This window comes from Micromonospora sp. SH-82, assembly GCF_051132485.1.
GTDB lineage: Bacteria > Actinomycetota > Actinomycetes > Mycobacteriales > Micromonosporaceae > Micromonospora.
This window is the reverse complement of the sequence record NZ_CP148049.1, coordinates 1,994,573-2,052,243: the sequence shown is the minus strand read 5'-3', so window position 1 is coordinate 2,052,243 and position 57,671 is coordinate 1,994,573. Positions and strand designations below refer to the sequence as shown.

Annotated in this window: 47 protein-coding genes (2 of these 47 running past the window's edge); 17 read left to right on the top strand and 30 right to left on the bottom strand. The window is 72.3% G+C overall.

What is annotated here, in order from left to right:
• Positions 1-624, top strand: partial view of a hypothetical protein gene (locus tag WHN02_RS09495; RefSeq protein WP_434742992.1) — the 3' portion only. The gene continues 549 nt to the left of window position 1, outside the view; the window shows 624 of its 1,173 coding nt (coding positions 550-1,173); its start codon lies beyond the left edge, outside the window; the stop codon is at positions 622-624.
• 12 nt (positions 625-636) lie between these two features.
• On the opposite strand, the gene WHN02_RS09490 is transcribed toward WHN02_RS09495, so the two are convergent.
• On the bottom strand, positions 637-1,146 hold the full coding sequence (locus tag WHN02_RS09490; protein ID WP_434742991.1) for a DUF6912 family protein: 510 nt from the start codon (positions 1,144-1,146) through the stop codon (positions 637-639).
• A gap of 200 nt (positions 1,147-1,346) precedes the next feature.
• Here WHN02_RS09490 and WHN02_RS09485 point away from each other — a divergent pair, with 200 nt between their 5' ends.
• Positions 1,347-1,577: a helix-turn-helix domain-containing protein gene (locus WHN02_RS09485; protein ID WP_434743887.1), complete on the top strand. Its 231-nt coding sequence runs from the start codon at positions 1,347-1,349 to the stop codon at positions 1,575-1,577.
• Between the two features lie 90 nt (positions 1,578-1,667).
• Positions 1,668-2,300: an Rv3235 family protein gene (locus WHN02_RS09480; RefSeq protein ID WP_434742990.1), complete on the top strand. Its 633-nt coding sequence runs from the start codon at positions 1,668-1,670 to the stop codon at positions 2,298-2,300.
• Between the two features lie 100 nt (positions 2,301-2,400).
• Here WHN02_RS09480 and secA read toward each other — a convergent pair whose 3' ends face one another.
• On the bottom strand, positions 2,401-5,352 hold the full coding sequence (gene secA / locus WHN02_RS09475; protein ID WP_434742989.1) for a preprotein translocase subunit SecA: 2,952 nt from the start codon (positions 5,350-5,352) through the stop codon (positions 2,401-2,403).
• Between the two features lie 170 nt (positions 5,353-5,522).
• Here secA and WHN02_RS09470 point away from each other — a divergent pair, with 170 nt between their 5' ends.
• The gene (locus WHN02_RS09470; protein ID WP_434742988.1) at positions 5,523-6,674 is read left to right on the top strand and encodes a GNAT family N-acetyltransferase; all 1,152 of its coding nucleotides are present in this window, start codon (positions 5,523-5,525) and stop codon (positions 6,672-6,674) included.
• A 136-nt stretch (positions 6,675-6,810) separates the two neighbouring features.
• Here the strand turns inward: WHN02_RS09470 and hpf are convergent, their stop codons facing one another.
• From hpf to mtrA, 5 genes are all read right to left on the bottom strand, one after another.
• A complete protein-coding gene (hpf, locus tag WHN02_RS09465; protein WP_350899986.1) occupies positions 6,811-7,455 on the bottom strand; it encodes a ribosome hibernation-promoting factor, HPF/YfiA family in 645 nt (214 codons plus the stop codon).
• 249 nt (positions 7,456-7,704) lie between these two features.
• Positions 7,705-8,502 carry a ComF family protein gene (locus tag WHN02_RS09460; RefSeq protein ID WP_434742987.1) on the bottom strand — a complete coding sequence of 266 codons (798 nt, stop codon included), beginning with the start codon at positions 8,500-8,502 and terminating at the stop codon, positions 7,705-7,707.
• A gap of 14 nt (positions 8,503-8,516) precedes the next feature.
• Entirely contained in the window at positions 8,517-10,319 is a 1,803-nt protein-coding gene (locus WHN02_RS09455; protein WP_434742986.1) for an LpqB family beta-propeller domain-containing protein, read from the bottom strand.
• Positions 10,316-12,157, bottom strand: coding sequence for an MtrAB system histidine kinase MtrB (gene mtrB / locus WHN02_RS09450; protein WP_434743886.1), 1,842 nt, complete (start codon positions 12,155-12,157; stop codon positions 10,316-10,318). The genes WHN02_RS09455 and mtrB overlap by 4 nt, the downstream gene beginning before the upstream one ends.
• A 91-nt stretch (positions 12,158-12,248) precedes the next feature.
• Positions 12,249-12,938: an MtrAB system response regulator MtrA gene (gene mtrA, locus WHN02_RS09445; protein WP_350900246.1), complete on the bottom strand. Its 690-nt coding sequence runs from the start codon at positions 12,936-12,938 to the stop codon at positions 12,249-12,251.
• A gap of 190 nt (positions 12,939-13,128) precedes the next feature.
• On the opposite strand from mtrA, the gene WHN02_RS09440 reads away from it, so the two are divergent.
• Genes WHN02_RS09440 through WHN02_RS09430 form a run of 3 tightly spaced genes read left to right on the top strand, consistent with a single transcriptional unit; the run spans position 13,129 to position 14,680 of the window.
• Entirely contained in the window at positions 13,129-13,605 is a 477-nt protein-coding gene (locus WHN02_RS09440; protein ID WP_434742985.1) for a hypothetical protein, read from the top strand.
• Positions 13,602-14,498 carry a tetratricopeptide repeat protein gene (locus tag WHN02_RS09435; RefSeq protein ID WP_434742984.1) on the top strand — a complete coding sequence of 299 codons (897 nt, stop codon included), beginning with the start codon at positions 13,602-13,604 and terminating at the stop codon, positions 14,496-14,498. The genes WHN02_RS09440 and WHN02_RS09435 overlap by 4 nt, the downstream gene beginning before the upstream one ends.
• Before the next feature lie 32 nt (positions 14,499-14,530).
• The gene (locus WHN02_RS09430) at positions 14,531-14,680 is read left to right on the top strand and encodes a hypothetical protein (protein ID WP_434742983.1); all 150 of its coding nucleotides are present in this window, start codon (positions 14,531-14,533) and stop codon (positions 14,678-14,680) included.
• Positions 14,681-14,758: 78 nt separating this feature from the next.
• On the opposite strand, the gene ahcY is transcribed toward WHN02_RS09430, so the two are convergent.
• From ahcY to WHN02_RS09370, 12 genes are all read right to left on the bottom strand, one after another.
• The gene (gene ahcY, locus WHN02_RS09425) at positions 14,759-16,258 is read right to left on the bottom strand and encodes an adenosylhomocysteinase (protein WP_434742982.1); all 1,500 of its coding nucleotides are present in this window, start codon (positions 16,256-16,258) and stop codon (positions 14,759-14,761) included.
• 253 nt (positions 16,259-16,511) lie between these two features.
• Positions 16,512-17,675: a mannose-6-phosphate isomerase, class I gene (gene manA / locus WHN02_RS09420; RefSeq protein WP_434742981.1), complete on the bottom strand. Its 1,164-nt coding sequence runs from the start codon at positions 17,673-17,675 to the stop codon at positions 16,512-16,514.
• A gap of 2 nt (positions 17,676-17,677) precedes the next feature.
• Positions 17,678-18,664, bottom strand: coding sequence for a cation diffusion facilitator family transporter (locus WHN02_RS09415; RefSeq protein ID WP_434743885.1), 987 nt, complete (start codon positions 18,662-18,664; stop codon positions 17,678-17,680).
• A 46-nt stretch (positions 18,665-18,710) separates the two neighbouring features.
• Positions 18,711-19,904 carry an SIS domain-containing protein gene (locus WHN02_RS09410; RefSeq protein ID WP_434742980.1) on the bottom strand — a complete coding sequence of 398 codons (1,194 nt, stop codon included), beginning with the start codon at positions 19,902-19,904 and terminating at the stop codon, positions 18,711-18,713.
• Positions 19,901-20,080, bottom strand: a complete 180-nt coding sequence (locus WHN02_RS09405; protein ID WP_350898193.1) for a Trm112 family protein — start codon at positions 20,078-20,080, stop codon at positions 19,901-19,903. The genes WHN02_RS09410 and WHN02_RS09405 overlap by 4 nt, the downstream gene beginning before the upstream one ends.
• A 61-nt stretch (positions 20,081-20,141) precedes the next feature.
• Positions 20,142-21,527, bottom strand: a complete 1,386-nt coding sequence (locus WHN02_RS09400; protein ID WP_434742979.1) for a phosphomannomutase/phosphoglucomutase — start codon at positions 21,525-21,527, stop codon at positions 20,142-20,144.
• A gap of 92 nt (positions 21,528-21,619) precedes the next feature.
• Entirely contained in the window at positions 21,620-23,218 is a 1,599-nt protein-coding gene (locus WHN02_RS09395; RefSeq protein ID WP_434742978.1) for a hypothetical protein, read from the bottom strand.
• A 97-nt stretch (positions 23,219-23,315) separates the two neighbouring features.
• Entirely contained in the window at positions 23,316-23,516 is a 201-nt protein-coding gene (locus WHN02_RS09390) for a hypothetical protein (protein ID WP_434742977.1), read from the bottom strand.
• 81 nt (positions 23,517-23,597) lie between these two features.
• A complete protein-coding gene (locus WHN02_RS09385) occupies positions 23,598-24,035 on the bottom strand; it encodes a hypothetical protein (RefSeq protein WP_434742976.1) in 438 nt (145 codons plus the stop codon).
• Positions 24,028-28,536: a toxin glutamine deamidase domain-containing protein gene (locus WHN02_RS09380; protein ID WP_434742975.1), complete on the bottom strand. Its 4,509-nt coding sequence runs from the start codon at positions 28,534-28,536 to the stop codon at positions 24,028-24,030. The genes WHN02_RS09385 and WHN02_RS09380 overlap by 8 nt, the downstream gene beginning before the upstream one ends.
• Positions 28,537-28,553: 17 nt before the next feature.
• On the bottom strand, positions 28,554-28,889 hold the full coding sequence (locus WHN02_RS09375) for a hypothetical protein (protein WP_434742974.1): 336 nt from the start codon (positions 28,887-28,889) through the stop codon (positions 28,554-28,556).
• On the bottom strand, positions 28,882-29,304 hold the full coding sequence (locus WHN02_RS09370; protein WP_434742973.1) for a YbaB/EbfC family nucleoid-associated protein: 423 nt from the start codon (positions 29,302-29,304) through the stop codon (positions 28,882-28,884). Before WHN02_RS09370 ends, WHN02_RS09375 begins: the two co-directional genes overlap by 8 nt.
• Before the next feature lie 80 nt (positions 29,305-29,384).
• Here WHN02_RS09370 and WHN02_RS09365 point away from each other — a divergent pair, with 80 nt between their 5' ends.
• Entirely contained in the window at positions 29,385-30,617 is a 1,233-nt protein-coding gene (locus WHN02_RS09365) for an SUKH-3 domain-containing protein (protein WP_434742972.1), read from the top strand.
• Between the two features lie 109 nt (positions 30,618-30,726).
• Positions 30,727-33,630 carry a hypothetical protein gene (locus WHN02_RS09360; RefSeq protein WP_434742971.1) on the top strand — a complete coding sequence of 968 codons (2,904 nt, stop codon included), beginning with the start codon at positions 30,727-30,729 and terminating at the stop codon, positions 33,628-33,630.
• 27 nt (positions 33,631-33,657) lie between these two features.
• On the opposite strand, the gene WHN02_RS09355 is transcribed toward WHN02_RS09360, so the two are convergent.
• Together WHN02_RS09355 and WHN02_RS09350 are read right to left on the bottom strand one after the other, a co-directional pair.
• On the bottom strand, positions 33,658-34,407 hold the full coding sequence (locus WHN02_RS09355) for a GNAT family N-acetyltransferase (protein WP_434742970.1): 750 nt from the start codon (positions 34,405-34,407) through the stop codon (positions 33,658-33,660).
• Between the two features lie 106 nt (positions 34,408-34,513).
• Positions 34,514-34,882: a DUF3499 domain-containing protein gene (locus WHN02_RS09350; RefSeq protein WP_350898203.1), complete on the bottom strand. Its 369-nt coding sequence runs from the start codon at positions 34,880-34,882 to the stop codon at positions 34,514-34,516.
• Positions 34,883-35,042: 160 nt separating this feature from the next.
• Between WHN02_RS09350 and WHN02_RS09345 the strand changes: the two genes are divergently transcribed.
• The gene (locus WHN02_RS09345) at positions 35,043-35,492 is read left to right on the top strand and encodes a metallopeptidase family protein (protein ID WP_350898204.1); all 450 of its coding nucleotides are present in this window, start codon (positions 35,043-35,045) and stop codon (positions 35,490-35,492) included.
• Positions 35,493-35,640: 148 nt separating this feature from the next.
• Here WHN02_RS09345 and WHN02_RS09340 read toward each other — a convergent pair whose 3' ends face one another.
• The 3 genes from WHN02_RS09340 to WHN02_RS09330 all read right to left on the bottom strand — a co-directional run bounded on the left by WHN02_RS09340 (position 35,641) and on the right by WHN02_RS09330 (position 40,397).
• Positions 35,641-35,898: a WhiB family transcriptional regulator gene (locus WHN02_RS09340; RefSeq protein WP_007455784.1), complete on the bottom strand. Its 258-nt coding sequence runs from the start codon at positions 35,896-35,898 to the stop codon at positions 35,641-35,643.
• Between the two features lie 509 nt (positions 35,899-36,407).
• On the bottom strand, positions 36,408-38,969 hold the full coding sequence (locus WHN02_RS09335; protein ID WP_434742969.1) for a bifunctional FO biosynthesis protein CofGH: 2,562 nt from the start codon (positions 38,967-38,969) through the stop codon (positions 36,408-36,410).
• Between the two features lie 123 nt (positions 38,970-39,092).
• Positions 39,093-40,397, bottom strand: a complete 1,305-nt coding sequence (locus WHN02_RS09330; RefSeq protein WP_434742968.1) for a hypothetical protein — start codon at positions 40,395-40,397, stop codon at positions 39,093-39,095.
• A gap of 101 nt (positions 40,398-40,498) precedes the next feature.
• Between WHN02_RS09330 and cofD the strand changes: the two genes are divergently transcribed.
• Positions 40,499-41,479, top strand: coding sequence for a 2-phospho-L-lactate transferase (gene cofD, locus WHN02_RS09325; RefSeq protein ID WP_434742967.1), 981 nt, complete (start codon positions 40,499-40,501; stop codon positions 41,477-41,479).
• Positions 41,476-42,576: a coenzyme F420-0:L-glutamate ligase gene (locus WHN02_RS09320; protein ID WP_434742966.1), complete on the top strand. Its 1,101-nt coding sequence runs from the start codon at positions 41,476-41,478 to the stop codon at positions 42,574-42,576. Before cofD ends, WHN02_RS09320 begins: the two co-directional genes overlap by 4 nt.
• A 49-nt stretch (positions 42,577-42,625) precedes the next feature.
• Here WHN02_RS09320 and WHN02_RS09315 read toward each other — a convergent pair whose 3' ends face one another.
• Positions 42,626-43,717, bottom strand: a complete 1,092-nt coding sequence (locus tag WHN02_RS09315) for a mannose-1-phosphate guanylyltransferase (RefSeq protein WP_434742965.1) — start codon at positions 43,715-43,717, stop codon at positions 42,626-42,628.
• A 63-nt stretch (positions 43,718-43,780) separates the two neighbouring features.
• The gene (locus tag WHN02_RS09310; RefSeq protein WP_434742964.1) at positions 43,781-44,926 is read right to left on the bottom strand and encodes a glycosyltransferase family 4 protein; all 1,146 of its coding nucleotides are present in this window, start codon (positions 44,924-44,926) and stop codon (positions 43,781-43,783) included.
• A 196-nt stretch (positions 44,927-45,122) separates the two neighbouring features.
• Between WHN02_RS09310 and WHN02_RS09305 the strand changes: the two genes are divergently transcribed.
• Positions 45,123-45,809: a TIGR03089 family protein gene (locus tag WHN02_RS09305; RefSeq protein WP_434742963.1), complete on the top strand. Its 687-nt coding sequence runs from the start codon at positions 45,123-45,125 to the stop codon at positions 45,807-45,809.
• 41 nt (positions 45,810-45,850) lie between these two features.
• Here the strand turns inward: WHN02_RS09305 and WHN02_RS09300 are convergent, their stop codons facing one another.
• Positions 45,851-47,821 (bottom strand): acetoacetate--CoA ligase, encoded by a 1,971-nt coding sequence (locus tag WHN02_RS09300; protein WP_434742962.1) that lies wholly within the window; start codon positions 47,819-47,821, stop codon positions 45,851-45,853.
• Positions 47,822-47,889: 68 nt separating this feature from the next.
• Complete coding sequence (locus tag WHN02_RS09295) at positions 47,890-48,036, bottom strand: hypothetical protein (RefSeq protein ID WP_434744132.1); 147 nt, start codon at positions 48,034-48,036, stop codon at positions 47,890-47,892.
• Between the two features lie 91 nt (positions 48,037-48,127).
• Here WHN02_RS09295 and WHN02_RS09290 point away from each other — a divergent pair, with 91 nt between their 5' ends.
• The 4 genes from WHN02_RS09290 (at position 48,128) to WHN02_RS09275 (ending at position 52,977) form a co-directional block, all read left to right on the top strand.
• Positions 48,128-48,802 (top strand): hypothetical protein, encoded by a 675-nt coding sequence (locus tag WHN02_RS09290; protein WP_434742961.1) that lies wholly within the window; start codon positions 48,128-48,130, stop codon positions 48,800-48,802.
• A 169-nt stretch (positions 48,803-48,971) separates the two neighbouring features.
• Positions 48,972-49,811: a hypothetical protein gene (locus tag WHN02_RS09285; protein ID WP_434742960.1), complete on the top strand. Its 840-nt coding sequence runs from the start codon at positions 48,972-48,974 to the stop codon at positions 49,809-49,811.
• Positions 49,812-49,864: 53 nt separating this feature from the next.
• Positions 49,865-50,725 (top strand): ATP-binding cassette domain-containing protein, encoded by an 861-nt coding sequence (locus tag WHN02_RS09280; protein ID WP_434742959.1) that lies wholly within the window; start codon positions 49,865-49,867, stop codon positions 50,723-50,725.
• Positions 50,725-52,977, top strand: coding sequence for an AAA family ATPase (locus WHN02_RS09275; protein ID WP_434742958.1), 2,253 nt, complete (start codon positions 50,725-50,727; stop codon positions 52,975-52,977). Before WHN02_RS09280 ends, WHN02_RS09275 begins: the two co-directional genes overlap by 1 nt.
• Positions 52,978-53,024: 47 nt before the next feature.
• On the opposite strand, the gene WHN02_RS09270 is transcribed toward WHN02_RS09275, so the two are convergent.
• Entirely contained in the window at positions 53,025-54,050 is a 1,026-nt protein-coding gene (locus WHN02_RS09270; RefSeq protein ID WP_434742957.1) for a hypothetical protein, read from the bottom strand.
• Positions 54,047-57,671 carry the 3' portion of an FxSxx-COOH system tetratricopeptide repeat protein gene (gene fxsT / locus WHN02_RS09265; protein ID WP_434742956.1) on the bottom strand. It continues 131 nt past the right edge of the window, so 3,625 of the gene's 3,756 nt are visible here — the last part of the coding sequence; its start codon lies off the right edge, out of view; it ends in the stop codon at positions 54,047-54,049. The genes WHN02_RS09270 and fxsT overlap by 4 nt, the downstream gene beginning before the upstream one ends.

Below are 57,671 nucleotides of genomic sequence, written 5' to 3'. Positions count from 1 at the left end.
ACCGCCACGACGAACGTCATCGCCGGTACGGCCGCGGCCGCAGCCACCATCGGTGGTGCCGTCGCGGGGGCGCGGAGCGCGGCGGTGGCCGGTGCGGTGGTGGCGTCCGCCCTCGGGGTGCTGGTCTTCGTCGTCGCCTTCAGCCTGGCCCGGGACCCACTGTTCGACCTGTTCGGCGGGGACCGTGGTCAGGAGGCGCTGGTGAGCGCGGCGAGGTGGGTCTCGCGCACCGAGTCCCTGCTCGCCGGTCTCCTGGCCGGGGTGATCGCCTTCGCCTACCTGGGCTGGGCCCGCCGCCGGGCGGTCCGCCGCGACCCGACGGCGACCGCACCCCGGTGGCCGGCGTACCTGATCGCCGGGGCGGGGGCCGGCCTGCTCCTGCTGGTCGCCGAGGTGGTCATCCGGGTCGGCGGCCGGACCCTGCTCGACCTGGCCGCCGCGCTGAGCGAGGCGGACGCGGTGGCACAGACCTCCCTCGGCACCTCCCGGGTGGACAACGGGATCTGGGTGCTCTTCGTGGGGGCGCTCACCTGCCTGATCCTCTTCGGCCGGACCCTCAAGCCCGCCGAGGAGGTCGACGAGGAGCCCCTCGACGGGGACGAGACGGCCCCCGGGAGGGGATGAACCCGGCCCGGGTCAGGACGCCGAGTGCAGCAGCAGGTCCAGCTCGCTCGGGGCGTACCACTCCAGTTCGTGGTCCTCGGCGCCGTCAACGGTGAACTGGGCGTCCGGGTCGCCGTCGAGCGCCTTGACGACCACCTCGACGGCGGCTGTCACGTCGGGGACCGCCTCGTCGCCGTCGACGTGCAGGGCGGCGACCGCCTGCACCGACACCGGCTGCGTCAACGGCACCAGGCTGGAGCCGAGCACGGCGTCGGGACGCCCGATCGCGGCTGCCGGGAGGTCGACCGCCACCACGACCCGACGACGGGGGGCGGTGGGGTCGTCGTGCAGCAGCGCCAACGCGTCCTGGGCGGCTCGGGTGAAGGCGACGTACTCCAGCTCCTCCTCGTCGCCCTCGGCGTACCACTCGCGCAGGGCGGGGGTCACGGTGTGCCCGTCGTCCACCGGTAGTCCGTCGGCGCGCAGCCGCGCGAGCAGCGGCACGGTCGCCGGTACGTACACCCGGATCCGGTCCTCGCCCATGGGTCGCCTCCCCGCTGTCCACCGAGGCGCAGGCGGCCTCGGGTGCCGATCATGCCGTACGTCGAAACCGTCCTACACCCGGCGTCGCGTGGAGGCCAAGAGGATCCGGCGTGTCCTCGACGAAGTCGCCGGGACGGCCACACCGGTGATGTCGGTCACCGGTGGCAAACTGAACCAAACGAACGTCAACCCCGGAGGTTCTGGTGGAGCCGAGGTTCCTCCTGCTCTCCGACGTGGCCACCGAGCTGAACGTGTCGGATTCGCAGGTGTACCACATGGTACGCAGCGGGGAACTCCCCGCGATCAAGATCGGTGGTCGTGGTCAGTGGCGGGTCGAACGGGCCCGCCTGGAGGAGTACATCCAGCTCAAGTACACCGAGACCGCCGAGTGGGTCCGGAAGAACCCGCTGGCCGAGCGCGACGAGGAGTGACCGACAGCTCCGCGATCCCATTGACGGGTGACTCTGCGTACTTCAGACTGAGGCTATCGGAGGCAAACTGAAGCAAACGAAGGGTTTGACATGGTCGACATCCGACGCCCCGGCCCGACCCGCCCGCCGGTCCGGTTGCGTCCGGTCCCACCCCTCGACCCGCCCTTCACCGAGGAACCGGCCGACCTCTGGCCCCGCCCGTCCAACGCCCAACTCGCACTGGACCTGTTCGACAGGCGACCGGGCCGCCCGGCGAACCGCCACCAGGACCCCCGGTCCGCCCCCACCCGACCCGGCGGGCCGACCGGGCCGGCCGGTCGGCCCGCCGCGTCCCCCGGCCCGGCCGACCCCCTGTCCGGCGGTCTCGACCACGACGACGTCGACCCCCAGGCGTTCCGGGTCGCCCACCGGTTCGTCGCGATGTGCCTGGAGATCCTCAACGGGTACCGGCCACCGGGGCAGATCCGCCCACTGGCCGCCCCGGGCCAGGCCACCATCGTCGCCCAGCAGCTGGCCCGGGGCGCGGCCCGGTCCGGGCCGGTGAAACGCCGCTCCACCCGACCCGGGGTGCGGCTGCGACGACTCCGGGTCTGCCAACCCCGACCGACGGCGGTGGAGGCCGCCGCCGTGCTCGGCACCACCACCGGCACCTCCTGGGCGATGGCGCTGCGCCTGGAACAGCAGCGGGGCACCTGGCTCTGCACCACGATCCAGGTGCTCTGACCGTCGGGACGCCACGACGCACGGAACCCCGGGCACCCACCGTCGTGGGGGGTGCCCGGGGTTCCGTGCGTCAGGTAGGCCGCCGAGACAGCCGTACGGCTCAGGCGCCGCCGTTGGGAGCGCCGTGGCAGCGCTTGTACTTGCGGCCCGAGCCGCACGGGCAGGGGGCGTTACGCGACGGGCTGTTGCCGGAGTCGGCCTGCCCCGGAGCGTTCCGCCGGGCCACGTTCGACGCGACGGCCGGCCCGCCCAGCGCGGGGCTCGGACGCTGCCCGCCCCCGTTCTGGCCCGCACTCGCGGCCGGACGCTGCGACGCCGACCCGGAGGGAGCGCCCTGAGCGGGGGCGGCCGACCGGCCGATACCCAGCGCGGGGGCCTGCTCTTCGGGGCGCTCCACGACCACCCCGCCGGCACCGGCCTCACCGTCGATGGTGGGGGCGGAGTACTGCAACCCCTGCTGCTGGGGGGCGCGCTGGAGACCCTTCGCCTTGATCTCCACCGGCTTCTCCAGGAGCTGGACCTCCTCGGCCTCCGGCTCCGGCTCGGTGACCTGGACCTCGAGGTTGTAGAGGAAGCCGACGGTCTCCTCCTTGATGCCCTCCATCATGGTGGCGAACATGTCGAAGCCCTCGCGCTGGTACTCCACCACCGGGTCACGCTGGGCGTACGCCCGCAGGCTGATGCCCTCCTGGAGGTAGTCCATCTCGTACAGGTGCTCACGCCACTTGCGGTCGATGACCTGGAGCAGGACCATCCGCTCCAGCTGGCGGGTGCCCTCCTCGCCGAGCTGCTCCTCGCGCCGGTCGTAGGCGGCGTTGGCGTCCTCCTTCAACCGGGCGACGAGGAAGTCCTGGTCCAGGCTGGCCCGCTCACCGCCGGCCTCCTCCTCCAGTTCCTCGACGGTGACCCCGACCGGGTAGAGCTGCCGGAGGTTGGTCCAGAGCTGGTCGAGGTCCCAGTCCTCGGCGTACCCGTCGGAGGTGGCCCCCCGGACGTACGCCTCGACGGTGTCGTCGATCATGTTGCGGACCTGGTCGGAGAGGTCCTCCCCGTTGAGCACCCGCAGCCGCTCGGCGTAGACCACCTGGCGCTGCTTGTTCATGACCTCGTCGTACTTGAGGACGTTCTTACGGATCTCGGCGTTCTGGCCCTCGATCTGCGCCTGGGCACCCTTGATCTGGCGGGTGACCATCTTCGACTCGATCGGCACGTCCTCGGGGATGTTGAACCGCTCCATCACCGCCTCGACGGCGCCCGCCCGGAACCGCTTCATCAGGTCGTCCTGGAGGGAGAGGTAGAAGCGGGACTCGCCCGGGTCCCCCTGCCGACCGGCACGACCGCGCAGCTGGTTGTCGATCCGGCGGGACTCGTGCCGCTCGGTGCCCAGGACGTACAGGCCACCGGCGGCGGCGACCTCCTCCGCCTCGACCGCACAGGCCTGCTTCGCCTCCGGCAGGACCTCCTCCATCGCCTTGGCGTACTCGTCAGGCTGCTCGGCCGGGTCGAGGCCGCGCTGGCGCAGCTCGCTCGCGGCGAGGAACTCGGGGTTACCGCCGAGGAGGATGTCGGTACCACGGCCGGCCATGTTCGTGGCGACGGTGACCGCGCCCTTGCGCCCCGCCTGGGCGACGATCTCCGCCTCCCGGGCGTGGAACTTGGCGTTCAGCACCGAGTGCGGAATGCCCCGGCGACGCAGCAGCTGGGACAGGACCTCGGAGTTCTCCACCGAGACCGTGCCGACCAGGACCGGCTGACCGATCGCGTGCCGCTCGGCGATGTCCTCGATGACCGCGTTGAACTTGGCCTTCTCGGTCTTGTAGATGACGTCGGCGCGGTCCTCGCGGACCATCGGCCGGTGCGTGGGGATGCTCACCACGCCGACCTTGTAGACCTTGTTGAACTCACCGGCCTCGGTCTGGGCGGTACCGGTCATCCCGGAGAGCTTGTCGTAGAGGCGGAAGAAGTTCTGCAGGGTGATGGTGGCCAGGGTCTGGTTCTCCTGCTTGATCTCCACCCCCTCCTTGGCCTCGATCGCCTGGTGCATGCCCTCGTTGTACCGGCGGCCGTGCAGGATCCGGCCGGTGAACTCGTCGACGATCAGCACCTCGCCGTCGTTGACGATGTAGTCCTTGTCCCGCTTGTAGAGCTCCTTGGCCTTGATGGCGTTGTTCAGGTAGCCGACAAGCGGGGTGTTCACCGACTCGTACAGGTTGTCGATGCCGAGGCGGTCCTCGACCTTGGCGACACCCCGCTCGGTGACGGCGATGGTGCGCTTGGAGAAGTCGACCTCGTAGTCGCCCTCACCGTCCTTGCCGGCCTGGAGCCGGGCCACCACCCCGGCGAACTCGCCGTACCAGCGGGCGGAGTGCTCGGCCGGACCGGAGATGATCAGCGGGGTACGGGCCTCGTCGATCAGGATCGAGTCGACCTCGTCGACCACGGCGAAGTTGTGACCGCGCTGCACCAGCTCGTCCTTCGACCACGCCATGTTGTCGCGCAGGTAGTCGAAGCCGAACTCGTTGTTGGTCCCGTACGTGATGTCGCACTCGTACGCGGCCCGGTGCTCGCTGGACGGCCGGTTCGGCAGCACCACCCCGACGGTCAGGCCGAGGAACTCGTGCACCCGGCCCATCCACGCCGCGTCCCGCTGGGCGAGGTAGTCGTTGACGGTCACCACGTGCACGCCCAGCCCGGACAGTGCGTTGAGGTACACCGGCATGACCGAGGTCAGGGTCTTGCCCTCACCGGTCTTCATCTCGGCGATGTTGCCGAAGTGCAGCGCCGCGCCGCCCATCACCTGGACGTCGTACGGCCGCTGGCCGAGCACCCGGGCAGCCGCCTCGCGGCACACCGCGAAGGCTTCGGGTAGCAGGTCGTCGAGGGTCTCCCCGTCGGCCAGACGTTCCCGGAACTGGTCGGTCATGCCGCTCAGCTCCTCGTCGGTGAGGTCGACGTAGTCGTCCTCGATCGAGCTGACGGCGGCGGCGATCGCCTTGAGCCGGCGGACCATACGGCCCTCGCCGGCGCGGAGGACCTTTTCCAGAATCGACACGGATCAACGCTCCCCTGAGACAGTCTCGACCCATCGTAGGCGTTCGGTCGGGGTGCGCGTCACTGGTGGCGGCCCTCGGAGTCACCGAATACGACATAAACCGCGCCGCACGGCCCGCCGAGCGGGCAATCCGGTTACGCCCAGGGCGAACGGTCCGGCACGATTGCCCGATGAACGGTGTGGAGATCGTCGAGGACGGCCTGCGACTGCGTCCCTGGCAGGCGTCGGACGCCGACGCGGTCCACCGCGCCTGCCAGGACCCCGACATCCGGCGCTGGACCCGGGTGCCGAGCCCGTACCGCCGCCGGGACGCGGTCGGGTTCCTCACCGACCTGGCCCCGGCGGCCTGGGCCGACGGCACCGGCGCGCCCTTCGCCGTCTGCGACGAGGTCGGCGAGGAACTTCTCGGGTCCTGCTCCCTGGTCTCCATCGACCGGGTGCTGCGCTCGGGTGAGGTGGGCTACTGGACCGCCCCCTGGGCCCGGGGCAGGGGTGTCGCGGAGCGGGCGGTGCGTGCCCTGGCCCGGTGGGCGTTCGCCACCCTCGACCTGCGCCGCCTGCTCTGGCAGGCCGAACTCGGCAACCACGCCTCCCGGCTGGTGGCGCTGCGCGCCGGGTTCCGGATCGAGGGGCAGCTCCGGCTGGCCGACCCGGTGACCGAGGGCGGCGACGGGTGGATCGGCTCCCTGCTGCCCGGTGAGGTGCCGGCGCCGGGTGCACCCGGACCGGCCGCCACGGGCACCCTCGCGGCCCGCCGGGCCGCCGTCTTCGGTCGGGACCAACCCACCCTCTTCGCCACCGTCGGCGACCACGAACTGCGGCTACGCCCGTTGGAGGTACGGGACCTGGGGGCGGTGACCACCACCTGCCAGGACCCGGAGACGATCCGGTGGACCACGGTCCCGGTCCCGTACCGGCACGACGACGCCGAGGCGTACCTGGGCGTCACCCGGCGCGCCTGGGCGGCGGGGACCGCCGCGAACTTCGTGCTCGCCGACCAGGACGACTGCTACGTCGGCGTGATCGACCTGCGGCTGAGCCCCACCGACCCGCTCCTGGCCGACGTGGGATTCATGGTCGCCCCGCACGCCAGGGGCCGAGGGTACGTCGCCGCCGGGCTGGCCGCCCTCAGCACCTGGGGGTTCACCACCCTCGGGCTGGCCCGGATCGAGTGGCGGGCGATGGTCGGCAACACCGCCTCCCGAAGGGCTGCGGAGAAGGCCGGTTTCACCGTGGAGGGCACCCTGCGGGCCGGGCTGAACCATCGGGGGCAGCGGGTGGACTGCTGGATCGCCGCCCTGCTCCCGCAGGACGTGACGTGAGCAGTCGACAGCCGGACGTGACGTGAGCCGTCGACAGCCGCCCTGCTTCCGACTGGCGTGACGTGAGCCGGTAGGTACGGGTCCGTCGCGGTGGGTCTCCTACCGACCCACCGCGACGTCCCGACGGCGGATCGGCTCAGGTGTCGAGCGAGAGGATGCCGTAGTCGTAGGCGTGCCGCCGGTAGACGACGCTGGGTCGGCCGGACTCCTTGTCCTGGAACAGGTAGAAGTCGTGCCCGACCAGTTCCATCTGGAACAGGGCCTCGTCGACGGTCATCGGGTCGGCCGGGTGCACCTTCTCCCGGGCGATGTGCCACGGCTGGTCGTCGAACTCGTCCTCGGGCTCGTCCTCGCGTTCGGCGACGGCGGTGGCCGTACCGTTGCGGGCGGCGAGCGACGCGGCCAGCGGGGTGTCGAGTTCCACCACCGGCAGACCTGCGGTGGCGGCGGCGACGGAGATCGGCGCGTGCCGCCCCCGGTGGACCCGCCGACGGTCGGCAGCCCGGCGCAGCCGGGTCTCCAACTTGGCGATGGCGGCGTCGAGCGCGCTGTAGAAGTCGTCGGTGCAGGCCTCGGCGCGGACCACCGGCCCACGGGACACGACGGTTATCTCGACCCGCTGGCAGTGGTCGGCCTGGCGGGGGTTGCGCTCGTGGAAGAGTTCGACGTCGACCCGGATCAGCTTGTGGTCGTACCGCTCGATCTTGGCAAGCTTCTCTGCGACGTGCACCCGGTAGTGGTCGGGGACCTCGACGTTACGGCCCTTGACAACGATGTCCATCTGACCTCCTCGTACGGACGGTCTGTTTCGATCAACACCCGGTCGATCCGCCTGTCGGGAGTCCCGCTCGGGCGTCGACCGGTCAGGTACGGCTACGCCTCCTCTCACCGCCAGGGGCGGTGCGAACACCTCTACCCTGGACACCGAAACGCTAACGCCGATTGGCCCGGCAGTCACCCCCAGTTGTCACCGTGGCCCAAAAGTTTTCACACGTCGTTACACCATCGGGTGAAACGGAAACACGGACAGTCACCGACTGTGCCGTCTCCGGGTCGCGGCGAGGACCGCCGCGACCGACGGTGCGAGTCCGGCCACCCGCAGTGTCCGACTCACCGCCGCCAGGGTCGCGCCGGTGGTGAGGATGTCGTCGAGCACCACGACCACCGGCTCCGACACCCCGGACCGACCGGCCCGGGAGCGGGCGACCGGGAGCGGTGTGGTCGGAGGTCGACTCCGGGGTGGGGCGGACGACGGTGGGGCGGACGGTCGGGGCCGCCACGCGCCGGAGCGCAGCCGGAACGCCGCCTCGGCCGCCCTCGCCCGGTCCGCGCTGCCCAGACCCGCCGAATCGGCACGGGGTGCGGCCACCAGCGGGTGGAGCACCCGCACCGGCCAGCCGGCTGTCCGCAACCGGGTCGCCGCCTGCCGGGTCAACCGGTCCAGGTGGTCCCCGTAGCGGGCCCGGGCCGCCGCAGCGGTGTCGGGAACCCCGATCAGCAGCACCGGACGGACCTGTCCCACCGCTGCGGCCACCACCTCGGCCAGCAGCGCCCCCAACGGCCGGGCCAGCCCGTGCCGTCCCCGGTCCTTGTAGGTCAGCAGGGACTCCCGCAGGGCTCCCTCGTACGGGCCGAGGGCCACGCAGGGCGGCAGGCCGGGCGGGGCCGGTGTGGGGCGTACCGATCGGGGGCGCAGGGCCCGTAGCTCGGCCGCACAGTCGGCGCAGACCCCCTGCCGCAGGCGCGTGGCGACACTGCGGCACCCCGCGCACTCGGCCGGCAACACCAGGTCGCCGAGGTCCGCCCAGAGCCCTGCGAAGTCCGGCACGGTCCCCCCGGCGGTCAGTAGAGGAAGAAGGGTGCCGTCGGGTTTCCCGCCGTCGCCCCGTTCGCCTGCGGCGGCACGAGCACCTGTTCCTGCTTGATCCGTTCGAACGGATTGCTGCGGTAGGCCACCCCGTTGGCCTCGTACATGAGCGTCCCGGCGGAGATGGAGACGACCGGATTGACCGGGTACGCCGCGAGGTGGGTCACCTGCCCCCCGACGTCGGTGTTGCGGGGTGCCTCCAGGGCACCGTCCACGCTGGTCTCGTGGATCGCCGGTCGGCCGCCGCTACCCGCCACCACCAGGCTGTTCTCGCCACCCCAGTCGACAGCGGTCAACGCGGTCAGGGAGGTGCTGATCTGCCGGGCCGGACCCACGTTGACCTGACCGCCGTCGAGGTTCACCGCCGCCACGTAGAGCACCCCACCGGCGATCACCGCGATCCGGTGCCCGTCGAGGGCGGCGGCCACCGCCGTCACCCGACCGGCGACGTTGAGCAGCGGCACCTGTTCCATCCTGGCCTCGGCGTCGAACCGGTAGAGCTTCCCGTCGGCGGCGACCAGGCCGTGCGGCCGGTCCGGGGCGGCCGAGCGCAGCCAGACCGGTTGACCGGTCGAGGTGAACGGCGCGCTGGTCGCGGAGATCTTCACGTCGGTGGGGCCGGACCCGACACCGAGGCGGTTCCTGCCGTCCGTACCGGTCAGCACGAGGGCGGCGAGGACCTGGTCCCCGGAGCGGGCCAGGGCCGCCGACACCGCCCGCTGGTTCGCGGAGGTCACCACCGGCACCGTCCCGCTCGGCTCCCCGGCGAAGGCCAACGGCTGGATCACCCCGTCGTAGAGGCAGAACCGCTGCGGACTGTCGCTGATCGGGTACGCCGGGTGCGACAGCCGGTGCTCGCGGAGACTGTCGATCACCCGCCGGGTCTGGTTGCGGATCTTCAGCTCCAGGGTCCCCTGCAACTCGGGCAGGGACCAGGCCAGCTGGGTGGCGAGCTGGTCCAGCCGGTCGTCGTCCTCTCCCGACATGGTGAGGTTGACCTCCCACCGGCCGTCCGACTCGGTGGCGTTGTTGATGAGGCTGGTGCCGTCGGGCAGTCGACTCACCCCCGGGCCGAGCCAGTCCGACGGGCCGGCGGTCAGCCACCGCACCACGTCGGTCACCCGCCGCTCGGCGGCGACCGCCAGCGGCAGGTAGCGCTGGTCGGGGACCAGACGGGAGCGGTCGGAGCTCCAGAAGTAGATCGTCTCGGACTGGTAGAACTCCCGCAGCGCGGTGTCGCTGAGCAGGAGCACGTTCGGCGGGTTGCGGACGTACAACCCGTTGCTCTCCTCGCGCTCGCCGGTGTTGAGCTCGAACTGGTACTCGCTCTCGGTCGCCACCGGCGGCACCAGGGTGCCGTTGGCCCGCAGCAGGCCGATCTGCTGCACCGCGATGCGGACCTTGGTGCTCTCGACGTCGGTGGTGATCACCGGTTCGTCGCGCAGGCGCACCACCGTCAGCCCGACCTCGCTGCCCTGCTTCTCCTGGAGGCGGTCCCGCTCGGCGGGGTCGATGAACTGCTTGACCCGCTGGTACGCCCGGTCCGGCTCCCCGGCGGCGGCGGCGAGGAAGTTGCGGACGAAGACGTCCGGATCGGTTCCGGCCGAGGTCCGGTTGGGCGGCTCGTCACGACGCAGGCTGGACCCGTTGGCCACCACCGACGGCCGGCGTTCGTCCACCTGGACCTCGGACTCGTTGGGGATCCCGCACCCGGAGAGCCCGGCCAGCAGTACGCCGACACAACCGGCGGCGAGCAGTCTGATCCGGTACGACCTCACGACCCCACCTCGGCCCGACCGGCCGTACCGGCGGGTGTCGGACCGCCCTGCGGGCCACCGTCCGGGTCGTGGCCGGAGACCGACACCTCGGTGGAGGGGTTCCGACCCGGCTGACGGCCCGGTGCCGACGTGGTGAACGACGCCGTGACGACGCTCGTCGACCAGGTCCCCGACCCGGCTCTCGCCAGGTCCGTCACCGGCACCGCCGTCACCAGGTCGGACCCCGTCCCGACGCCGATGGCCGACGGGCCGCCGTCGCGGGGTCCGCCGAAGGGCAGGACCGCGTCGGCAGGCACCAGGCGCAGCGGGGAGGTGGTCAGCCGGTCCCCCGCCCGGGCCGGGAGCGTGAGTCGGAACTGGGCACCCTGCCCGGGCGCCCCCCACGCCTCCAGCCAGCCGCCGTGCAGCCGGGCGTCCTCCAGACTGATCGACAGGCCGAGCCCCGTACCGCCGGTCTGTCGGGCCCGGGACGGGTCGGCCCGCCAGAACCGGTTGAAGACCAACTTCTCCTCCCCCGGCTTGAGCCCCACCCCGTGATCCCGGACGGTGATCGCCACAGCGGTCTGGTCGATGCCCAACGTGATGTGGACCGGGCGACGCTCACCGTGCTCCACGGCGTTGCCGACCAGGTTGCGCAGCACCCGCTCGACCCGGCGGGGATCGACCTCGGCGATGACCGGGGTGTTCGGCACGTCGAGTACCAGCTCCACCCCGACCCGCTCGGCCAGCCCGGCCAACCTGTCGGCCACCCGGTGCACCATCGGGACCAGGTCGGTCGGCTCGGCGTCGAGCATGGCGAAACCGGCGTCGAACCGGCTGATCTCCAGCAGGTCGGTGAGGAGTTCCTCGAACCGGTCCAGCTCGGCCTGGAGCAGTTCGGCGCTGCGCGCCACCGCCGGGTCGAACTCGTCACGCTCGGCGAAGATCAGGTCGGCGGCCATTCGGACCGTGGTCAACGGGGTCCGCAGCTCGTGCGAGACGTCGGAGGTGAAGCGGCGTTGCAGCCGGGACATCTCCTCCAGGCGCAGGATCTGCCGCTGGAGGTTGGTCGCCATCTGGTTGAACGAGGCGGCGAGCAGGGCCAGGTCGTCCTCGCCGTCGACCACCATCCGCTGGTCGAGCAGACCGGCGGAGAGGCGTTGGGCGGTCCGGGCGGCAACCCGTACCGGGGTCACCACCAACCGGGTGACCAGGGCTGCCAGCAGCCCGAGCAGGAGGACCAGGGCGACCCCGGTGGCCACCACCGTGGCTCGGGCGTCGGCGGCGGTGGCGTCCTGCCGGTCCAGCGGTACGAGGTAGTAGAGCTCCAACTGCCCGAACCGGGTCGGCACGGGTGAGCCGTAGACCAGGTACTTGGTGCGTTCCCCGGTCAGCCGGCCGGTACGGATCTGGTGCGCGACGTTGCCGTCGGCGACGGCGGCCCGCAGCTCCCGGCTGATCAGGGCCTGGTACTCGACGTCAGAGGAACTACGGGACTCGATGACGCCGGTGTACCGGTCGGCGGTGAGCGCGACCACCACCCCGTTGGTCTGCTGCGGGTCCCCTCCGGCCAGGTAGTTGACGGTGCCCTCGATGGTCTCCTGGAGCTGCGCCTCCTGGGGGGTGCTGTAGAGGCTGAGCTGCTTGGCGGAGTAGTCCTGCCCGTTCTGCAACCGCAGCAGCACGTCGGACTTGGCGTTCTCCAACAGGATGTTGGTGATCTTGTCGGCGATCAGGTACGCGAACCCGCCGACCAGCAGGCTGGAGACGACGAGTGTGATGGTGACCACCCGCAGTTGCAGCGACCGACGCCAGGCCCGGTGCAGGCCGCCGAAGAGTCGGGCGAACCAGCCGAGCAGTCCGTGCCACGACTCCCGCACGGCGCGGCGCCGGCGGGAGGACGGGGAGGATCCGGTGACGGTCGGGGAGGAGGTCACAGTGCGACCAAGGTTATCCGGTGCCGGCCTTGTAGCCCACGCCCCGCACGGTGAGGATGATTTCGGGTCGCTCCGGATCCGGTTCGATCTTGGCCCGGAGGCGTTGCACGTGCACGTTCACCAGCCGGGTGTCGGCGGCGTGCCGGTAACCCCAGACCTGCTCCAGGAGCACCTCGCGGGTGAAGACCTGGCGGGGTTTGCGGGCCAACGCGACGAGCAGGTCGAACTCCAGCGGGGTCAGCTTCACCTCCTCGCCGTTGCGGCTCACCGTGTGGGCCGGCACGTCGATGGTGATCTGGTTCTCCGGCGGTCCGATGGTGAGCAGCTCCGGGGCGACGTCCTCGCCCCGGCGCAGCCGGGCCCGCACCCGGGCCACCAGTTCCTTCGGCTTGAAGGGCTTCACCACGTAGTCGTCGGCCCCGGACTCCAGGCCGAGGACCACGTCGACGGTGTCGCTCTTGGCGGTGAGCATGACGATCGGTACGCCGGACTCGCCCCGGATCGCCCGCGCCACGTCGATTCCGCTCATCCCGGGCAACATCAGGTCCAGCAGGACGATGTCCGGCCGGCTGTCCCGGAACGCGGCAAGTGCCCGTTCCCCGTCGGCGACGAAGGAGGGCAGGAACCCCTCGCTGCGCAACACGATGCCGAGCATCTCGGCGAGCGCGGGGTCGTCGTCAACCACCAGTACCCGGGCTCTCATGGGGGTTATGGTCCCATCCCTGTTCACGTCGATGCGAATTGCGTCACCCGCACCGTACTGCCCCACCGCGTCCGGCGACACCCGACCCGCGTCTCCACCCGGGGACACCTCGGCCCGCAGCAGCCTCGTCACGGCACGTACCAGCCGGTCAGCCCGGGACGTCCGGGGCGATCCGGTCGACAATCCGACTGTGGCACGATTCGGCACTCCCCTACCCGACGGGACCACCGTGGTCGACGACGATCTGTTCACCCCCACCATCACCGCCGAGACGTACCGACGACGGAGGGCACCCTGGCGACCCCAGTCGTTACTGGTCCCGGCCGTGTTCGGCGGTCCCGCGACGGTCACCGTGCTCGCCCTGGTCAACGCCGGACGGCTCGGAGCGGACCGGTCGGCCCGCCTGGCGGTGGCGGGGGCCGGGGTGGCCGCGGTGGCGGTCCGGCTCGTCCTCACCTCGCTGTTCGCCACGGACCGGCCGGTCCTGCTGGTCGGGGCGTTGGCCGGGGCCGCCGTCGGGGTGGTCGCCACCCGTACCCAGGCCCGGCCGTTCCGGCTGGCCGAGCTCAGGGGTGACGAACCGGCCTCGCTGTGGTGGCCGGGCCTGGCCGCTGTGGTGCTGATCGGGTCGGTGGAGACGCTGCTGCTGATCCTGGTGCTCGGATGAGCGGGTTCACCCCGGACGAGCCGACGAGCGAGCCACCCCGTCCCGACCCGCAGCTGCACCGGGCGGCTGCCCTGCTCGACCTGGGCCGCCCCGAGCAGGCCCTGACGGAGCTGGGCCGGTTGCCCGTGCAGGTGGCCGGCACTCGGGTGGCGTACCAGCTGCGGGCGACGGCGCTGACCCTGCTGGACCGCTGGGACGAGGTCGTCACTGTGGCCCGGCACGGACTGGCCGAGACCGGACCCGACGCCGACCTGTGGGGTCGACTCGGCCTCGCACTCCGCCATCGGCGGGAGTACGTCGAGTCCGAGCGCGCCCTACTGGCCGCGCTGGCCCTCGACCCGCACAGCCCGTGGCTGCTCTGCCAGTACGCCGACCTGTGCACCGCCGTCGGGCAGACCGACAAGGCGGGTCGGTTGATCGCCCGTGCGGCCGAGCAGGACCCCGGGGCACCGACCGTCTTCGCCTCCCGCTACCAGCACGCGTACGCCACGTGTGACGACCGGGCCGCCGAGCAGGTGGCACGGGAGTTCCTGGCCGTCTGGCCGGAGCACCCGGCCGCACTGGCCCTGCACGGGGCGGCGGCCGCCGAACGTGGCAGGTTCCGGGCCGCCGGGAACTCGTTCGGGCAGGCGGTGGCGCAGGACCCGACCGACCGGGAGTTCGCCGACGCCGCCCGCGCCTACCGGGTGTACGCCCACCCGCTGCTCGTTCCGCTGCGCCCGATGGTCCGGCTCGGGGTGCTACGGACCTGGCTGATCGCGGTCACCGTGATCGTCCTGCTCAACCTGGCCGGTCTCACGACGGCGGCCTGGGCGGTGACTGTTCTCTGGCTGCTCTACTGCGGATACTCCTGGATCGTGGCGGTGCTGGTACGCCGCAGGATGCTCAGGTGACCGGCGGGCGCGCAGACGGCACAATGGCCGGTGTGAAGGCATTCCTGCCCTGGCTGACCGTGCTCGCCGTGGTCCTGGTGCTCAGCGCGATGCGGCTGCGCTTCCTGGCCGCCGCCGTCTCGCTGACCTGGTTGGCGTGGTGTGTCTGGACCTGGGTCCGGCCCCGCCGCCCCCGCCGCTGAGCCACCCCACCGCCGGTGCCGGACACGGAGGAGGGGCCCCTCGACGACGAGGGGCCCCTCCGTGTCACGTCCGGGTGATCAGTACCGGTAGTGGTCGGGCTTGAACGGCCCGTCCGGCGAGAGACCCAGGTACGAGGCCTGCACGTCGGTGAGGCGGGTGAGCTTGACGCCGAGGGCGTCCAGGTGCAGCCGGGCCACCTTCTCGTCGAGGTGCTTGGGGAGCACGTAGACACCGATCGGGTACTCGTCGGTCTTGGTGAACAGCTCGATCTGGGCGATCGTCTGGTTGGCGAACGAGTTCGACATCACGAAGCTCGGGTGCCCGGTGGCGTTGCCCAGGTTCAGCAGACGCCCCTCGGAGAGCACGATGATGGCGTGCCCGTCCTCGAACCGCCAGAGGTCGACCTGCGGCTTGATGTTCTCCCGGGTGACGTCGGAGCGCTTCGCCAGACCGGCCATGTCGATCTCGTTGTCGAAGTGGCCGATGTTGCCGACGATCGCCTGGTGCTTCATCCGCGCCATGTGCTCGTTGGTGATGACGTCGAAGCAGCCGGTGGCGGTGATGAAGATGTCGGCGGTCTCGACGACGTCCTCCAGGGTGGCCACCTGGTAGCCGTCCATCGCCGCCTGGAGGGCGCAGATCGGGTCGACCTCGGTCACCACGACCCGGGCGCCCTGGCCGCGCAGCGACTCGGCACAGCCCTTGCCGACGTCGCCGTAGCCCATGACGACAGCCACCTTGCCGCCGATCAGGGTGTCGGTGGCGCGGTTGATGCCGTCGATGAGCGAGTGACGACAGCCGTACTTGTTGTCGAACTTGCTCTTGGTCACCGAGTCGTTGACGTTGATCGCCGGGAAGGCGAGCTTGCCGTCGCGGTGCATCTCGTAGAGCCGGTGGACACCGGTGGTGGTCTCCTCGGTCACGCCCTTGATGCCGGCGGCGATCCGGGTCCAGCGCCGGGTGTCGGAGGCCAGTGACCGGTGCAGCACCCCGAGGATCACCGCGAACTCCTCGGAGTCGGCGGACTCGACCGGCGGAACGGCTCCGGCCTGCTCGAACTCGGCGCCCTTGTGCACCAGGAGGGTGGCGTCACCACCGTCGTCGAGGATCATGTTCGGACCCTGACCGTCGGGCCAGTCGAGCACCTGCTCGGTGCACCACCAGTACTCCTCCAGGGTCTCGCCCTTCCAGGCGTACACCGGGACGCCGGACGGGGCCTCGGGAGTGCCGTTCGGGCCGACGACGATCGCGGCGGCGGCATGGTCCTGGGTGGAGAAGATGTTGCAGGACGCCCACCGGACCTCCGCGCCGAGCGCGACGAGCGTCTCGATCAGCACGGCGGTCTGGATGGTCATGTGCAGCGACCCGGTGACCCGGGCGCCGGCGAGTGGCTGCGCGTCGGCGAACTCCCGCCGGATCGCCATCAGGCCGGGCATCTCGTGCTCGGCGAGCTGGATCTCCTTGCGCCCGAACGCTGCGAGGGACAGATCCGCCACCTTGTAGTCGCCCTCGGCGAGGGTGGTCGGACGTGCCTCGGACGGCCCACCGGTCGTGGTGGCCGGGAGGGTGCTGGTCATGGAAGCTCCTGTCGAACGATGTACTGCCCGATCGCCCACCTTACGCGTGCGTCGGACAGCGCACGGGGCGGTCGGTCCCCCGGGCGGACATGTCCACCCGTGGTCTCGGCCGCCCCGTGCATCCCCCCGGTTTGGTTCCCGCGCGCTCTCGGACCATCGTCGCGACAACGCTGCGCACACACAGACTCACACTCGGGCACCGCCACGTCAACCGATTCCGGGAATTTCGGAAAAGAGCATCTTGCCGGAATTGTCAGAGGACTCCGGCGGTGGTCACGTAGGCGGTCCCGGTGCCGGAGACCGTGACCGGCCCGCCCTGCGCCGTCCCCACCGCCGCCGCCCCACACGGCAGCACCACCGGGCCGGTCCCGTCGTCGACTGTCACCTCACCGTCCACGCACAGCACCACCCGGGGTCCGGTCACCGTCAGCGGGGCCGGATCCTCCCCCGGTGCCGACGTGACCTGGTACAGGGCGAAGTCGTCCACCGGCACCGGCCAGGTGACCACCCCCGCCCCCACCTGCCGGGCGCCCACCACCGGATCGTCGAGCACCTCGAACCGCAGCACCCGCAGCAACTCGTCGACGTCCACCCGCTTCGGGGTCAACCCGCCGCGAAGCACGTTGTCGCTGGCCGCCATGACCTCGACCCCGCACCCGCCGAGGTAGGCGTGCAGGTTCCCGGCGGGCATCCAGATCGCCTCCCCCTGCGCCAACCGGACGTGGTTGAGCAGCAACGCGACGAGCACCCCGGAATCCCCCGGGTACCCGGCCGCCAGATCCCGGACGAGCCCGCCGTCCGGCCCCGTCGGCTTCGCCGCCAGCACCGAGGCGACCAGGTCGGCCCGCTCGGCCGTCGGCCAGGTCAACAGCGCCCGTACCGCCTCCCGCAGACCGTCCGTCCCGGTGGTCAACGCGGCCACCACCGGATCCAACGCCGGTACGCCGAAACCCGCGAACACCTCGGCCGACACCTTCGGATCGCGGAACCCGCACAGCGCCTCGAAGGGCGTGAGCGCGACGAGCAGCTCCGGCTTGTGGTGCGGGTCGACGTAGTTGCGCAGCCCCGGCTCCCTCCCGGCGTCGGCGGCGTGCCCGACCCGGGCCTGGTCCGCGTCCGGGTGCGCCTGCAGACTCAACGGGGCGTCGGCGGCCAACACCTTGAGCAGGAACGGCAGGCGGGTGCCGAACCGCTCGACGACCCGGTCACCGAGCCACTGCCTCGGCTCGGTGCGCAGCAGGTCCGCCAGGCTCACCCGGACGCCGGCCCGGTCCACCTCGGCCGGGGCGTTGGGGTGGGCACCCAGCCACAGTTCGGCCTCCGGGCCGGGACTCGGCACGGTCCGTCCCTGCAGCCGGGCTATCGCCGTCCGCGAACCCCACGCGTAGTCCCGCACCGGCCCGTACAACAACTCCATGCTCAGTGCTCCGCGTTCTCCACCACATCACCGGTCGGGGCCGGTGTCCCGGGGCTCGCTCCACGCCGAGCCCGCGCCGGATCGTAGATGTCCGGCTCCAGATAGATCACCCGGGCGACCGGTACGGCGGCCCGGATCCGCATCTCCACCGCGTTGATCCCCCGCGCGACCTCCTCGGCGCTCTCGCAGTGCGACACGCCGATCTTGGCGGCCACCATCAACTCGTCAGGGCCGAGGTAGAGGGTCTTCATGTGGATGATCCGCTCCACCTCGGGGCCGGCCGTGACAGCCGCCTCGATGGCCGCCACGTCCTGCTTCTCGGCCCCCTCACCGAGCAGCAGGCTCTTGGTCTCGATCGCCAGCACCGCCGCGATGACCACCAGCAGGAGACCGATCATCGCCGTACCGGCGGCGTCCCACCGGCCGTCCCCGGTGACGAGTGTCAACCCGACCCCGAAAAGCGCCAGGACCAGCCCGACCAGGGCACCGAAGTCCTCCAGGAGGACCACCGGCAGCTCCGGGGCCTTGGCCCGACGGACGAACCGCACCCACGTCTGACCGTTGCGGACCCGGTTGGACTCCCTGACGGCCGTCCGGAACGAGGCCGACTCCAACCCGATCGCCACCACCAGGACGACCACCGGCACCCAGTGCCATGCTGTGATGGGCTCCGGATGCGACCACTTGTGGTACGCCTCGTAGAGCGCGAAGAGCCCGCCCAGGGAGAAGAGCACGATCGAGACGATGAACGCGTAGACGTAGCGCTCCCGCCCGTACCCGAAGGGATGCTGCGGGGTGGCCGCCCGCCGGGCCCGGACCCCGCCGAGCAGCAGCAGGCCCTGGTTGCCGGAGTCGGCCACCGAGTGGATCGACTCGGCCAGCATCGAGGACGACCCGGTCAACAGGTACGCGACGAACTTCGTCACCGCGATGCCGAGGTTGGCCAGGAGGGCGGCGACGACCGCCCTGGTCCCACCGGAGGCGCTCACACCGCCCCCGGCACGGCCCGGCAGCTGCGCCACCCGCAGCGTCCGTTCACTGGTTCGCCAGTTCCTTCATCTCGGTGACCGCCGGGACGGCCATCGGATCCAGCCCGTGGGCCAGGGCCAGGTAGACCGAGGCGAAGTCCGGCACCGCTACCAGCGAGGCGAGCCGCTCCAGGGCGGAGCCGCCCTCGGCGGTCACCACGTCGCAGCGGACCCCGCGCCGCTCGGCCAGGGTCTGCACCGCGTCGGCCCGGCGCTCCTCGACGGCCAACGGCTCGTCGGCGTCGTCCTCGGGGTTCAGGCCCCCGTCGCGCAGCAGGACCAGTCGCAGACGGGTCGCGTCCCCGGTGTCGTCGGAGTCGGCGAAGATGTCCCGTGAGGACTCGCCCAGACCGCCGAAGACCCCGTCGAGCAGGCCCACCCGACCCCGGCCGGCCTCGCCGAGCGCCCCGGTGACCACCGGGTAGCGGGCGTTGGCCGACAGGGTGTCACCGAACCGGCGAGCCGCCACGGTGGCCAACGGGGAGGAGCCCCAGACGATCGGGATCGAACCGGCCAGCCCCAGGGCCAGGGACTTGGCCGGGTTCACGAAGGACTCCGCCGAGGGGCGGCAACGGTCGGCGTCCGCGTCCAGCCGGGCCGCCGTCTCCGCCAGGTCCGCCTCGTTGACCTTGACCAGCCCGAGGGCCCGGGCGGCCAGCAGCACCGGGACGGTGAGCGCCCAGAGGCTGGCCCGGGCCGGCGCCCGACGGGGCACCGGGACGAACGGCGCCCGAGCGCGCTCAGCGACCGACTGCAACTGCGAGTCGGGCGGCCCGACCGCGACCAGCCGGGCTCCGCGCCGGTGGGCGGCCTCGGCCGCACCGAGCGCCTCGGGGCTGCGCCCGGAGGCGCTGATCGCGATCACCACGTCGGCCGCCCCGACCCACCCGGGAACCCCTGAGCTACGGTGCGCGATCACCGGGACCGGACACCTCGGACCGGCCACCGTGGCCAACACGTCACCGGTACGCCCGGCGGTGCCGATACCGGCGATGACGACCGCCCGGGGACGCCCGTCGTCGGCGAGGACCGACAGGTTCGCCTCGGCTGCCAGTGCCGCCGACTCGCGTACCTGGGCACCCGCCGAGGCGGTGTGTCGCAGCATCCCGCCCGGATCGTGTTCGAGCAGGGCGGGGGCGTCGTCGAGCAGCGCCTCGTCGGGGTCGCGTCGTCCGCTGACCCCCGTCGTACCCTCGATCACGACGGCTGCCCGCCGCGCGCCTCGTCCAGCAGCAACACCGGTACGTCGTCGCGGACCTCGAAGATCCGGCCGCACTCGGTGCAGGTCAGCGTCTGCCCCTGGGCGTCGTAGGTCAACGGCGCGTGGTGTGTGTCCGGACAGGCGAGAATCTCGAGCAACTGCGGGTCCAGGGCCACGGCGCGGCTCCTTCCACGTGTGCGGTCTCACCGGACGGCGGTGCCGACCGGCGCAGGGATCCTATCGACGTACCCGGTCGAGCACCTCGTCCCGGAGCGAGATCATCCTTTCCCGGGACGGAGCCTCGACGTTGAGCCGCAGCAACGGCTCGGTGTTCGACGCCCGCAGATTGAACCAGGCACCGTCCGGGAAACGCAGGGTGAGCCCGTCGAGGTCGTCGGTCTCGGCGTCCGGGTACGCGGCGCGGACCTCGGCGACCTTGGCCGCCTGGTCGGTCACCGTGGAATTGATCTCACCGGAGGCGGTGTACCGCTCGTACTCCCGGGCCAGCTCGGACAGGGGGAGATCCTGCCCACCCAGCACGGCCAGGGTGTGCATCGCGGCCAACATCCCGGTGTCGGCGAACCAGAAGTCCCGGAAGTAGTAGTGGGCGGAGTGCTCGCCCCCGAACACGGCGTTGGTCCGGGCCATCTCCGCCTTGATGAAGGAGTGCCCGACCCGGGCGACCAGCGGCTCCCCGCCGTGCTCCCGAACGATCTCGGGTACGGCGGTGGAGCAGATCAGGTTGTGGATCACCGTGGAGCCGGGGTGCCTGGCCAGCTCCCTGGTCGCGACGAGGGCGGTGATCGCCGACGGGGAGACCGGCTCCCCCCGCTCGTCGACCACGAAGCAGCGGTCGGCGTCCCCGTCGAAGGCCAGCCCCAGGTCGGCGTCGTGCTCCCGGACCGCCTTCTGCAGGTCGACCAGGTTCGCCGGGTCCAGCGGGTTCGCCTCGTGGTGGGGGAAGGTGCCGTCCAGCTCGAAGTAGAGCGGGACGATCTCCAGCGGCAGGGCGGTCAGGGCCGCGTCGCCGAGCACGCTCGGCACCGTGTACCCACCCATCCCGTTCCCGGCGTCCACCACGACCTTGAGCGGCCGGATGCCGCCGAGGTCGACCAGCTTGCGCAGGTGGGCGGCGTAGTCGGCGAGCAGGTCGCGCTGCTGCACCGGCCGGGGCGGCTCACCCGTCGGGCGCTCGGCGGCACCGTCCAGCAGCGCCTGGGCCCGCTCGCGGATCTCCGCCAGGCCGCTGTCCTGACCGATGGGGCGGGCCCCGGACCGGCACAGCTTGATCCCGTTGTACTGGGCCGGATTGTGACTGGCGGTGAACATCGCGCCCGGCAGGTCGAGTGAACCGGAGGCGTAGTAGAGCATGTCGGTGGAGGCGAGACCGATGTCGATCACGGCCCGCCCGGTGGTCTGCACCCCCCTGGCGAAGGCGGCGGCCAGCCCTGGGCCGGTGGCCCGCATGTCGTACGCGACGACCACGGCGTCACCGGGCTCGTCGGTCCGGTCGAGCAGCTGGCCGAAGGCGACACCGAGTACCTCGGCGACCCGCTCGTCCCACTGGTCCGGCACCGTCCCTCGGACGTCGTACGCCTTCACGATCTGGGACAGATCACTCACCGGTTCCGCTCCTCGCCGCAGGTCCTCAACGAAGCTGAGCGTAACGGAGCGGCATGACGGGTCCCGGGAAGCTCCTGCGGATTGGCCTGAGCTCACTGCGGCGGTTGCGGCATCACCGCTGTCGAATCACCCCCGGCCTGCGTGGACGTCCTCTCAGGGGCGGTCTGCGGGCCGGGTGCGGTGGGTGGGGACGACGGGGCGTCACCGGCCGGGGAGCCGGTGGCGGGCGTCGTGGGGCCGGCGGACGAGGGGTCCGCTCCCCCACCGGCCGCCGACACCGGCGGCGAGGGCGCGGGTGCCGGGGGCGGGGTCGCCTGCGGCACCGGGGGCGGGGTCGCCTGCGGCGGTCGACCAGGCGCGGCCGCCGTCGGACCCGCCAGGCGCGGGTCAGGTCCTGACGGAGGTACGGCGGGCACCGCAGCCGATCCACCCGCCAGGCGCGGGTCAGGTCCTGACGGAGGTACGGCGGGCACCGCAGCCGATCCACCCGCCAGGCGCGGGTCAGGTCCTGACGGAGGTACGGCGGGCACCGCTGCCGATCCACCCGCCGACCGGGGGTCCGGCCCCGACGGTGGCACGGCCGGGGCCGAGGGGGCGCCGTACACGTTCCCGGTCGGCCGGGCGGGTGGGGCGCCGTACACGTGCCCGGTGGGTCGGGCGGCCGGGGCGCCGTACACGTGCCCCGCCGGTGACGCGGGGGGCGGCGGGGCGGGCTGGCCCGCCGGCCGGCCGTAGACACCGCCGGAGGCGGCCGGTGCCCCGCCTGCGGGGCGGCCCGCCGGGGACCCGCCACCGGAGCGGTAGACGTTCTCACGGGCACGGGGCGGCTGCGGAACCGGCCCCGGTCCGGCGGCCGGTGGCCGCTGGTGACCGGGCTGCCCGATCCCGTCGGGGCGACCTGACGGGATCGCCTGGTCCGCCCGTTCCCGCCGGTCCGCCCGGGACCGGCGGATCAGCAGGACGATCAGCCCGAGACCGAGCACCACCAGGGCGACCCCGAAGTACAGGATGGGTGACAGGCTGCCGGAGGTGGGCGCGGCGGACGGCTGCTCGGCCGCGACCGGAACCAGGCCTGCCCCGGTCGGGGTGACCAGGGCCTCGGTGGGTTCCCTGGTGGCCTCCTCGGTGGGGCTCGGGCTGGGACTGGTCACCGGGCTTCGGGTGACGGTCGGCGCGGGACCGGGCGAGGACGCCAACCGGCCGCCGACCCGGGAGGTGGTCGCATCCTGCCCGAACGACTCCCCCTGGGCGGTGCTGACCTGCGCGAAAACGGCCACCCGACCGGCCGGAGCACCGGCCTGGAAGGAGATCCGGTACCGGACCTGGACCTTCTTGCCCTCGCAGAGCACGGGTCGCCTCGGCGACACGAATCCGCTGCCCACCGAGCCGTCGGTGCCGGTCACCCCCACCGGAGCCCGGCCGCCGTCGGCCTCGACCTCCATCCGCACCTGGTCGGCCCGGAGCCCGTCCAGCTGCAACCCCAACGCGGTACGCACCCGTACGCAGCCCTCGCTGCGCTTGCGCACCTCGACCGTCACCGATCCCGGTGAGCCACCGGCGGAGAACCCGTTGGTGGACCGGACCCGGACCGAGTCCTCGTCGGCGTACGCCGGGGAGGCACCGACGACCAACAGGCCGCCCAGCACCGCATTGGCCGCCACGACTCGTACCACGTGCCGACGTACCGACATGATCACCTCACCGTGTCCGCCCGGTCTGGGCCGCGGGTCAGGCTACTACCGGGTCGGGTGACCCGCTGGTCGCCGAAGGCCGGATGTGTGGGCAGCGTTACCCGGTGCCGTCGGATTCCTGCCCGGCCTTCCCGGACAGGGCACCGAAGGCGATCGCGAAGGTCACCCCGAAAGTGATCCCGAGAATGACACCGATTGCACCGTCGAACGCTCCCAGGCCGATCGCCAACCCGATCGCCAGCCCGGCGGGCCAGGCCCACAGATCGGTGCGGCCGGTGGACTCCCCAGGGTTGCTCATGACCGTGATGATGCCGTCGGCCGACAACCTCCGCCCGTCGAGCGCCGGTACGACCGGACATCCATCCGACTCACCCGACGATCAGGGGCGGGGCGGATCCGGATCGGCACCGGGGCTCCCGGCCCGCTGCAACTCCTCCTCGAACATCACGAAGGTCTTCCGCCGGATGCCCCGGATCAGGGTCTCCTCGGTCGGCGTCAGGCGTCGCCCCTCCCGCTCGGCGGTGTCGAGGATCGCCTGCACCGTCTCGTACAGCGCGAAGACCGGCCCCTCACCGGAGAGGTAGTGACCCCGGAACGCCTCGGTCTCTTGGACGAACCGGTCGACCGACCGCGTGTACACCTCACCACCGACGTCGAGAACGATTTTCGCAAAGAGTTCGTTCTTCGCCATCCAGGATCCGTCGTCGATCGAGAGGCGCCAGACACGAACGCCTTCAGGACTATTGACTATCTTCACCGGCGATCCATAGTACTCATAATACGAGGGAACGAGGCCACTGCCGTATTCGTCAGACATCCGATGACCCGATCGCAGATGAAACAGCTTTCTCGAAACAAGCTTTCTGAAACTCTCTGATTCTATCCACCAACCTCTCCTCCCGAGCCGTCATCAACCTTCCCTCCTGCAGAGCCAGAGCGCCGATGTCTCGTCTTACCTCATAGAGGGAGTGCTCCCAGGCGGCCACCTCGTCAACCTGCTCCAGGTGTATTCGAAACTCTCCGAGGTGCCCATTAGACATCTTGAGAACGAACTGCAAATCACAATATCCACTTTTCTGCGGGTCCAGGAATCTGTCCTCGAACCGCACGATCTCGATCGAGGGATCAGCCATCACGCGCTCCAACGCGAGATACACGTCATTCAGCGAACGAAACTCCACTTTAGCAGCGGCCAGATCATGCAACTTCGAGGCGTCTCCCTGAAACTTCGCGATCTTGTCTCGAACCCTGTCCAACCTCTTCGGAGCGGTACGCCATCCAGGCTTACCCACCTGCCGACCATCAATCTTTGAGATTTCGACAGCTAGCGCATTGAGCTGACGCTGCGCCACCTCCGCAGATCGATAAAGATCAGTTATGTAGCTACGCATATATTCGGGATCTTCTCTCATTCCCGGGTTGAATCTCGGCTGCGTAACCCGCTTCTGCGCCAATCGGGCTGCTTCGCTGACGGCCTGCTGCTCCGCCGTGATCAGCGACGGTCGATTGGCTGATCCGATCTCACCCGACGGGCTCGATTCGATATCCGCATCGAGCCCTGCCAGCACCTCGGTCAGCGCCTGGATCGCCCGGGGGTTGTCCGACAGGTTGAGCAGGGTGACCGGGCGGGCGGTCAGGGAGACGGCGAGCTCGGGTGAGTCGAGGATCACCCGGACCAGGTCGGGTCGACCCGCCAACCGGGTCAGCAGGGTCCCGGCCATCGCGCGGCCGGTTTCGGTCGGGGAGCGCCACGCCTCGTCGAGCATCCGTCGAACCCGGTCGTCCGCGAACACCAGCGACGCGTCCCGCGCCTCCTGCTCACCGAGGTGCGGCACCAGGCGCTGCAACGCCGCCGGGTCCAGCTCGGCGGCGACCCGTGCAGGGCTCACCCCGGCGGTCCGCAGATCGTCGAGGGCTACGGCGGCGGCCACCACCTCCCGGGCGGAGATCTCCGACCCGACCGTCTCCACCACCGCCGCAGCGTTCCGGTCCACCCCTGGCGTCCTCGGATCCGCTGTATCCCCGTCGGGCGTCGGCGGTCCGGCCACATTCGCCGAACCCGGCCGATGCGGCGGGTCCGGCCGGTCGGGGTGGTGCACGGCGTACCCGGGCCGCCGAGGCTGCGGCGGGGGGTCGGGCAGGACGCTGTACCGGCCGCGTTGCAGACCGTCCAGGGGCATCGGCCGACCGTCGGGGCCGAGCACCAGGGCGTCCACGTCGACCACGTTGTCCCGGTGCGGGACGCCCCGATGCCCGTACGGCGGACGTTCGCTGACCACGCCGAGCTGAGGATCGAGGTAGAGGACCGTGCCGTTCTGGTTCAGGGCGACCCAGACGTGCGCGCCGCCGCCCTCCCACTCGGTGACCACGAAGGCGTAGCTGCCGTGCCCACCGATCCGCAGGTGGTCGTGCAACCGCCGGTACGCCCCGTGGACCGCGGCCCCCCGGGACACCGGCGCGCCCGGTGGGGGTGGTGCGCAGAGGCGCTGGAAGCGTCCACCGGTCGCCGCCTCGATCCGGGCCGATCCACCGGCCTCGCCGTCGATGGGTCGCCGTACGTCCCCGAACTGGTAGCCGTCGAACGTACGGGGCGCCGACACCCGGGGTCGCCCGTGCGCCCAGGTCTCGTAGAGCGACAGGGTGCAGTCGATGCAGTTGATGCCCCGGGTCGGGTCCGCCTGCGGTCCCCCGTCGTTGGCCAGTCGGAACCAGCCGCCCCGGCGGGGGTCGGCGGTCCGCTGCACCCGGCCGCCCGAGTCCCGGGGCATGTGCCGTTCCAGGTCGGTCTGGTGCACCCGCAGCGGTGGGCGCAACCCGCCCCGCTGCCCGTAGCGGCGGGACCGGTCGATCGGCGGGGGGTGCCCGGCGCGGCCGGTCAACGCCGACCGGTCGTCGGTCTCCACCGCCCCGTGCGCCACCTGAGCGCCGCTCTCGTTGACCCGGCGGAAGTCCGCCTCGCCGTCGACAGTCGTCGTCGGGGGCGCCGCTGCCCCGCTCAGGGCGACGTCGACCTGGTCACGGCAGTAGGTGCTGTTACGGAACTCGTCGGTGGCGGCCTCGTCCCAGGCGATGGCGGCTCGCACCTGCCCGGCCTGTCGCAACTGCGAGGCGTGCGCCGAGTACACCCGGGCACGGTGGGCGTAGTAGTCCGCCCACTCCCGCATCCGTCCCGCCTCTGCGGTGCGGCGTCCCTGTTCGTACCAGGCCCGTCGGGAGTGAAGGTGTCCCTGGTACTGCCGACGCTGCGCGGCGTCCCGTTCGGCGGTCCACCAGGCCGCGTGCCGGTCGGCACCTGCCCGCCCCGGCGGCAGCGGGTCGGCGACCGCACCCGGTCGGGGCAGCGGGGACGGCTGCCGAGGCGACGGGACACCCGGCACCGGCGGTGTGCGGGGCGGAACGACCGACCCCGACGGCGACGCGACCGGGACGGACGACGACGTGACCGGGGTGGACGACGGGGTGGACGGGGTGGGGGCTGCCGTCGAGGACGGGGTGGTCCCGTCGAGCAGGCCGACGCGACGCAGCTCACCGGCCACCGGCCCGGGTCCGGGGGCGGCGGCACTCGGGCCGGGTCCGGAGGTGGCGGGGCTCGGACCGGGTCCGGGGGCGGCGGCACTCGGGCCGGGTCCGGAGGTGGCGGGGCTCGGACCGGGTCCGGGGGCGGCGGCACTCGGGCCGGGTCCGGAGATGGCGGGGCTCGGACCAGGTCCGGGGGGCGGGCCGGGGTTGTTCGTCGGGCCGGTGGACGTGGCCGGACTCGGGGACCCGTCCGGGGCGACCGGGGCCACGCCGGGATATCCGGAGGCAGGTCCGGGCGGAGCCGTCGCGGCAGCCGTCCCGGGCTCCGCCAGGGTCGGGGCGGCGTCGGTGCCGCGTACCGGAGAGGGTTGGGCGGCGACCTCGGGGCCGGTCACCGGAGCCCTCGCCGTGGGGTCCTGCCCCGTGGCCGCCCCGCCGGACGAGTCTGCGGTCCGTGCCACCGACATGTCGACTGTCGACGAGGGCGACACGGCGACGGTCGGCCCAGCCACCCCCGGACCGGCGACCGGCGACGCTTCGACACCCGACACAGCCGCTCCCGGCGCGGCGACCGGCGACGCGGCGGCACTCGGCCCGGCTGCGGGCGGTGTCACGGCTGCGGGTGACGGCCCGGCGGTGGGTGACGGCCCGGCAGCGGGCGGTGTCACGGCGGCAGGCGTCGGCCCCGCGGCGGGCAGGGCGTCGGCGACGTCGGGCCGGGCGGGATCCGCTGTCGGCGGGGGCGGGACGAGACCAGGTGGCGGGTACCGGCCACCGGCGAGGGCGCTCAGCCGGCCGTCGAGCCGGGCCGTGAGGGCGGCGTCGGCCTGGGCGGTGGTGGAACCCCGGGCCCCGGAGGCCGCCGCCCGCGCCGCCTCCTCCAGCGAGGTCGGCCCCTGCCCGGTGGCGAGGCCGGCGGCGTTCTCCGCGATCACCTCGGCCCCCATCGACCGGCCGACGTGCTCACCCATTCTGGTCAGTCGGCCGGTCGCGTGCCGTCCCAGCGAGGCCAACGGCGCGGCGGCCCCGCCGGCCAGGCCGCCGAGGGCGGAGGTGCCCAGCTCCCCGACGTCCAGTCCCTGCCGACGTCCGGTGGTGTTCTGGTAGGTCTGGGTGGCGAGGGTGATCCCGCTCTCCTCAGCGGCCTCGACGGCACCGCCGAGGGCGGCCTTGCGTCCCAGCCCCCGCGCCGCGTGCCGGACCGTCTCCCGGGCCGCTCGTTCGCCGGCCTCCTTGAGCCCGGGCCTGAGTGTCTTGCGGGCCAGTCGGGCGACGAGCCGTCGAAAGATCTGCTGGACGACGACCCGGGTCGCCGCGATCACCGGTGCGGCGGCCGGGGAGGCGGCACCGGCCGTCAACACCGTCACAGTGGCGAGAATCGCCAGCTCGGTCACGAGGATCGCGAGCTCGATCCACACCTCGATCTTGGCGCCCTCGATGTCGCAGCCGCACTCCTCGACGAGGCGACCCAGGTCCTGGGTGATCGCCAACAGCACCGGCAGGGGTGCCTCGTCGCCGTCGGCCACCCGCCGCCAGGCGTTGTCGAACGCCTGGGCCACGGCCCCGGTGCCGCCGTACCCGCTGCGGATCTCGCCGGCGGCGGCCGTCGCGTCGGCGCGGGGTCCGGTCAGTGCGCCGGCGACGGCGTACCACTGGTCGGCGAGGTCCCAGACGGCGCGCTCGTCGCCCTCCGGCCACTCCACCCCGACCACCCAGTCCAGGGCCTCGTACACCCAGCCCGGCAGGTCCCACGGGGTGAGGTCCAGCGGGTGCGGGATCGGACTCGGCAACAGAGTCACGGGTACGCCTCCGGCGGTCAGCGTCGCTGGTCGGTGACCCGGTCGAGCCGCTTGCCGCTCGCGGTGTCGGTCCGGAGGTCGGCGTCCACCGCCCGCAGGACCTCGTCACCGAGGCCCTCGATGCGGTGGCCGAGCCCGGCCCAGACCCGCAGGACCGTCTCCTCGTAGCCCCGGTATCCGCGCTCGAAGGCGGCGCCGATGTCGTCGCGTCCCCAGGGTCGCTGCGCACTCGCCGCCGCGATCCGGCCGCCCGCCTGCCGCTGTCGGGCAGTGACCGCCGCCCCGGCCAGTCCGAGATCCCGACCGCCCCGCCGGGCTCGACCGGGATCGAGCCACACCTGCCCGTCAGCCATCGCCGTCCCGCTCCCGTTCGACCGCCGCGTCGGCCCGACGCACCAGGGCACCGAGGTCACCGGTGCGCAGGAAGTCCATCGACCCCGATCCGGCCGGCAGGTAGCCGGCCATCAACTCCTGTGTCGCCGTCGCCGCCGCACCCGCCGCGGCCTGCACCGTCTTCGTGATGGTGCGGCTCAGCGCCGGAGCGTCCCTGCTCCGGTAGACGGCCGGGTCGAGGTCGACGGCCACCACCTCACCCCGAGCGCCGACGGTGACGGTGACCTGCCCGTCGGCGGATCGCTCGGTCACCCGCAGCTCGGCCAGCCGACCCTGGAGTTCGTCCAGACCGGACCGCAACTGTCGATACTGTCCGTACACATCGTCGAACCGTGCCCGGAGTGCACGGTTGGCGTCCCGGTCCACACCCTCCACCAGCCCACCCTTCCGTCACCGAAGGTAGGGAAGACCATACCGGGCGCCACGAAGCTGTGGGGTCCGGTAACTTCAGCACGGTGATCGACCGTCAGCAGGCCGAGCAGCTCGCCGCAGTGTGGGCCCGCCGTGACTCGCAACGCCTCGGCCACGAGTGCAGTCCGACGGTGACCGAGTTCGATCTGGGCTTCGTCGTCTCCTCCACCGTCTCCACCGACGTCCGGGCGGTCCCCGGCGACCTGCCGACGACCGTGATCGACAGGGCGTCCGGCGAGGTCACCACCTGGCCCCGGGTCCCCGCCGACGTGGTCGAGCAGATGTACCGACGGAGTCGACCCGCCCAGGGTCCGCCGCCCCGCACCGTCGACCCGTCCGCCCAGCTGCTCCGGGAGCTTCGACGGCTGCCGACGCCCGGGGTCGCCGCGCACCTCACGGTGCAGGACGAGCTGTTCACCGCGTACGGCGTCAAGGGCGACGTCGACCTCGACCACCATGCCCTGGTCCGGTCCTACCTCGACGGGTTGCCCCCGGGGCACCTGGTGCGCGGGGGCGAGCGGCACGCCGAGGTGATCGCTGTCTCCGACGCCCTGCACCACCACGACCACCGGCGCGGACTCGCCGGACAGCCGCCGCTGGGGCAGGACGAGGCACGGCTTCTGTTCGGCACGGCGCGGTTCGAGTCGTACCGGATCCGGGAGACCGGCGACCCGGCCGGCGGTCCGGCCGAGCGTCCCTGCGACTCCTGTCTGGCCCTCCTCGTCCACTTCGACCTGCTGCCCTGGTCGGAGCTGGCCTTCGTCGAGGACTGGCGTCCGGGGCGGCAGGTGTCGCCGATGCCGGGGCGGTTCCCCGACCCGGTGGCCGACGCCCTGGTGGCGGCGGGTTGGCGACCGCACTTCGGCGACGAGGTGCTGGCGGCGGCCGCTGTGGAGCAGGTGTGCGCGGTCCGTGGCGCGACCCACGGGCACGTCGCCCTCCCGGCGGCCACCCGGACCCTCGCCGCCTTTCCCGGACTGGTCGGGGGTCGGCGCGGCCCCGGGGCGGAGGTCTGGATCTCGCGGTTCGGCATCCACCCGCACCGGGTGGCGCACAGCGCCGACACCCTGGCCGACGCCGCCGCCGTGATCGGGGCCCGACTGTTCCCGATCGGTTCCGAGCAGGAGGACAGCCTCCTCGCCGTCGACGAACACGGTCGGGTCTTCGCCCTGGACCAGGGCGGTGAATGGTTCCTGGGTGGGGACGTCGACGCTGCTCTCACCACCCTGCTGCTCGGTCACGCCCCCGCCCGGGTACGCGACGACGGCACCTGGTGACGTCGGTTGTCGGGTCGCCGACACAGGGCTCGGGTCCCGACCGGGCCGGACCCGACATACGCCGACATGTCACATCGAAGCAAATCGCTGGTCGGTGCACAATGACCCCATGCCGTCTTCTCCGGCCCGGAAGCTGAGGGCGCTCCTCGTCGCCGTCGTCACCCTCGCCCTCGGGACGGCCGCACTGGTCTGGGGTCTACAGGGCGTCGAGGCGGCCAGTTGGTTGGCCGGGGTCGGCAGCTTCGTCGTGGCGGTCGCCTACCTCACCCACGACGCCACGGGTGGGGGGCGGCCGAGCCGGACCGGGCACCGGGTGGCGGCCTGGCTCGGTGGACGGGTCCGCCGGGTCTCGCTCCCCGAGACCGAGGGGCCGACCACGGTGTCGGCGAGCACCCGGGGCCTCGTCGAGGACGTACACGTCCGATCGTCACCGTCGAGGGACGACCCGGGGCAGGCCCCGACGGGCCGACCGGGGCAGCCCGGGACGGAGGCGCCCGGGCAGCTCCCGACCGGCCGACCGGGGCGGGCCGGGACGGAGGCGCCCGGACGGGTCCCGACCGGTGTCCGGGTGGTGGACGGCCTGGTCGGCCGGGATCCCCAGGTACGCCGGGTCCTGGAGGCCGTCGGACGCGACGAGACCCTGGTCGTGGTGGGCGGGCACGGCATGGGCAAGACCTCGTTCCTGGGCCTGCTGCGCTCGGCGGTCCGGCAGGAGTTCCCGGACGTCGTCGTGGTGCCGTCCCGGCCGGAGATGAGGGCCGAGCCGTACGGCCTCAGCGAGGCGTACCGGGGGGAGTACGGGGATTCCCTCGACGTCCTGGTCGCGGCGCTCCTGCTCGACAAGTCGACCCAGCTGCTGGGTGACCTCGTCGGCGGGGACCTGGGGCACTTCGGCACCTTCGCCGCAGCCGCCGAGAGCACCCAGGACGCGGCGAGCACCGTCGTCGCGGTCCGCAACGACGTCCAGGCGGGGACCGGGGGCCGGATCTCCGACGTGAGGATCCACGTCGACCTCCAGCCCACCCCGGAGGACCCCCTCGATCGGCTGCGCCGGGCACAGCGACGGGTGGACGAGGCGTTCCTCGCCGACTGGCGTACCTTCCTGGCGGGACGTCGGGCGGTGGTGATCCTGGACGGCTTCGAGACGCTCATCGACGACGCCGTCGGTCAGTGGTTCGTCGCCTTCAGCGCCCGGATGCCGGGCACCTCGGTCGTCCTCCCCCTGGTTCCCCACGGGTACGCCGAGCACGGTCGCCGGGTGTTCGACCCGGATCTGGTCCAGGAACTGCCCCGGTTCGACACCGCCGAGGCCCAGGCGTTCCTGACCCACCACTTCGGGCAGCGTTCGGCCGAGGCGCTGGTCTCGACGGTGCTGGACTTCACCGGGGGGCACCCGTACGGGCTGAAGCTCGTCACCCAGATGATCCGGGCGAACGCGGCCGAGGCCATGGACCCGGCCGGACTGCGGAGGATGCTGCTGCGGGCGTCGGAGAGCGGGGAACTCCGCATCGACGACCTGGTCCGTGCGGTGATCCGCCCCGAGCGCAACCCGGACGCCTGGCGGGTGGTGGAGGTCTGTTCCCTCCTGCACAGCTTCGACGTCGAGATGGTGCGGATCCTCCTCGACGGCGAGGACCTGGCCGCCGACCCGGGCCGGATCGGTGACGCCGTCCGGCAGATCCACAGTCTGGGGTTGCTCGAACCGCTGGCCTTCGACGACAGGTACCGGCTGCACGACTTCGTCCGGCCGGTGCTCGCCGAGGCCGTCCGCCGGTTCCGACGGGAGTTGTGGCTTCGGATCCACCGGCGGGCCGCCACCTACTACTACGACCGGATCCGGCTGATCGAGGGCAAGACCACCACGGCGTACGGGTCGTGGTTCAAGTACGAGGACGTGGTCTGGCAGACGTACGAGACCGAGTGGTTGGCGCACTCGGCCGAGCTCGTCGACGAACGCCACCTGGCCCGGACCCGGTTCGTCCTGTTGTTCCTCGAAGCGTTCTGGTGGTGGGGCGTCTACGTCGACTTCTCGTTCTGTCGACAGCTGCTCGACAGTTGGCAGCGTTCGGTCCGGGTGGCCGAGGACCGCGACCTGTTCGACGAGTTGACCCGGTTCCACCACCACTATCCGACGGGGCCGGGCAAGCCGTCCGGCGCGCACTGGACCCAGGCCCGGCTGGCCCTGCGCACCATCGGTGAGCTGTGTGGTCTGCACCGGGGCTGGCGGTCGGCCGGCGCCCCGGCGGAGCAGGGTGTCCGTCGGCGGGCCTGGCTGTACCTGCGGTTGTTCACCGCGCACACCTACTGGTACGACGGGCACCTGGTCCTCGCCGAGCAGGAGTACGGCAGCAACGAGTCGGAGTTCGTCGACCTCGACGACCCGTGGGTGCTGGCCTGGTTCTACTTCGAGTGGGCCGAGGTGGCCTTCGCCGCCGGTGACCGACGCTCGGCGTCGGCCCGGTGCCGCCGCTGCGGTGCCCTGCTGCGTCGCCTCAGGGAGGAGGAGGGCGAGGTCGAGTCGGAGCTCCTGGCCAACCTGCATCGGCTCCTCGGCGACCTGCTGCACGACGACGATCCGGTGACCGCCGCCCGCCAGTACGGCCAGGCGGTGCTGCGGGCCTTCCTCTTCCAGCGGATGGCGAGCGACCTGGACCGACCGGTCAACCCGCCGGACGCGTACACCCACCGGTTCTACGCCGAGATCACGGCGCGGGCGGCGGCCCGAGCCCGCTCGTGGGCGGGCCGTCCGCAGCGCCCGGAGTTGGTGGCCGCGCTGGTCGAGGCCACGGCGGGGGGCGTGCCACCGGAGACGACGGACGTGGCCGACCCCACTGTGACAGTCGAGGGGCTGGCCGCCCGGCTCTTCCCGCGTGGCCCGTCGCCGCAGGAGTTGGGGCGTCGGCGCAGCGCCTTCACCGATCACTGGGGGGAGGTCGTCGAGCGGTGGGAGGTCGACGTGGTCGCCGAACTCGACGTGGTGGACCGCCTCACCGGGGCGGGGGCGGACGGGTAGCCCGCCCGCCCGGCGAGGGGTGGTCGGTCACCCCGTCGGCTCGGCGGCCTCACCGGCCGGGGCCAGGAGCGGCACCGTGTGCAGGTCCTCGACACCGAGCGGCGTCGACTCCGCCGGTTGTCGGTCGAGGAGGGCCAGGAGGGCGGCGTACTCGGGGTCGTCGTCGGCCGTCCCGCCTTCGGCACCGGCGAAGTAGTCGGTGACGAACGTCCTGACCAGGGATGCCCGCACCGGTACGCCGGTGGTCTGCACCATCAGCAGCATCCCGTGTTGCCGTCGGCTCTCGGGGCGGATCCGGGGTTGGAAGAACGGGAAGGGCAGCAGCCCGAACCCGAGTCGCTGGTAGAAGCGCAGCCGCGCCTGGGGGTCCCCGAACTCCCCGACGGGGTGACGCCGGGGATCCTCGACCTCGGCGAGCACCACCTCGGCACCCGTCCGGTCCCGCCAGCGGGGCAGCAGCCCGGTCAGCAGCGCGCTGCCCACCCCACCTCCGCGCAGGCCGGGACGGGCCGCCGCGTAGCTCAGCAGCAGCACCCCGTCGAACAAGTCGGCCACCGCCATGCCGAGCAGCCGACCGTCGGCCACCGCGACGCCCACGTGGGTGGTGCCCGAGGCGAACCCTTCGCCGATGACGTCGACGCCCTCCAACTGGTCGGGAGGGAAGCTGGGCAGGAGGATCTCCGCGTACCCCCGGTGCAGGAGTTCGACGTCGTGGCCGGCGGAGAGTTCCCGGACCTCGATCGGACCGTCGGCTGGGGGGACCACCGGGGGCGTCATCACCCCATCGTCGTCGCCTTGCGAACCCGGCCGCAAGGACATCCCGCGATCGGCAGGGAACCCTCGACCGGCCGCTTCGGGACGGGTCGACCCGGGTCGGTTCGGGTCAGTGCGGGGGTGGGATGACCCGGAGGTGTCCCCGACGACCGGTCTGCGGGTTGTGCGGGAGGGTCCTCTCGTCCTCGACCGGGGGACGGGGTGCGGGCCGGGCCGCCTCCCGGACCGCCTCGGCGAGGGCGACCAGGTCGTCGGTGGTCGGCGGGGGCGGTTCGAACTCGCCCTCGTGCCGGACCACGTCCCAGCCGCGCGGGGCCGTCAGGCTCCGGGCGTGCGGCTCACACAGGTCGTACGTGTGGGGTTCGGCGAACGCGGCGAGCGGCCCCACGACCGCCGTCGACTCGTTGTAGACATAGGTCAATGTGGCGACCGCTTGCCGGGGGCAGGCGTTTCGGGAGCAGCGCCGTGGTGACCTCACCGGCGCAGGGTATCCCCATTACCGGGTCCGGCGCACCGGTTCGCGTTACGACACGCCCGTCACGGTGATCACAATTCGTACCATCGGCCGATGGGGGTCCAACGCGCCAGCGGCACGGCACAGACGCAGGCCGGGCCGGGACCGGGCTACCCTGTGCCTCATGACGAGCCCGCAACACCGCCGCCCCGGCTCCGGCCGACGGACCCACCGGGACCGGCACGGTCGCGGGCTGCGCGGGCGGCTGGTTCCGGCGACCGTGCCGCTGGCCCGGACCAAGGCCGAGGTCTTCGACGACCTGGTGCTCGACACCGTCGAGAGTCTGGAACGGCGGTTCGCCAAGGAGTTGGCCGGGGTCGAGTTCGCCGTCGAGGACGTTCCGCCGGATCTCAACGTGTACGACTCCGACGTCCTGGAGGACGGCGAGGTTCCGTTGGCCCGGCTGCTGCCCGGCCGCCCCGGTCGGCAGGAGGTGCCGCCGCGCATCGTGCTCTACCGGCGACCGCTGGAGTTCCGGGCGATGGATCGCGAGGATCTCGCCGATCTCGTCCACGATGTGATCATCGAGCAGGTCGCCAACCTGCTCGGCGTCGACCCCGACGAACTGTCCTGACCGGCCTGTCCTGACCGGCTTCTCCTCACCGGCGTCGCCGGTCCGGTACGCGGTGCCGGGCCCCTCCCCCGGGGCCGTTCCGTACGCCCCGTGGGCCCGGTCCGCGTGACCCGGGTCGGGCGGCCCCCACCGCCCCGACCCGATTCGCTCAGGCGGCCCGCCGCTTGAGCTTGCGCCGCTCCCGCTCGGAGAGCCCGCCCCAGATTCCGAACCGCTCGTCGTGGCCGAGCGCGTACTCCAGGCATTCCGTCTTGACCTCGCAGCGCGAGCAGATCCGCTTCGCCTCGCGGGTCGAACCGCCCTTCTCGGGAAAGAACGCTTCGGGGTCGGTCTGCGAGCAGAGTGCCCGCTCCTGCCACTCCGGCGCGTTCCCGAGCAGGTCGGCCACCTCCAACTGGCCGTCCATCAGTTGCCTCCTTGTCGCGCACCGGCGCCAGCGCCGCTGCAACCCCCCACGCGAAAGGCGTGTTTGTCCGTCCGATCCGGATTTGTTGCGTTCGGTGTGAACAACCCCATTCAAATTACACGTGTGTAATACGTGCGCCGTCAAGCCGAACTTGATAATGGAGTTGCCCTCCTGACACCACTGCGGACGGCCATCCGAGCCGCCCGGCCCTCGCAACCTGCCCTATCGATTCAGACCCCGGACGAGTAACGCCCCCTCGGCGAGTTGCCCGAGTTTTCCCCGTGGCGCGACCATCGCAGTCCCGGTACACCCATCGACGACCATCCGTCGGGATGCGCGTCGACGGGGGTATCGACGGCGGGCGAGAGCCGGTCACCCACCAAGATCACATTTCTTGGTGGGAAAGGGTAACGCGGTCCCCCTCGCCACGCTCGCCGAACCACGAACACGATCACGCACCGTCCACGATGTGGACGGTCGGCGATCGGAAGTTCGACAGTCTGTGCTGCTCAGGACCCCTTCACCGGTACGCTGGCCGACCTCGGCTCAGCCCGTGTCCGTCCGTAGGCGGTCGTCCGCCGACGCGCCGGCCGTCCGGCGGCCGACGCGATGGCCACCAACTGCTCCTCGGTTCGGGCCGACCCGTTGCCGGAACCGGCCATCCGCGAGATCGTCTCCTCCATCAGGGTGCCCCCGAGATCGTTGCACCCGCCCCGGAGCAGCTCCGCCGACCCCTCGTCACCGAGTTTCACCCAGGAACACTGGATGTTGTCGATCCGCCCGTGCAGGAGCAGCCGCGCCATCGCGTGCACCACCCGGTTCTCCCGCCAGGTGGGGCCGGGACGGGCGATCCCGGCCAGGTAGATCGGCGCGTTGGTGTGCACGAACGGCAACGCCACGAACTCCGTGAACCCGCCGGTACGGTCCTGCACCCCGGCCAGGACACGCAGGTGCGCCAACCACTGTCCAGGATGGTCGACGTGACCGTACATCATCGTGGAACTCGACCGGATGCCCAACTCGTGGGCGGTACCGACCACCTCCACCCAGGCCGCCGCCGGTAGTTTGCCCTTTGTCAACACCCAACGGACGTCGTCGTCGAGGATCTCGGCGGCGGTGCCCGGGATGGTGTCCAGTCCCGCCTCCCGCAACTGGACCAGCCAGTCCCGGACGGTCACCCCGGCCTTCGCCGCCGCGGTGACGATCTCCATCGGAGAGAACGCGTGCACGTGCATCCCCGGCACCCGGGCCTTGATCGCCCGGACCAGCTCGGGATAGATCGTGACCGGCAACTTCGGGTCGATCCCGCCCTGGAGGCAGACCTCGCTCGCCCCGGCCTCCCACGCCTGCTCCGCCCGCTCGGCGACCTGCTCGACCGAGAGCCGGTACGCGTCGGCGTCGCGCTCCCGTTGGGCGAAGGCGCAGAACCGGCAGCCCACGTAGCAGACGTTACTGAAGTTGATGTTGCGGTTGACCACGTACGTGACGTCGTCGCCGACGGCGTCGTGTCGGACGTCGTCGGCGATCCGGCACAACTCGTCGAGCGCCGGACCGTCGGCGGCGAAGAGCGCCATCGCCGCGTCCCCGTGTCCGGGCTCCAGCAGCGCCGCCGGATCCGTGGCGGCCAGGCGCAGCCCGGCCCGCAGGTCCGCGGCACCGGTCCCGGCTGCCGACCGGCCCGCCGCCCCGCTCGCCTCGGCCTGCCCGGCCACCGCCGACCAGTCGCCGTAGACGTGGTCGAAGTCGCCCCGCCGATCCCCGGTCCGTCCCGTGACGTCGATGTCGACGTGCAGGTCGGTCCGCCCGCCGTACCCCTCGTCCGGCTCCTGCCAGGGCAGCCCCACCGGTCGGGCGGACTCGACGGCCAGCCCGGTCTGCGGATCGGCCAACGCCCGCACGTGCGGCAGCAGCCGAGGATCCAGCCACGGGTCGCCGGCCCGTACGTACTCCGGGTAGACGGTGAGCCGCTCCCGCAGGGTGAAACCGGCGTTGGCGGTGTGCCGGGCCAGCTCGTCCAGCTGGGGCCAGGGACGCTCCGGGTTGACGTGGTCCGGGGTCAGCGGGGAGACCCCACCCCAGTCGTCGATCCCGGCGCGCAACAGCAGGTCGTACTCCCCCTCGATGAGGTTCGGCGGGGCCTGGATGCGCGCCTTCGGGCCGAGCAGGACCCGGCTCACCGCCACGGTGGCGGCCAGGTCGTGCAGCTCGGCGTCGGGCATCCCGCCCATCGCGGTATCCGGCTTCGCCCGGAAGTTCTGCACGATCACCTCCTGGAGGTGGCCGTACTCCCGGTGCGCCCGGCGGATGGCGAAGATCGCGTCGACCCGCTCGGCGGGGGTCTCCCCGATGCCGATCAGGATGCCGGTGGTGAAGGGCACCCCCACCCGACCGGCGTCGTCGAGCACCCGCAGCCGTACCGCCGGCTCCTTGTCGGGTGACCCGAAGTGCGGGCCTCCCGGCTCGGACCAGAGCCGGGTGGCGGTGGTCTCCAGCATCATCCCCATGCTCGGTGCCACCGGCTTGAGTCGCTGCAACTCCGACCAGGAGAGCACACCGGGATTGAGGTGCGGCAGCAGCCCGGTCTCCTCCAGCACCGCGACCGCGCAGGCCCGCAGGTAGTCCACTGTCGAGTCGTAGCCGCGCTCGTCGAGCCACCGGCGCGCCGCCGGCCAGCGTTCCTCCGGCCGGTCACCGAGAGTGAACAGGGCTTCCTTGCAGCCCTGTTCCGCCCCCGCGCGGGCGACCGCGAGCACCTCGTCCCGGTCCAGGAACGGTGCCGGCAGGCGGTGCGGCACCGTGGCGAAGGTGCAGTAGTGGCAGCGGTCCCGGCAGAGCCGGGTCAGGGGGATGAAGACCTTCTTCGAGTACGTCACGATGCCGGGGCGGCCCGCCTCCCGCAGGCCCGCGTCACGGACGCCCGAGGCGATCCGGAGCAGCTCCGCCAGGTCGTCGTCGCGGGCAGCCAGCAGGGCGGTGGCCTCGGCCACGTCGAGCGTCCGTCCGGTCGCCGCCCGACGCAGAGCACGGCGGGTGCTCTCCACGGTGGGGCCGGGCTCGGTGCGATCAACCATTCGCACAGCCTATTGCCCGCCCGGACCGCGACGGTGCCCCCGCCCACCGCCGCCCCGGCCGCCGACCCGACACCTCGACGGCGGCGGGTCGGCCCGGGACCGCCCGGTGGGCGGGGAGACGGATCAGTTCGGGTCGGTACGCGACGTGAACGGCTGGGTACGGTCGCTGTCACCGTCGCGGCCGGTGACCGCCTCCGTGTCGTCACCACGCTGGGGCGGGATGGCCTGGGTCTGCACCGCCTCGGTCGCATCCGCCGGGCGGCCGGGGATGGCCTGGGTCTGCACCGCCTCCGTGGCATCCGCCGGACGGCCGGGGATGGCCTGGGTCTGCACCGCCTCCGTCGCGTCCGCCGGACGGCTCGGGATCGCCTCCGTCGCGTCCGCCGGCCGGTTCTGGAACCCCTCGTTCGCGTCCGCCGGACGGCTGGGGATCGCCTGGGTGGGGTCGGCCGAGGGCGGCTGCCCGAACGGCGGGGCCGACGGGGTCTGCGTGCCGAACCCGGTGCCCGTCGACGGGGTCTCCGGCCCGGCCGGGGTGGCCGCCCGGGCACCCGTCGCCGGAGCGGGGGAGCCGAACGGCGGAGCCGACTGCGGTTGCGGCGCGGCGAACGGGGACGGCTGGGCACCGAACGGCGGAGCCGACTGGGGAGCACCGAACGGCGGGGCGGAGGGCGGCGGGGACTGCTGCCCGCCGAAGGGGGGAGCCGACTGGGGAGCACCGAACGGCGGGGCGGACTGCGGTGCGGACTGCTGGCCACCGAAGGGGGGTCCGGAGTGCGGCGAGGACGGCTGGGCACCGAAGGGCGGAGCCGAGGCGGGGTTCGCGGACTGCGGGTAGCCGTACTGGCCGGCCTGCGGGTAGCCGCCCTGCTGGCCCGGGTTCGGGTAACCCCCGGGCTGCTGCGGCCAGCCGGGCTGGGGCTGGCCGTACATGCCGGGCTGTGAGACCGGCTTCGGGAACAGGGTGCGCCAGATCTGGTAGACCAGGAACGCCGCGAACCCGAACAGGGCCAACCAGGCGACCCGGCCGAGGACCCCGAGCAGCGCGTTGAGGACGTCTGCGGCGGCCAACCGACCCACCGTCCAGATCAGGAAGGTCAACCCGCCGAGGACCGCGCCGAACGCGTACTGCCCGAGCGCCGCCTGGATGATCAGTTTGGCCTTCGGCGCCACCGGCTGCACGTGCGTGGCCAGGAGCACCGCGAGCAGCGGCAGGACGGTGGCCTCCAGCCCGACGAAGCTGCCGTAGGTGCTGCCGGCGCGGGTGGTGAAGTCCCCGTGGCTCGGGGCGAGCAACCTGATCAGGCCGATGAACAGCAGCACCGCGTTCGCGCCGAGAAGCACGAATGCGCCGATTTCGCGGAGTGGCTTGGTCGCTTGACTGGCCTGCGGCGCGTCCGGTGACGCGGGCTCGGCGGGGCTGTTCACGAGCTCCCCCTCGAAGGGTGTTGATGGACGGTTGCGGACGTGAGCCTAGTCTCTGCCGGCGACCCCGAGCCCATGGCGTCTCGTAGGCGAGGATGGGAACCATGCACATCGTGGTTCTGGCCGGCGGCATCGGCGGGGCGAGGTTCCTGGTCGGGGTCCGGGCGTACGCCCGCGCCGTCGGCGCCGAGGTCACCGCAGTGGTCAACGTCGGCGACGACCTGCGCCTGCACGGACTGAAGGTCTGCCCCGACCTGGACAGCGTCATGTACACCCTGGGTGGCGGGGCGGACCCGGACCGGGGATGGGGTCGGGTCGCCGAGACCTGGACCGTCAAGTCGGAGCTGGCGGCGTACGGCGCGGAGCCGACCTGGTTCGGCCTGGGCGATCGGGACATCGCCACGCACCTGGTCCGGACCACCATGCTCGACGCCGGGTACCCCCTGCACGCGGTCACCGAGGCGCTGGCCGCCCGGTGGCAGCCGGGGGTGCGGGTGCTGCCCGCCACCGACGACCGGCTGGAGACCCATGCGGTGGTCAGCGGTGCCGGTCACGACGTCGACGCCCCGCCGACCGCCACCGCCGAGCAGCGGGCCATCCACTTCCAGGAGTGGTGGGTGCGGTACCGGGCCCGGATCGACACCCACCGGTTCGTCTTCGTCGGGGCGGACACGGCGACCCCGGCTCCCGGGGTCCTGGAGGCGGTCGGCTCCGCCGACGTGGTGCTCGTCGCGCCGAGCAACCCGGTGGTCAGCATCGCCCCGGTGCTGGCCGTACCCGGGCTTCGGCAGGCGATCGTCGAGGCACCGGGACGGGTGGTGGGGATCTCGCCGATCATCGGGGGTGCCCCGATCCGGGGGATGGCCGACCGGTGCCTGGAGGTGCTGGGGGTGGAGTGCAGTGCCGCCGGGGTCGGTCGCCTCTACGGCAGTCGCCGCACCGGTGGGCTGCTCGACGGATGGCTGGTCGCCGAGGAGGATGCGGCGACTGTGGTACCGGAGGTGACGGTTCGCGCGGCACCTCTGCGGATGACCGACGAGGCCGCGACGACGGCGATGGTACGGGCGGCATTGGAGCTGACGTGAGACTGGAAATCCTGCCGGTGCTCGGCATCGGCGACGTGTCCGAGGGCGACGACCTCGCGGCACTGATCGGCAACGCCGCACCGTGGCTGCGTGACGGGGACGTCCTGGTGGTCACTAGCAAGATCATCTCGAAGGCGGAGGGACGGCTCGTCGACGTGCCCGCCGACGGTCCCGAACGGCTCGCCGCCCGGGACGAGGTGCTGGCCGGGGAGACGGTCCGGGTGGTGGCCAGCCGGGGGGCGACCAGGATCGTGCAGACGCACCACGGTTTCGTGATGGCCGCCGCCGGGATCGACGCGTCGAACGTCGCCAAGACCCAGCTCGTCCTGCTCCCCCGGGACCCGGACGCCTCGGCCCGGACGCTGCGCACCGAACTACGGGACCGGTACGACGTCGAGGTGGCCGTCATCGTCAGCGACACCATGGGGCGGCCGTGGCGCAACGGGTTGACCGACGTGGCGCTCGGGGTGGCCGGGATGTCGGCGCTGCGCGACCACCGGGGCGAGGTCGACCCGTACGGCAACGAGTTGAGCCTGACCCAGATGGCGGTGGTGGACGAACTGGCGGGCGCGGCCGAGCTGGTCAAGGGCAAGTGCGACCAGGTGCCGGTGGCGGTGGTCAGGGGTTATCTCCCTGCGGCCGACGGCGACGACGGACCGGGCGCGGCGACACTGGTCCGGGACGCGTCCCTCGACCTGTTCTCCCTCGGCACCGCCGAGGCGACGGCCGCCGGGATGCGGGCCGCGGCCGTCCTGCCGGACCGGCCGACGGTCCCGGCCGACCCGGAGCAGGCCGCCGACCCGGCCGCGGTCCGGCGGGCGATCGCCGCGGTGGCCGAGGTGGTCGCGCCGGGCACCACCTTCACCCTGGTCGACGACGAGGTACGCGCCACGCTGGCCGCCACCATGCCGCAGTGGCCGACCGGGGCGACCCGACTGGTGTTGGCCTCCCCGGCCGACCCGACCTCCCCCGCCGCCCTGGTCCGGTTCGGGGCGGACGTGCAGCGGCTCCGCACCGCCCTGGCCGCCGAGTCGGTGGCGTCGGTACCGCTGCCGCCTCCGGCGGACGGCACCGCCGTCGCCGCCCTCGCCGTCTGATCCGCTTGAGGTCGGGCCGACCGGTGTCGACCGGTCGGCCCGGGGGTCCTCAGACCAGGTTCTCCTCGCCCCGTGCCTTCAACTCGTCGACGAGCGCCTTGACGTCCTGGGCCCGGTCCCGGGGGCAGACCAGGACCGCGTCGGCGGTGTCCACCACGATCACGTCGTGCAGGCCGAGGACGCTCACCAGTCGGCCGGACTGCGGCACCAGCACCAGGCCGGTGCTGTCCTTGATCAGCACGCCGGGCTTGCCCTCGGCACCGAGGACCACGTTGCCGTCGGCGTCGGCGGGGAGGACGTCGCCGAGGGTGTGGAAGTCCCCCACGTCGTTCCAGCCGAAGTCGCCGGGGACGGTGGCCACCCGACCGGCCTCCGCCGCGCCCTCCATCACCGCGTAGTCGACGGAGATCTTCGGCAGGGTGGGCCAGACGGTCCCCAGGACCTCGTCCTGCTCCGGGGTGCCCCAGGCGGCGGCGATCGCGGTGATGCCGGTGTAGAGGGCGGGCTGCTGACGGGCCAGTTCGGCCAGGAAGACGTCCACCCGCCAGACGAACATGCTGGCGTTCCAGAGGTGCCGCCCGGAGCGGAGGTACGCCTCGGCCACCTCGGCTGCCGGCTTCTCCTTGAACTCGGCCACCGGCCGGAGTGGACCGTCACCGGTCGGGTCACCGGTCTCCAGGTAGCCGTACCCGGTCTCCGGGCGGGTCGGGGTGATCCCGACCGTCATCAGCAGCCCCTGCTCGGCTCCGCGTACGGCCTCCCGGACGGTCTCCGCCCATCGTTGCGGGTCCCCGATCAGGTGGTCGGCGGCGAAGGAACCCATCACCGCCTTCGGGTCGCGCAGCGCGATGACCCCGGCGGCCAGGGCGATGGCGGCGCAGGAGTCCCGTGGGGAGGGCTCCACCAGGATGTTCTGCTCGGGCAGCCCGGTCAGCTGTCGGGCCACCGATGCGGCGTGCGCCGCCCCGGTCACCACCAGCGTGCGCTCGGGCGTGGTCAGCGGGGCCAACCGGTCGACAGTCGCCTGGAGCAGCGAGGCCGAGGTGCCGGTGAGCGGGTGGAGGAACTTGGGGTGGCCGGCACGGGACAGCGGCCACAGACGTGTGCCGCTACCCCCCGCCGGAATGACGGCGTAGAGCATCACCACATCATGCCCGAACCGCCACGGGGCGGACGCTTCCTCACGCCGACCGGAATCGAACTCTCAGGAACGGGCCCGACTCCACGCCGCGATGTGCACCTCGGCGCTGGACGCCCAGGTGAACTCCTTCGCCCTGTCGAAACCCGCCTTGGCCAGGGTGAGTCGCCGCTGCTCGTCGTCGAGCAGGGCGGCCAGGTCGGTGGCGATCTGGTCCGGGTCCTCACTGGTGTACGCCACGGCGTCGCCCCCCACCTCGGGAAGGGAGAGCCGGGGGGTGGTGAGGACCGGGGCGGCGCAGGCCATCGCCTCCAGGATCGGCAGCCCGAAACCCTCCCCGTAGGACGGGTACGCCGCGACGAGCGCCCCGCCGAGGAACCCGGGCAGGTCGGCGTAGCGCAGGTAACCGGGGCGCAGCAGGCGCAGGTGCGAGGGGACCTCGGCGACGGCGCGGTCGATCTCGTCGTCGTGCCCCTGTCCCCCGGCGACGACGAGGGCCGGCGGGTCGGCCCGGTCGGTCACCGCCCGAGCCCAGCCCCGGATCAGGTTGGGGACGTTCTTGCGCGGCTCCTTCGCCCCGAGGAAGGCGACGTAGTCGCTCCCGCCCAGCCCGAGCCGGGCCCGGACCCGGGCCTTCTCCTCCTCGCCGGGGGCGTGGAAGGCGGAGTGGTCCACACCGTGGTAGGCGACGTCGATCCGGGTCGGGTCGGCGTCCAGGAGCCGGATCAGCTCGTCCCGGGTGGCCTTGCTCGGCACGATCACCCGGTCGGCCCGGCGCAGGGAGGTCTTGATCGCGCTACGGAAGAAGGTACGGCGTGACTTGTCGTAATGCTCCGGCTCGGTGAAGAAGGTCGCATCGTGCACGGTGACCGTGACCGGACAACCGGCCCGCAGTGGACAGGTGTAGAACGGCGAGTGCAGCACCTGGGCACCCACCTGCTGCGCGAGCAGTGGCAGGCCGGTCTGCTCCCAGGCCAGTCGGGCGGGCCGGTGGGCGACCGCCGCCGGAGCCGCGATGATCTCCGCCCCCGGCAGCATCCGGCTGTAACGCTCCAGATCGGTACGGAGGCTCACCACCGCCAGGTCCACCCCGGAACCACAGACCTTTCCCAGGGCACCGAGCAGGCCGTCGACGTATCGACCGACGCCCCCACGGTCGGCGGGGACACTTGTGGCGTCGATGAGCACGCGGGGCGGGCGACCGGCGGTCACGGGGCGACTCCTTGCACTTCGTTACTGTCGGGCTGGCACTTCGGCACTGTCGGAACTCGTATAGCGGCGCTGTGGGGAACGCCACTTTCGAGCAAGCCTACGCCGCTGCCCGGCACCACTGCTGACTGCGACCCGACCGTACGCCGACTTGTCGTTGTCGGTTCTTACGTGGACCGGCGGCGTATCGTTCGCGACGATGGCCGACAACATTGCCCGGGTCTTCGCCGACGCGATCGCACCCGACCCTGCCCGACCCCTGCTGACCTGGTACGACGACGCCACCGGCGAGCGGACCGAGATCTCCGGTGCGACAGCTGCCAACTGGGTGGCCAAGACCGCCAACCTCCTCGTCGACGAGGCCGCCGTCACCCACGGTGATCCGGTGGGGGTGCTGTGTCCCCCGCACTGGCAGACCGCGGCGGTGCTGCTGGGCTGCTGGTCGGCCGGGACGACGGTGGCCGACACGCCGGGTCCGGTCGAGGTGCTCTTCGCCGCCGCCGACCGGATCACCGAGGCCGACGCCTGGCCGGCCGGCGAGCGGTACGCCCTCGCCCTGCACCCCCTCGGCCTGCCGTTGCGGGTGGTGCCGAACGGCTTCGCCGACTACGTGAACGCGGTACGGGTCCACGGGGACCACTTCGGCGGGGCCCCGGCCGGGCCGCAGGACGTCGCACTCCTGACCCGCGCCACGGCCCGCGTCGCGCAGCTGGGCATCCCCTCGGGCGGGCGGGTCCTGATCGACACCGCCCGTCACCCGGACCCGGTCGACTGGCTCCTGGCCCCCCTGGTGGCCGGGGCCTCCACCGTCCTCTGCGCCCACCTGGACCCGCAGAAGCTCCCCGCCCGCACCCACACCGAACAGGTCACCCACACCCTCGCCTGACGGGTGGTGCCGCACCCGTCAGCGGGGTGGGGCCGCACCCGTCACGCGGTGGGGCGGCCGGCGGCGAGGGTGGCGAAGGCGGTCAGGGACTCGGGGTTGGCGAGGGCGCCCTGCGCTGCGGCGGCGTCGACCGGGGTGCCGGTGAGGATCTTCTTGACCGGGACCTCCAGCTTCTTCCCGGAGAGGGTCCGGGGCACCGCGCGGACCTGGTGGATCTCGTCGGGCAGGTGCCGGGGCGAGAGCGAGGTCCGCAGTTCCCTGGCGATGGTGCGGCGCAGCGCGTCGTCGAGCTCCAACCCCGGGGCGAGCACCACGAACAACAACAGCTCCCCCGCGCCGCCCTCGTCGTCCTCCAGGTGGACCACGACCGAGTCGACGACCTGGTCGAGCCCCTCCACCACCGAGTAGAACTCGGCGGTGCCGAGGCGTACCCCGCCCCGGTTCAGGGTGGCGTCGGAACGGCCGGTGATCACGCAGCCGCCCCGCTCGTTGATGGTGATCCAGTCGCCGTGCCGCCACACACCCGGATAGACGTCGAAGTACGCCTCCCGGTAGCGGGTGCCGTCGTGGTCGTTCCAGAACCCGACCGGCATGCTCGGCATCGGTGCGGTGATGACGAGTTCACCCAGCTCACCGACGACCGGTACGCCGTCGGGGCCCCGGGCCTCCACCTTCGCCCCGAGCGCCCGACAGGCGATCTCCCCGGCGTACACCGGCAGCAGCGGCACCCCACCGACGAAACCGGTGCAGACATCCGTACCCCCGGAGAGGGACTGGAGCTGGAGACGGTCGTTGACGGCGGCGTACACCCAGGTGAAGCCCTCTGCGGGCAGCGGGGCGCCGGTCGAACCCAGGCCGCGCAGCGCGGACAGGTCGGCGATCTCCTTCGGGACCAGACCGGCCTTGCGACAGGCCAGCAGGAACGGTGCCGAGGTGCCGAAGTAGGTGGTCCCGGTCTCCTCGGCCAGCCGCCAGAGCGCCCCCAGGTCCGGGTGACCGGGGTTGCCGTCGAACAGAACGATCGCCGACCCCACGGCCGGGCCGGAGACCAGGAAGTTCCACATCATCCAACCGGTGGTGGTGAACCACAGGAACCGGTCGCCAGGGCCCAGGTCGTGGTGCAGGGCGAGCATCTTCAGGTGCTCCAGCAGGATGCCCCCGTGCCCGTGCACGATCGGTTTCGGCAGCCCGGTGGTGCCCGAGGAGTACAGAACGTAGAGCGGGTGGTCGAAGGGGACCGGGGCGAAGGTCGACGGCTCGTCGGTCTCCGCCGCCAACTCCGCCCAGGACAGCATCCCCTCCGGGGGCTCCCCCGCCGGGTCGAGGTACCCGATCGTCACCGCGTGCGTCAGCGACGGCAGGGCGGCCCGGATCGCGGCCACCTCACCGCGCCTGTCGATCGGCTTCTCGCCGTACCGGTAGCCGTCCACGGCGACGAGCACCTTCGGCTCGATCTGCTGCCACCTGTCGGTGACGCTGCGGGTGCCGAACTCGGGGGCGCAGGAGGAGAAGATCGCGCCGACGGCGGCGGTCGACAACAGCAGGACGTACGTCTCGGGGATGTTGGGGGCGTACGCGGCCACCCGGTCGCCGGGTCCGACACCGAGCCGCCGCAGCCCCGCCGCCACCCGGCGGACCCGGTCACGCAGTTCGGCTGCGGTGAGGGTCTCGGGTGCCCGGGTCTGCCCGTGGGCGATCACCACCGGGTCGTCGTCGGCGAGCCCCGGCATCCGCAGGACGTTCTCGGCGTAGTTGAGCCGGGCCCCCGGGAACCACCGGGCACCGGGCATCTCCGCCTCGGCCAGGGCCGAGGTGGGCGCGGTGGCGGCGACGACCTCGAAGTGCTCCCAGATCGACTGCCAGAAGGCGTCCGGATCGGTCACCGACCACTGCCACAGGTCGTCGTACCCGACGAACTCCAGCCCTCGTTCGTCGCGCAGCCAGCGTAGGTACCGACCGATCCGGGACCGATCCCGTACGTCCGCCGGAGGCGTCCACAGCACGTCACCCACCGCTCATCCCCCTTCGGGCCGGTACCAACCTGTCGCACATCCCGTGATGCCATCTTGCCCTATGATCCTCAGAAAGGAAGGGCCCCCTCTTCACGCATACGGTAGAGAAGGCTCCCCCTCCCGCCATAGACCCCGGATCCGGCGACGCCGTCGACGAACTTCACCAGTACGCCGCCGCGCACTGTTCCGTAGCAGTCGACATCGACCGCAGTCATGATGCGACTCAGGGTGACCCGGGAGCACGACCCGGGTTCACCCGGCCGGCGAAGGAGTGCTCGGTCATGCCGGAAACGGTACGGTGCGCCAATGCGACATCTGTGGAGCTTCCTCGCCGGGCTGGCGGTGGCACCGGTCACCTGGGTCCTTGTCACACTCGGACAGGACGGGTCGAGCCGCACAGTCGGCCGCTGGGTCGAGGTCGGGGCCTTCAACACCGCCAACCTGATCGAGCCCGCCGTGTACCTCGGCGTCGGCGCGATCCTGCTCGGTCTGCTGGGTACGCTGCGGTTCTCCCCGCTCGGCCCGCTCGTCGCCGGATTGCTGCTCGCCACTCCGTACGTCGGGACGTTCGTCGCCCCCTTCCAGGTCCGGGACCTGATCCCGCAGGGGTGGTCGGTCTTCGGTGATCCACTGCCACTGGAGCTGCCCGTCGACAACGGCACGCTCTTCCTGATCGGCGTGATGCTGGTGATGGCCACGTTCAGTCGTCAGCGGTGGCGGCGGTGGCCCCGTACGGGTGCCGCGGTGGTCCCGCCGGCAGCGGCACCGCAGCCGCAGCATCCGCAGCCGGTGCACGAGGAGCCCACCTACACCGAGTGGCCGCCCGCGCCGACGACGGACCGGGACACCGCCCCCCTCACCCTGGGATACCCCGACGACACCCCGACCGAGCCGCTGCCCCGCCGTACCGCCGGTGCGTCGCCGTGGTCCGACCCGCCTCGCGGGGGCCGACGGAGCGACGACACCTACGACGACAGGTAGCCCCGGTCGGGCGGAACCGCCGGTGGGTGGGCCGGGAACGCACCCCGCCCACCGTCGGCCCGCCGAGCCTCCCGCCGACCGTCCGGGTGGGCGGCGCGTCCGGGTGAGTCGGGTTTCCAACCGGCCGGCGGTATCCACGCATTGCCACGTTTCACTACAGTCAGCAGCTATGCGGACGCCATCCGTCAACCTGCGCCGGGTTCTCGCGGCGGTGGCGGTCGCCGTGGCCGTCGTACCCGTCGTCGCCTGGTCCTACCAGGCCGTCACCCGGCCGCCCGGCACCGACGACGGAGCCCGGGTCTACTGCCTGGCCGCAGAACGTCGGGCCGACCTCGTCGACGCCGCCTCGGCGCTCGGTCTGGCCTCCGCCGCCCCCACCGACGGCCAGCTGCGTTGGCGCGACCGGCAGGGCGACCCCGACCAGTGGCGGCAGGACCGCCCGGCCGACTTCGACAGGACCTGTCTGGCCCTGATCTCGGCGGCGGGGCGGGGCGGCGGGGGTGGCGGGGGGCCGTCCCCGTGGGCCACCCTGACGCCTTCGCTGGTGCTCGCGGCGGCGAGTGCGGCGCTGGCCGCCTGGTTCAGCCACCGGCTGGCCACCGTCGGGGTCCGGCGGGCCGAGGCGGACGCGTTGCGGGCGGCGGCCCGGCAGTACCGACTCGCCGTGGAGCCGCTGCTGCGCCACGTGGAGGAGGCGTTACCCGGTCTGCTGCCGAACCCGGAGGAGATCCGCCGGGGGCGGCAGGAACTGGCGAGCCGTCTTCGGGCGGTGGCCGACGCCCGCCGGAGCTGGGGGCTGCCCCGCCGGCTCGCCACCGCCCTCGACGAACGACCCGACGGTCAGCTGTACGACCCTCCGCGCGGCAGCGCGGGGGCCGACCTGCGGTCGGCGTGGGCACAGCACCGACGCACGGAGTTGAACCGGTTGGAGGCGGAGGTGGGGCAGGTGGCCCAGGCGGTGGAGAGTCCCGGAGTCCTGCCCGGCCGGACTCCGGCGGGCCTGCGATGACCGGCGACGGACCGCCCCAGGGTCCCGCGGGGACCCCACCGAATCCGTTCGCGGTGCCCCGGCTGTTCGTCGAGACCGATCCGCTCAACCCGCTGCGGCACGAGGAGCACCTCGACTACTACGTCGCCGTGGACCACACCGAGGAGTCGTTCCAGGACTTCCAGAAGCGGTTCCAGGACGTCGCGGACCTGCTCCACGAGGGACGACTGGTGCTGGTCAGCGGGGAGAAGGGGTGCGGCAAGACCACGCTGATCAACCGCTGCGCGCACTGGTTACGCGGTCGGATCGAGGCCGACCGGCAGGACGTCGAGGTGGTCGACCTGACCCGGGAGGCACAGGACACCGACACCATCCCGGTACGCCGTAGCACCGTCAGCCGCGCCCTGGTGGACAACCTCCACGCGTTGACACTGCTCAAGAGCGACCTCGTCTACGAGACCCGGGACGACGCCGACAGCACCTACCGGAACCTGCCCACCTGCCTGGCGGCGAGCCAGTGGTTGATCGTGCTCCTGCCCCGCGCGGAACTGGCGGAGGAGCTGCGGTACTACGCGGTCCGGGCCCCGAAGCGGATGGTGTTCTTCGCCGAGACCACCCCCGAGGTGGGCACCCAGCACGCACCCGGGCGGACGATCCGTCTACAGGTCGACGCCTTCGAGCACGAACACGCCACCCTCTTCGCCACCGACCGGCTACGCCGGCTGCCGACCGGTACCCTTCCGCCCCTGGCCGCGACAGCGCTCGACGAGTTCCTCCAGGACAATCGAAAGACGACGATCGGCGAGATCCAACAGTTACTCTTCGGGGTGTACGAGACACTCCGGGTGCAAGATAACCGACCGGATGAGGTGACCTGGAACCACCTTGCCCGACACTTCATCAGTGTGTCCCGCCGCCTCAGGGAGCAACCGTGATGGACGCGCACGCACCGGACCCGACCGGCGCGGTCAATCCCTACCCGTCGAGCGCCGTCGCGCAGATCGCGGATGCCGGGTCGAGCGTCGTGACCATACCCACTGTGGCGATCCAGCAGGCCACCGCCGTGATGGACGACTACCTGGCCGCCCTGCGGACCGCGCCCCGTACCCCGGCGGGTCGGGTCCTCGCGGTGGTCGGCGAACACGGCACGGGCAAGACCCATCTCGCCTCCCACCTGATCCGCCACGCCACCGACCACCTCGGCGGCGACCTCCAGTGGCTGCACCTCAACGCCCCGCCGGACACCTTCGTCTCCCTGTACCGGGCCCTCGCCGACAAACTCGCCGACCGTCGGGACGTGGTCGACCGCCAGGTCCGCCGCCTGTACGCCGACATCCTCGCCGTGGAGGTGAGCCGGTCCCGGGTGACGGCGCCGCTGGCGGAGTCGTTGCTCGACGGCACGCTGGACCCGGTGGCGGTGGTGGACACCTTCAACATGATGGAGAACCGCCTCCTCGGTCAGCTCCGGGACCGGCTGCGGGAGGTGACCGACAACAGCGAGTTCGCTCGGGCGCTGACGCTGCTGCTGCGTGGTGGTTTCGAGAACCCGGTCTGGGACTGGATCGCCGGTCGCCCCCCGGCGGAGGTGCTCCGGGAACGGGGCATCACCAGCACCCTGACCGCGACGGAGACCAGCGCCCTCCAGGCGATGGGCGTCTTCGCCCTGCTGATCGGGTACGGTCCGAGGCCCTTCGTCCTGGTCGTCGACGAGCTGGACCAACTGCTGACGGCGGCGGGCAGGGAGCGGGACGAGGCCCTCGACGCGTTCAAGGAGTTGCTCCGGGTCTTCGCCGCCTCCAACACGTTCCTGATCATCGCCGGGCTGCCCGACCTGCTGGAGACGCTGCCCCGGGACGTCCGGGCCCGGACCGGCGAGCAGGTCGTCATGACCCCGCTGACAGTCGCCGAGGCCCGGGCGTACGTCCTGCGTCGGCAGGACAACCGGTTGGCCCCGTTCACCGAGGACGCGATCACCCAGGTGGTGGAGCTGGCCCACGGCGTACCCCGGCGGGTGATCTCGCTCTGCCACCGGCTCTGGGGGCGGTCCCGGGACCAGGGCACCGAGGTGACGGCGACGATGGTCCGGGAGGCGGCCCGGGACCTCTACGGCGGGCTGCGGGGCAACAACCTGCCCGCCGAGATCCGTCAGGTGCTCGTCGGTTCCGGCCTCGACTCGTACGTCCCGGACTATCCCCTCACCGAGAGTCCCGACAGCCGGATCGACTACTGGATCCCGGCCGGACGGGACGACGCCGGGTGCGGCATCCTCCTGGTCGGACCGCTGTTGGACGAGGGGGACGCGGCGGCCGTCGTGACCAGGGCGCAGACCGCCCACGCCCATCGGGACTGTGAACTCCTCCTGGTGGTGGTGGAACCGGTGCCGGAGCAGTTTCGCGCCCGGGTGCGGGAGGCCGTCGGACGGGAACCGCTGGTGTACCGGCAGCGGTCCTTCGCCGACCAGCTCACCGCCGAGTTGAAGGCGATGGTCGGGCGGCTGGAGGAGCGTTACCCCCAGCAGGGACCGCTGGTGCCGGTGGCTCCGCACCTGGCCCGGCTGGATCGCCGCCAGTCGGCCACCCAGCACATGGTGGGTCTGCTCACCAACGCCCTGCACGAGCTGCGGGTCCACAACGCCCAGCAGTTCACCGCCCTGCACCGGGAACTGCACGGCCTGCGCCCGTCGACGGCGGGCACCCCCGGGTCGGGCACCGGCCCGCCCTTCACCGGCCTGCCCGCCCCGGTGCTCACCCTCCTCGACCGGGCCCTCACCGCAGCCGACCTGCACGCGCCGGTCGGTGCGCTGCTGGGGCGGATGTTCGACGACGACGAGGCGGGTCGGACCGCCCGCCAGGCGGTACGGGTCCGGATCCGTAACTCCCAGGTCCACTCGGCCGCCGGGGTGGCCGCCCTGCTGACCGAGCTGGTCGAGGCGTTCGGGCGGGCCGTGTCCGGCTGGTACGACGAGGTCCGGCGTACGGGTGGGCCGACCGTCGAGCAGTGGGAGCGGCTGGAGGAGATCTGCCAGATCTTCGACGTCGTCCACGAGTACCTCCCCGCGTACCAGTTGCGGACGTTGACGGACCTGACCGGCGGCCCGGAGCGGCCGGAGGCCGACGGTGCCCTCGGTGACCTCAGCTCACGGGTCCGTGACGAACTGCGCTCCGCCCTCGCCGCCGGGGCCCGCTGACCGAACCGCCCCGACCGGGTTCTTCGTCGACTGGGCCGGGCCGTCGGTCAGCTGCTCAACTCCCTGCTCAGCAGCGCCACCCGTTCGTCCGACGAGGCGATCCCCTCCTGGGCGAGCGTGACGGCGAACAGGTACCGGTCGAGGCCCACCGGATAGCAGTAGAGCGCCCCCTCCTCGACGTCGAGGACCAGCCGCCGTACCCGGGAGCCGAGGGCCGGGTGGGCGGCCCGGACGACCATCCGCAGCAGCACGTCGATCTGCTGGCCGACCAGGCCGTAGAAGGCCCGGCGTCGGCCTGGCCCGATGGTGTCCGCGAAGGGCTCCAACCGGTCGTCGTCGAGCAGGTCGGCGGTGGCCTCGACCTGTCCCGGTCGGCAGACCGCCGCGTAGTGCAGGGACTGCGGGTCGAGATGGTCGCGGCAGATCGTCGCGAGGTCGGCGTAGGACGAGTCGACGGCCCACATCCGGGTCCGGGGGGTGCTCGTCGTCCGCGTCTGCCCGGGCTCGACGGCGTCCGGGAGGACACCGAAGCGCAGCCATCCGCCGTAGTCGAGTGCGGGCTGGCTGGTGGCGTTGCGCAGCCGGTTGGCCAGGCGGGACAGGGCGACGTCGGCGGCCTGGACGCCCGACGGTGCGGGCTCTGCCCCGGCCGCCGGTACGCCCTCGGCGTGGACCATCGCCACCAGGTACTGCTCCCGACGGACCTGGAGGACGAACAGGGCACCCCGGACGGTGTGCAGCACGATCCGCAGCAGGTTCCCGCTGCGGGCCGGGCGCAGCTGGGCGTCCAGGTAGGTCATCACGTGCACCACGTCCCGGTCGACGAGCTGTCGTTCCTCGGCCGACAGGGCCGTGGAGTCGACGGCGGTAGGTGCGGCCTCCAGCGCGAAGTCGCACACCCCGGTGCTGTACCGGGCGAGGTGCACGACGGCGGGCACCTCCCGCATCAGGTCGTCGCAGGCGTCGACGGCCCCCGGACGCCGTCCGTCCAGGTGACTGCCGAGCACGATCTCGACGGGGCGACCGGCGGACTGCGGCGTACCCGCGTCACCGGTGGGGGCATCCGTGCTCATGTCTCCGGCACCTCCAGGTCGACGAAGTCGAGCAGCATCGGTCGAAGCCGGAAACCGTCGCTGGTCTCGCCATCGGTCAGCATCACCACCCGCAGCCGTCGGGCCGCCAGCAGGTGGGGGTGGTCGGGGCCGAGGAGGTTTCGCCCCTCGTCGAGCACCTCGCCGAGCAGCTTCTCCGCCGTTCCGAGGCGTCCCAGCACGGCGAGGTTGCCGGCCTGGTTGATCCTGGCCGCGAGGGTCCACGGATGGGACTCGCCGAGCCGGGAGGCCAGCCCGTCGGCCGCCACCCGCCCCTCCTTCGCCGCCTCGGTCACCTCGACGTGGCGGATCAGCACGGCCCGTACGCTGCGACACAGGTGGACGAAGGGGTGGTCGTCGACGAGGTCGCGTTCGTACCGGGCCAGGCTGTCCTCGGCCAGCCGGACCGCCTTGTCGGTCTCCCCCGCGAGGTGGTAGTCGACGGCCAGACTGAGTCGACAGGACTGCGCCTTGGGGCTGTCCTCGCCCAACAACCGGCGCAGCACCAGATGGGCCCGGCTGTTGAGGGCCTTCGCCTTGTCGAGGTAGCCACGACGTCGCTCGGTGACGGCCAGGTGCCGGACGGTCCGCAGCAGCAGCATGTCCTCCTCGCCGTGGCAGGACACCCGACGCTGGTAGACGTCGGTCAGCAGCCGGTACGCCTCGGCGGTCTCCCCCAGGTCGGTCAGGTAACGCCCCAGGTCACCGCTGAGCCGCAGGGTGTCGGGATGGTCCTCGGGGAACAACCGCAGCCGACGGCTCAGGGTCTGCCGCGCCACCCGGGCCGCCTCGTCGGTCCGACCCGCGAGATGGTACGAGTTCGCGAGGTTGTACGCGGCGATCAACGTCTCCGGGTGGGAGTTGCCGAACTGGTCCCGGAACCCCCGCCAGGTGGCCTGGTCCTCGATCAGGGCGGGGCGGAACCGGCCGAGCCCGCGCAGGTCACCGGCGAGGCCACGGCGGGCGACGAGGACCCGGGGATGGTCGGGGCCGAGCAGCGCCGCCCCGCGCTCCACCACCACCCGACTCAGGGCCAGGGCCTCGTCGTTGCGGCCGAGCATCCGGGTCACGTCCGCCAGCCGGGTGGCGAGCCGCAGGGTGATCTGGTCGGCCCAGTCGTGCCGGGTCAACCAGCGGTCCAGGACCGGACGCCACAGCCGCAGCGCCTCCGCCACCTCCCCCTCACCCCTGGCGATGAGGTGTTCGAGCTGTTCGACGAGGAACCGGCGGACCTCGTCCGGGTCGTCGACCGCCAGCGCACCGGAGCTGAGCAGGTGTCGGTGCAGTTCGTGCCGGAGCACCGAACCGGCGGCGGTGGTCCGGGGTGCCGCACCGGCCAGCCCGAGCAGGAACCGGTCCCGACCGGCAGTACGCTGCGCCGGTTCCATCTCGTCCCGGACGATCGCCTGCACTGCCGGGTGCATGCGTACCAGGCCGTCGCTGCCCCAGGTCACGTCGAAGATCCGGTAGCGCAGACCGACTGTCAGCGCTCTGTCGACCTCCCACCCGTCGGCGCGCAGCAGCGCCGCGTCCTCCTCGTCGAGACCGGCAGCGACCTGGGCGCGTACCCGGCGGGACTGGGCCAGGGTGAGGGAGAGGCCGTCCGGCGCGGCGAAGGCGAACATCTGCGCCAGCACCACGGCGATCCGGCCGCTGAGCTCCTCGCCCATCAGCCGCAACGCCACCCTGACGATCCGTCCGGTGGCCGGTTCCGCCCGGGTCGACGGCGCCACCGCCGCCACGAACGCCTGCACCGCCGCGTCCACGGCCCGCTGGCCGGGCACCCGGTCCCGCTTGTCGAGCAGGATGCCGGCCTGGTCCAGCAGCCCGCAGGACAGCCACAGGTCGAGGGGGAAGCCGCCCACCGCCTCCACCACCGTCGCCGCCCCGGTGGTGGACAGGCCGGTGACCTGGCGGGTGAGCAGTCGTACCGCATCGGTTGAGGTCAGCTCGCCGACGGCCACCTCGGGGCCGGACCCGGGTGGGCTGTCCCCACCCCGGGTCACCACGACGTGGCCGGAGCCGCCCGGCACCAGGCCGGTCAGGTCGGCCGGGTCCACGACCCCGTCGTACACCAGCAGCCACTGGTCTCCGGAGCCGGCCAGCTCCTTGAGCAGCTCCTGCACGGAGTTGCCCCGGGGGCCGAAGCCCACCCGCTCGGCCAACGCCGTGAGCGCCCGCCACAGGTCGTGCCGGTTGCCGGCCGGCAGCCAGGCGACCAGGTCGTAGTCGGCGCGGAACCGGTCCACGTACGTCCGGACCAGGCTGGTCTTGCCCGCTGCGGCGGGCCCCCGCACCACCACCGGCTCGGTGCCGACCCCGGCCAGGAGCAGATCCCGGAGCCCGCCGAGTTCCCGGTCCCGGCCGACGAAGTCGCGCGGCGGCGTGGGGAGCCCGGGCACCGGTTCGTCCCGACAGCTCCCGCCGGGGTAGCCGACCCGCCAGGCCCGGTGGGCCGGTGCCGGGTCGAGGGTCGCCAACCCCAGTGCGCCCCGCAGCCGCCGGAGGGCCGGTTCCTCGGTGCACCCGGCGAGGTCGAGGACCCGTTCGGCGTCCGGCCGCAGCCCCGTCACCGGGACGGTGCGGACCACCATCAGCTCGGCGTCGGGGCGGTCCCGGACCTGCTGGATCGTGGCGTTGAGCCAGTCGTCGTCGGTCTCCACCAGAGGTGGGGCCAGCACCCCTGAGTCCGGCGGCGTGGCCGGTTCCGGGTCGACCACGAGCACCACGAAGGGGCCGTCGACGGCGGTCCCGCCCCGACTCCACCCCCGGACCCGTAACCCCAGTGCGACCAGGGCGCCGCGCAGCCAGTCCGCCCACGGGCGTTGGGCCTCCCGGTACGCCAGGCACACCGTCCCGCTCTCGTCGGCGGTCTGTCGGCCCAGCCCGCGCCGGTACCGGTCCCGGGCCGCGTCGGGCTCGGGCAGCGCCCGACTCACCTCACCGACGGTGACCAGGTCGAGCAGCGACCCGTACGCGTCGAGCACCCGGTCCCGGTGCGGGGAGTCCTCCAGCAGGGCGGCGAGCGACGACCCGGGTGGACCGGGGATCTCCACCTGCGCGAAGTCGATGTCGAGGGTGGGCTCGTCGAGCGCACCGAGGAACCGCTGCCGCACCTGGTCGGCGTAGCCGGTGACGGTGTCGGGCGGACCGTCGAGGCCGGTGGTGGCGGCGATGATCCGCACCCCGGCCGGGGCGGCCCGGTGCACCTCACGGGCGACCGCCGCGACGGCTGCCAGCTCGGGTCGGCGGTACGGCAGGCAGACCACCACCGTGTCGCAGAGCACCGCGAGCCACTGCGCCACTGTCGGGGTGAACTCCGGGGCGTCGAGGAGGACGTCGTCGTACTCGGTGAAGCGGAGTTGGCGGCGCAGCTCCACCCGGAGGGCCTCTTCCGGGCCGGACCCGACCTGGGTCACCGAGGGCCACTCCACCACGTCGGGTACCGCCACCACGTCCAACCGGCCGGGGGCGACCGCGTACCGGCGCAGGCTCGTGCTGCCGGGGGCGAAGCCGGGCAACGCGAACAGCAGCTCGGTCAGGCTGGTGGGGAGGTGGTCGGTGATCGCGGACTGTTCGGCGTAGAAGGAGCTGAGATGGTCG

Excerpts from the sequence above, each read along its gene's own strand:
- WHN02_RS09490 (WP_434742991.1), bottom strand. The coding sequence starts at position 1,146 with ATGGGCGAGGACCGGATCCGGGTGTACGTACCGGCGACCGTGCCGCTG.
- WHN02_RS09480 (WP_434742990.1), top strand. The coding sequence starts at position 1,668 with ATGGTCGACATCCGACGCCCCGGCCCGACCCGCCCGCCGGTCCGGTTG.
- WHN02_RS09470 (WP_434742988.1), top strand. The coding sequence starts at position 5,523 with ATGAACGGTGTGGAGATCGTCGAGGACGGCCTGCGACTGCGTCCCTGG.
- hpf (WP_350899986.1), bottom strand. The coding sequence starts at position 7,455 with ATGGACATCGTTGTCAAGGGCCGTAACGTCGAGGTCCCCGACCACTAC.
- mtrA (WP_350900246.1), bottom strand. The coding sequence starts at position 12,938 with ATGAGAGCCCGGGTACTGGTGGTTGACGACGACCCCGCGCTCGCCGAG.
- WHN02_RS09435 (WP_434742984.1), top strand. The coding sequence starts at position 13,602 with ATGAGCGGGTTCACCCCGGACGAGCCGACGAGCGAGCCACCCCGTCCC.
- ahcY (WP_434742982.1), bottom strand. The coding sequence starts at position 16,258 with ATGACCAGCACCCTCCCGGCCACCACGACCGGTGGGCCGTCCGAGGCA.
- manA (WP_434742981.1), bottom strand. The coding sequence starts at position 17,675 with ATGGAGTTGTTGTACGGGCCGGTGCGGGACTACGCGTGGGGTTCGCGG.
- WHN02_RS09395 (WP_434742978.1), bottom strand. The coding sequence starts at position 23,218 with ATGTCGGTACGTCGGCACGTGGTACGAGTCGTGGCGGCCAATGCGGTG.
- WHN02_RS09390 (WP_434742977.1), bottom strand. The coding sequence starts at position 23,516 with ATGAGCAACCCTGGGGAGTCCACCGGCCGCACCGATCTGTGGGCCTGG.
- WHN02_RS09385 (WP_434742976.1), bottom strand. The coding sequence starts at position 24,035 with ATGTCTGACGAATACGGCAGTGGCCTCGTTCCCTCGTATTATGAGTAC.
- WHN02_RS09375 (WP_434742974.1), bottom strand. The coding sequence starts at position 28,889 with ATGGCTGACGGGCAGGTGTGGCTCGATCCCGGTCGAGCCCGGCGGGGC.
- WHN02_RS09360 (WP_434742971.1), top strand. The coding sequence starts at position 30,727 with ATGCCGTCTTCTCCGGCCCGGAAGCTGAGGGCGCTCCTCGTCGCCGTC.
- WHN02_RS09355 (WP_434742970.1), bottom strand. The coding sequence starts at position 34,407 with ATGACGCCCCCGGTGGTCCCCCCAGCCGACGGTCCGATCGAGGTCCGG.
- WHN02_RS09345 (WP_350898204.1), top strand. The coding sequence starts at position 35,043 with ATGACGAGCCCGCAACACCGCCGCCCCGGCTCCGGCCGACGGACCCAC.
- WHN02_RS09340 (WP_007455784.1), bottom strand. The coding sequence starts at position 35,898 with ATGGACGGCCAGTTGGAGGTGGCCGACCTGCTCGGGAACGCGCCGGAG.
- WHN02_RS09335 (WP_434742969.1), bottom strand. The coding sequence starts at position 38,969 with ATGGTTGATCGCACCGAGCCCGGCCCCACCGTGGAGAGCACCCGCCGT.
- cofD (WP_434742967.1), top strand. The coding sequence starts at position 40,499 with ATGCACATCGTGGTTCTGGCCGGCGGCATCGGCGGGGCGAGGTTCCTG.
- WHN02_RS09315 (WP_434742965.1), bottom strand. The coding sequence starts at position 43,717 with ATGCTCTACGCCGTCATTCCGGCGGGGGGTAGCGGCACACGTCTGTGG.
- WHN02_RS09305 (WP_434742963.1), top strand. The coding sequence starts at position 45,123 with ATGGCCGACAACATTGCCCGGGTCTTCGCCGACGCGATCGCACCCGAC.
- WHN02_RS09295 (WP_434744132.1), bottom strand. The coding sequence starts at position 48,036 with ATGACTGCGGTCGATGTCGACTGCTACGGAACAGTGCGCGGCGGCGTA.
- WHN02_RS09290 (WP_434742961.1), top strand. The coding sequence starts at position 48,128 with ATGCGACATCTGTGGAGCTTCCTCGCCGGGCTGGCGGTGGCACCGGTC.
- WHN02_RS09285 (WP_434742960.1), top strand. The coding sequence starts at position 48,972 with ATGCGGACGCCATCCGTCAACCTGCGCCGGGTTCTCGCGGCGGTGGCG.
- WHN02_RS09275 (WP_434742958.1), top strand. The coding sequence starts at position 50,725 with ATGGACGCGCACGCACCGGACCCGACCGGCGCGGTCAATCCCTACCCG.
- WHN02_RS09270 (WP_434742957.1), bottom strand. The coding sequence starts at position 54,050 with ATGAGCACGGATGCCCCCACCGGTGACGCGGGTACGCCGCAGTCCGCC.